This window comes from Citrobacter sp. S39 (genome assembly GCF_009495675.1).
Taxonomy (GTDB): Bacteria; Pseudomonadota; Gammaproteobacteria; order Enterobacterales; family Enterobacteriaceae; genus Citrobacter; species Citrobacter freundii.
In genome coordinates this window covers 2815825-2872081 of the sequence record NZ_CP045555.1, presented here as the reverse complement: position 1 = coordinate 2872081, position 56257 = coordinate 2815825, and the positions used below count along the sequence as shown (strand labels likewise).

General features: G+C 52.0%; 61 protein-coding genes, 1 pseudogene, 1 riboswitch and 1 other annotated feature (2 of these 64 running past the window's edge). Of the genes and pseudogenes, 32 read left to right on the top strand and 30 right to left on the bottom strand.

Annotation, left to right across the window (positions count from 1 at the left end; translation table 11 throughout):
• From GFB57_RS13515 to pduF, 14 genes are all read right to left on the bottom strand, one after another.
• Positions 1–668: the 5' portion of a cobalt-factor II C(20)-methyltransferase gene (locus GFB57_RS13515; RefSeq protein ID WP_003030285.1), read on the bottom strand. It extends 46 nt beyond the left edge of the window; only the first 668 of its 714 coding nucleotides appear in the window; the start codon lies at positions 666–668; the stop codon falls past the left edge of the window.
• Positions 665–1459, bottom strand: a complete 795-nt coding sequence (locus tag GFB57_RS13510) for a sirohydrochlorin cobaltochelatase (RefSeq protein WP_003030283.1) — start codon at positions 1457–1459, stop codon at positions 665–667. Before GFB57_RS13510 ends, GFB57_RS13515 begins: the two co-directional genes overlap by 4 nt.
• Positions 1460–1469: 10 nt before the next feature.
• A complete protein-coding gene (locus GFB57_RS13505; protein ID WP_003030280.1) occupies positions 1470–2255 on the bottom strand; it encodes a cobalt-precorrin-6A reductase in 786 nt (261 codons plus the stop codon).
• A complete protein-coding gene (locus GFB57_RS13500) occupies positions 2252–2977 on the bottom strand; it encodes a precorrin-3B C(17)-methyltransferase (protein ID WP_003030278.1) in 726 nt (241 codons plus the stop codon). Before GFB57_RS13500 ends, GFB57_RS13505 begins: the two co-directional genes overlap by 4 nt.
• A complete protein-coding gene (cbiG, locus tag GFB57_RS13495) occupies positions 2977–4032 on the bottom strand; it encodes a cobalt-precorrin 5A hydrolase (protein WP_003030276.1) in 1056 nt (351 codons plus the stop codon). The genes GFB57_RS13500 and cbiG overlap by 1 nt, the downstream gene beginning before the upstream one ends.
• Positions 4013–4786 carry a cobalt-precorrin-4 methyltransferase gene (locus GFB57_RS13490; protein ID WP_003030275.1) on the bottom strand — a complete coding sequence of 258 codons (774 nt, stop codon included), beginning with the start codon at positions 4784–4786 and terminating at the stop codon, positions 4013–4015. The genes cbiG and GFB57_RS13490 overlap by 20 nt, the downstream gene beginning before the upstream one ends.
• Positions 4779–5348 (bottom strand): decarboxylating cobalt-precorrin-6B (C(15))-methyltransferase, encoded by a 570-nt coding sequence (locus tag GFB57_RS13485; protein WP_290366808.1) that lies wholly within the window; start codon positions 5346–5348, stop codon positions 4779–4781. The genes GFB57_RS13490 and GFB57_RS13485 overlap by 8 nt, the downstream gene beginning before the upstream one ends.
• Complete coding sequence (locus GFB57_RS13480; protein WP_003030270.1) at positions 5338–5943, bottom strand: cobalt-precorrin-7 (C(5))-methyltransferase; 606 nt, start codon at positions 5941–5943, stop codon at positions 5338–5340. The genes GFB57_RS13485 and GFB57_RS13480 overlap by 11 nt, the downstream gene beginning before the upstream one ends.
• Positions 5937–7073 (bottom strand): cobalt-precorrin-5B (C(1))-methyltransferase CbiD, encoded by a 1137-nt coding sequence (cbiD, locus tag GFB57_RS13475; RefSeq protein WP_003030269.1) that lies wholly within the window; start codon positions 7071–7073, stop codon positions 5937–5939. The genes GFB57_RS13480 and cbiD overlap by 7 nt, the downstream gene beginning before the upstream one ends.
• Positions 7070–7702, bottom strand: a complete 633-nt coding sequence (locus GFB57_RS13470; RefSeq protein WP_003030267.1) for a cobalt-precorrin-8 methylmutase — start codon at positions 7700–7702, stop codon at positions 7070–7072. The genes cbiD and GFB57_RS13470 overlap by 4 nt, the downstream gene beginning before the upstream one ends.
• Before the next feature lie 10 nt (positions 7703–7712).
• Positions 7713–8672 (bottom strand): adenosylcobinamide-phosphate synthase CbiB, encoded by a 960-nt coding sequence (gene cbiB, locus GFB57_RS13465; protein WP_003030265.1) that lies wholly within the window; start codon positions 8670–8672, stop codon positions 7713–7715.
• Positions 8669–10048 carry a cobyrinate a,c-diamide synthase gene (locus tag GFB57_RS13460; protein ID WP_003030262.1) on the bottom strand — a complete coding sequence of 460 codons (1380 nt, stop codon included), beginning with the start codon at positions 10046–10048 and terminating at the stop codon, positions 8669–8671. The genes cbiB and GFB57_RS13460 overlap by 4 nt, the downstream gene beginning before the upstream one ends.
• Positions 10049–10135: 87 nt before the next feature.
• Positions 10136–10311: riboswitch (cobalamin riboswitch) on the bottom strand.
• 332 nt (positions 10312–10643) lie between these two features.
• Positions 10644–11555, bottom strand: a complete 912-nt coding sequence (gene pocR / locus GFB57_RS13455) for a regulatory protein PocR (RefSeq protein WP_003030260.1) — start codon at positions 11553–11555, stop codon at positions 10644–10646.
• 203 nt (positions 11556–11758) lie between these two features.
• Entirely contained in the window at positions 11759–12568 is an 810-nt protein-coding gene (gene pduF, locus GFB57_RS13450) for a propanediol diffusion facilitator PduF (protein ID WP_003030258.1), read from the bottom strand.
• A 525-nt stretch (positions 12569–13093) separates the two neighbouring features.
• Here pduF and pduA point away from each other — a divergent pair.
• The 21 genes from pduA to GFB57_RS13345 all read left to right on the top strand — a co-directional run bounded on the left by pduA (position 13094) and on the right by GFB57_RS13345 (position 29854).
• The gene (gene pduA / locus GFB57_RS13445) at positions 13094–13375 is read left to right on the top strand and encodes a propanediol utilization microcompartment protein PduA (RefSeq protein WP_003030255.1); all 282 of its coding nucleotides are present in this window, start codon (positions 13094–13096) and stop codon (positions 13373–13375) included.
• The gene (gene pduB / locus GFB57_RS13440; protein ID WP_003030252.1) at positions 13375–14187 is read left to right on the top strand and encodes a propanediol utilization microcompartment protein PduB; all 813 of its coding nucleotides are present in this window, start codon (positions 13375–13377) and stop codon (positions 14185–14187) included. The genes pduA and pduB overlap by 1 nt, the downstream gene beginning before the upstream one ends.
• An 18-nt stretch (positions 14188–14205) precedes the next feature.
• Positions 14206–15870 (top strand): propanediol dehydratase large subunit PduC, encoded by a 1665-nt coding sequence (gene pduC, locus GFB57_RS13435; RefSeq protein WP_003030249.1) that lies wholly within the window; start codon positions 14206–14208, stop codon positions 15868–15870.
• A 10-nt stretch (positions 15871–15880) separates the two neighbouring features.
• Positions 15881–16555, top strand: a complete 675-nt coding sequence (pduD, locus tag GFB57_RS13430) for a propanediol dehydratase medium subunit PduD (RefSeq protein ID WP_003030247.1) — start codon at positions 15881–15883, stop codon at positions 16553–16555.
• 14 nt (positions 16556–16569) lie between these two features.
• Complete coding sequence (gene pduE / locus GFB57_RS13425) at positions 16570–17088, top strand: propanediol dehydratase small subunit PduE (RefSeq protein ID WP_003030243.1); 519 nt, start codon at positions 16570–16572, stop codon at positions 17086–17088.
• 15 nt (positions 17089–17103) lie between these two features.
• Positions 17104–18936: a diol dehydratase reactivase subunit alpha gene (locus GFB57_RS13420; protein ID WP_003030241.1), complete on the top strand. Its 1833-nt coding sequence runs from the start codon at positions 17104–17106 to the stop codon at positions 18934–18936.
• Positions 18926–19276 (top strand): glycerol dehydratase reactivase beta/small subunit family protein, encoded by a 351-nt coding sequence (locus tag GFB57_RS13415; RefSeq protein WP_003030239.1) that lies wholly within the window; start codon positions 18926–18928, stop codon positions 19274–19276. Before GFB57_RS13420 ends, GFB57_RS13415 begins: the two co-directional genes overlap by 11 nt.
• A gap of 19 nt (positions 19277–19295) precedes the next feature.
• Positions 19296–19571, top strand: a complete 276-nt coding sequence (gene pduJ, locus GFB57_RS13410; RefSeq protein ID WP_001057752.1) for a propanediol utilization microcompartment protein PduJ — start codon at positions 19296–19298, stop codon at positions 19569–19571.
• A gap of 24 nt (positions 19572–19595) precedes the next feature.
• Entirely contained in the window at positions 19596–20060 is a 465-nt protein-coding gene (locus tag GFB57_RS13405) for a BMC domain-containing protein (RefSeq protein WP_003030215.1), read from the top strand.
• Positions 20060–20692: a phosphate propanoyltransferase gene (locus tag GFB57_RS13400; protein ID WP_003030214.1), complete on the top strand. Its 633-nt coding sequence runs from the start codon at positions 20060–20062 to the stop codon at positions 20690–20692. The genes GFB57_RS13405 and GFB57_RS13400 overlap by 1 nt, the downstream gene beginning before the upstream one ends.
• Complete coding sequence (pduM, locus tag GFB57_RS13395) at positions 20689–21180, top strand: microcompartment protein PduM (RefSeq protein WP_003030213.1); 492 nt, start codon at positions 20689–20691, stop codon at positions 21178–21180. The genes GFB57_RS13400 and pduM overlap by 4 nt, the downstream gene beginning before the upstream one ends.
• A gap of 3 nt (positions 21181–21183) precedes the next feature.
• Positions 21184–21459, top strand: a complete 276-nt coding sequence (locus tag GFB57_RS13390; protein WP_003030211.1) for a EutN/CcmL family microcompartment protein — start codon at positions 21184–21186, stop codon at positions 21457–21459.
• 8 nt (positions 21460–21467) lie between these two features.
• Positions 21468–22475 (top strand): two-domain cob(I)yrinic acid a,c-diamide adenosyltransferase PduO, encoded by a 1008-nt coding sequence (gene pduO, locus GFB57_RS13385; protein WP_003030208.1) that lies wholly within the window; start codon positions 21468–21470, stop codon positions 22473–22475.
• Positions 22472–23857 carry a CoA-acylating propionaldehyde dehydrogenase PduP gene (gene pduP, locus GFB57_RS13380; protein ID WP_003030206.1) on the top strand — a complete coding sequence of 462 codons (1386 nt, stop codon included), beginning with the start codon at positions 22472–22474 and terminating at the stop codon, positions 23855–23857. Before pduO ends, pduP begins: the two co-directional genes overlap by 4 nt.
• A gap of 10 nt (positions 23858–23867) precedes the next feature.
• Positions 23868–24980, top strand: coding sequence for a 1-propanol dehydrogenase PduQ (locus GFB57_RS13375; RefSeq protein ID WP_003030204.1), 1113 nt, complete (start codon positions 23868–23870; stop codon positions 24978–24980).
• Entirely contained in the window at positions 24977–26332 is a 1356-nt protein-coding gene (gene pduS, locus GFB57_RS13370) for a cobalamin reductase PduS (RefSeq protein ID WP_008324711.1), read from the top strand. Before GFB57_RS13375 ends, pduS begins: the two co-directional genes overlap by 4 nt.
• Positions 26333–26334: 2 nt before the next feature.
• On the top strand, positions 26335–26889 hold the full coding sequence (pduT, locus tag GFB57_RS13365; RefSeq protein ID WP_003030201.1) for a propanediol utilization microcompartment protein PduT: 555 nt from the start codon (positions 26335–26337) through the stop codon (positions 26887–26889).
• Positions 26889–27239 (top strand): propanediol utilization microcompartment protein PduU, encoded by a 351-nt coding sequence (gene pduU / locus GFB57_RS13360; RefSeq protein WP_003030198.1) that lies wholly within the window; start codon positions 26889–26891, stop codon positions 27237–27239. The genes pduT and pduU overlap by 1 nt, the downstream gene beginning before the upstream one ends.
• Positions 27240–27243: 4 nt before the next feature.
• Positions 27244–27696: a propanediol utilization protein PduV gene (gene pduV, locus GFB57_RS13355; protein ID WP_003030195.1), complete on the top strand. Its 453-nt coding sequence runs from the start codon at positions 27244–27246 to the stop codon at positions 27694–27696.
• Positions 27681–28895: an acetate/propionate family kinase gene (locus tag GFB57_RS13350; protein WP_003030191.1), complete on the top strand. Its 1215-nt coding sequence runs from the start codon at positions 27681–27683 to the stop codon at positions 28893–28895. Before pduV ends, GFB57_RS13350 begins: the two co-directional genes overlap by 16 nt.
• 92 nt (positions 28896–28987) lie before the next feature.
• Complete coding sequence (locus tag GFB57_RS13345) at positions 28988–29854, top strand: L-threonine kinase (RefSeq protein WP_003030189.1); 867 nt, start codon at positions 28988–28990, stop codon at positions 29852–29854.
• Between the two features lie 40 nt (positions 29855–29894).
• Here GFB57_RS13345 and GFB57_RS13340 read toward each other — a convergent pair whose 3' ends face one another.
• The 7 genes from GFB57_RS13340 to phsA all read right to left on the bottom strand — a co-directional run bounded on the left by GFB57_RS13340 (position 29895) and on the right by phsA (position 37167).
• Positions 29895–30230 (bottom strand): DUF496 family protein, encoded by a 336-nt coding sequence (locus GFB57_RS13340; RefSeq protein ID WP_003030187.1) that lies wholly within the window; start codon positions 30228–30230, stop codon positions 29895–29897.
• 238 nt (positions 30231–30468) lie between these two features.
• Complete coding sequence (locus tag GFB57_RS13335; protein WP_003030186.1) at positions 30469–31527, bottom strand: FUSC family protein; 1059 nt, start codon at positions 31525–31527, stop codon at positions 30469–30471.
• A gap of 107 nt (positions 31528–31634) precedes the next feature.
• Positions 31635–32102, bottom strand: coding sequence for a DNA gyrase inhibitor SbmC (gene sbmC / locus GFB57_RS13330; protein WP_003030184.1), 468 nt, complete (start codon positions 32100–32102; stop codon positions 31635–31637).
• A 122-nt stretch (positions 32103–32224) separates the two neighbouring features.
• Entirely contained in the window at positions 32225–33397 is a 1173-nt protein-coding gene (gene dacD / locus GFB57_RS13325) for a serine-type D-Ala-D-Ala carboxypeptidase DacD (protein ID WP_032935099.1), read from the bottom strand.
• Positions 33398–33536: 139 nt separating this feature from the next.
• The gene (phsC, locus tag GFB57_RS13320; RefSeq protein WP_003030179.1) at positions 33537–34304 is read right to left on the bottom strand and encodes a thiosulfate reductase cytochrome B subunit; all 768 of its coding nucleotides are present in this window, start codon (positions 34302–34304) and stop codon (positions 33537–33539) included.
• On the bottom strand, positions 34301–34879 hold the full coding sequence (phsB, locus tag GFB57_RS13315) for a thiosulfate reductase electron transport protein PhsB (protein WP_003030177.1): 579 nt from the start codon (positions 34877–34879) through the stop codon (positions 34301–34303). The genes phsC and phsB overlap by 4 nt, the downstream gene beginning before the upstream one ends.
• Before the next feature lie 14 nt (positions 34880–34893).
• A complete protein-coding gene (gene phsA / locus GFB57_RS13310) occupies positions 34894–37167 on the bottom strand; it encodes a thiosulfate reductase PhsA (protein ID WP_046670014.1) in 2274 nt (757 codons plus the stop codon).
• Positions 37168–37567: 400 nt separating this feature from the next.
• On the opposite strand from phsA, the gene sbcB reads away from it, so the two are divergent.
• Positions 37568–38992: an exodeoxyribonuclease I gene (sbcB, locus tag GFB57_RS13305; protein ID WP_003030169.1), complete on the top strand. Its 1425-nt coding sequence runs from the start codon at positions 37568–37570 to the stop codon at positions 38990–38992.
• A 59-nt stretch (positions 38993–39051) separates the two neighbouring features.
• Here sbcB and plaP read toward each other — a convergent pair whose 3' ends face one another.
• From plaP to GFB57_RS13290, 4 genes and pseudogenes are all read right to left on the bottom strand, one after another.
• Entirely contained in the window at positions 39052–40413 is a 1362-nt protein-coding gene (gene plaP / locus GFB57_RS13300; RefSeq protein WP_003030167.1) for a putrescine/proton symporter PlaP, read from the bottom strand.
• Positions 40403–40465 carry a membrane protein YoeI gene (yoeI, locus tag GFB57_RS25855; protein ID WP_099045591.1) on the bottom strand — a complete coding sequence of 21 codons (63 nt, stop codon included), beginning with the start codon at positions 40463–40465 and terminating at the stop codon, positions 40403–40405. The genes plaP and yoeI overlap by 11 nt, the downstream gene beginning before the upstream one ends.
• A 162-nt stretch (positions 40466–40627) precedes the next feature.
• A pseudogene (locus GFB57_RS13295) lies at positions 40628–41612 on the bottom strand (LysR family transcriptional regulator).
• Positions 41613–41653: 41 nt separating this feature from the next.
• Complete coding sequence (locus GFB57_RS13290) at positions 41654–42478, bottom strand: SDR family oxidoreductase (RefSeq protein WP_003030163.1); 825 nt, start codon at positions 42476–42478, stop codon at positions 41654–41656.
• 174 nt (positions 42479–42652) lie between these two features.
• Here GFB57_RS13290 and hisL point away from each other — a divergent pair, with 174 nt between their 5' ends.
• From hisL to hisIE, 9 genes are all read left to right on the top strand, one after another.
• Positions 42653–42700 carry a his operon leader peptide gene (gene hisL, locus GFB57_RS13285; RefSeq protein ID WP_100250077.1) on the top strand — a complete coding sequence of 16 codons (48 nt, stop codon included), beginning with the start codon at positions 42653–42655 and terminating at the stop codon, positions 42698–42700.
• Positions 42676–42798 (top strand) — a sequence feature (His leader region). Its footprint overlaps the gene before it by 25 nt.
• 45 nt (positions 42799–42843) lie before the next feature.
• Positions 42844–43743: an ATP phosphoribosyltransferase gene (hisG, locus tag GFB57_RS13280; RefSeq protein WP_003030161.1), complete on the top strand. Its 900-nt coding sequence runs from the start codon at positions 42844–42846 to the stop codon at positions 43741–43743.
• A 5-nt stretch (positions 43744–43748) separates the two neighbouring features.
• Positions 43749–45053: a histidinol dehydrogenase gene (hisD, locus tag GFB57_RS13275; protein WP_003030159.1), complete on the top strand. Its 1305-nt coding sequence runs from the start codon at positions 43749–43751 to the stop codon at positions 45051–45053.
• The gene (hisC, locus tag GFB57_RS13270; RefSeq protein WP_008324702.1) at positions 45050–46129 is read left to right on the top strand and encodes a histidinol-phosphate transaminase; all 1080 of its coding nucleotides are present in this window, start codon (positions 45050–45052) and stop codon (positions 46127–46129) included. Before hisD ends, hisC begins: the two co-directional genes overlap by 4 nt.
• Positions 46126–47193, top strand: coding sequence for a bifunctional histidinol-phosphatase/imidazoleglycerol-phosphate dehydratase HisB (gene hisB / locus GFB57_RS13265; RefSeq protein WP_000080054.1), 1068 nt, complete (start codon positions 46126–46128; stop codon positions 47191–47193). The genes hisC and hisB overlap by 4 nt, the downstream gene beginning before the upstream one ends.
• Positions 47193–47783 carry an imidazole glycerol phosphate synthase subunit HisH gene (hisH, locus tag GFB57_RS13260; protein ID WP_003030129.1) on the top strand — a complete coding sequence of 197 codons (591 nt, stop codon included), beginning with the start codon at positions 47193–47195 and terminating at the stop codon, positions 47781–47783. Before hisB ends, hisH begins: the two co-directional genes overlap by 1 nt.
• Complete coding sequence (gene hisA / locus GFB57_RS13255) at positions 47783–48520, top strand: 1-(5-phosphoribosyl)-5-[(5-phosphoribosylamino)methylideneamino]imidazole-4-carboxamide isomerase (protein WP_003030127.1); 738 nt, start codon at positions 47783–47785, stop codon at positions 48518–48520. The genes hisH and hisA overlap by 1 nt, the downstream gene beginning before the upstream one ends.
• Positions 48502–49278, top strand: a complete 777-nt coding sequence (hisF, locus tag GFB57_RS13250) for an imidazole glycerol phosphate synthase subunit HisF (RefSeq protein WP_003030125.1) — start codon at positions 48502–48504, stop codon at positions 49276–49278. Before hisA ends, hisF begins: the two co-directional genes overlap by 19 nt.
• Entirely contained in the window at positions 49272–49883 is a 612-nt protein-coding gene (gene hisIE / locus GFB57_RS13245; protein WP_003030122.1) for a bifunctional phosphoribosyl-AMP cyclohydrolase/phosphoribosyl-ATP diphosphatase HisIE, read from the top strand. The genes hisF and hisIE overlap by 7 nt, the downstream gene beginning before the upstream one ends.
• A gap of 55 nt (positions 49884–49938) precedes the next feature.
• Here the strand turns inward: hisIE and wzzB are convergent, their stop codons facing one another.
• The gene (gene wzzB / locus GFB57_RS13240; protein ID WP_003030119.1) at positions 49939–50922 is read right to left on the bottom strand and encodes an LPS O-antigen chain length determinant protein WzzB; all 984 of its coding nucleotides are present in this window, start codon (positions 50920–50922) and stop codon (positions 49939–49941) included.
• A 399-nt stretch (positions 50923–51321) separates the two neighbouring features.
• Between wzzB and GFB57_RS13235 the strand changes: the two genes are divergently transcribed.
• A complete protein-coding gene (locus tag GFB57_RS13235) occupies positions 51322–52326 on the top strand; it encodes an NAD-dependent epimerase (RefSeq protein WP_003030117.1) in 1005 nt (334 codons plus the stop codon).
• Between the two features lie 59 nt (positions 52327–52385).
• On the opposite strand, the gene ugd is transcribed toward GFB57_RS13235, so the two are convergent.
• The 4 genes from ugd to GFB57_RS13215 all read right to left on the bottom strand — a co-directional run.
• Complete coding sequence (ugd, locus tag GFB57_RS13230) at positions 52386–53552, bottom strand: UDP-glucose 6-dehydrogenase (RefSeq protein ID WP_003030115.1); 1167 nt, start codon at positions 53550–53552, stop codon at positions 52386–52388.
• A gap of 198 nt (positions 53553–53750) precedes the next feature.
• Positions 53751–55157, bottom strand: a complete 1407-nt coding sequence (gndA, locus tag GFB57_RS13225; RefSeq protein ID WP_003030112.1) for an NADP-dependent phosphogluconate dehydrogenase — start codon at positions 55155–55157, stop codon at positions 53751–53753.
• Positions 55158–55217: 60 nt separating this feature from the next.
• On the bottom strand, positions 55218–56042 hold the full coding sequence (locus tag GFB57_RS13220) for a beta-1,6-N-acetylglucosaminyltransferase (RefSeq protein ID WP_009363787.1): 825 nt from the start codon (positions 56040–56042) through the stop codon (positions 55218–55220).
• Positions 56035–56257, bottom strand: the 3' portion of a protein-coding gene (locus GFB57_RS13215; protein ID WP_003031046.1) for a glycosyltransferase. 485 nt of this gene lie beyond the right edge of the window; 223 of the gene's 708 nt are visible here — the last part of the coding sequence; the start codon falls outside the window, past its right edge; the stop codon is at positions 56035–56037. The genes GFB57_RS13220 and GFB57_RS13215 overlap by 8 nt, the downstream gene beginning before the upstream one ends.

The following is a 56257-nucleotide window of genomic DNA, read 5'->3' as shown; positions in this document are numbered from 1 at the left end:
TAAGGCAGCGGCTGATCGTCGCTCACCTCATCGAGATGACGCCAGCACTGTTCACCTGGCAGCGTGGCTTCAGACATCATTAATGCGCAGTCCAACAACCCCTCTTGTTGCAGCAGCGCTTTGATACGCGCAAAACGACCGTACACTTTCATCAACACCAGACTGTCATGCTGCTTTAACGCCTGCTGAATTTCAGCTTCCGGCGCGGTACAGGAGACCACTGCCAGCGATTGTTGCTCCATGGCGAGCGGGGTTTTCGAACGCGCGGCAATCGCAGCGAAAGAAGTCACGCCCGGGACGATTTCTAACCAGTCAGGCGAACCAATGCGCTGCAGTAAAAAGACCCAGGTACTGAACAGCATGGCGTCGCCGAGCGTAATAAAGCCTACTTTTTTTCCAGCTTCGACTTCCTGAACCAGCGCGGTTGCAACCTCATCCCAGACGGCCTCTTTTTCCGCGCTGTCGGCACTCATGGGAAAATGACAGCAGCGAACCTCGGTCTGCTCGCCGATATACTCCCGCACAATCGACAGCGCCAGGCTATCGCCGCCTTTACGCCCGGCAGGCGCATAGAGAATATCCAGCATGCCCAGCGTACGTGCAGCACGTACGGTGATCAGATCGGAAGCGCCAGGTCCGGTGCTTAATGCGTACAGTTTCCCGCTCATGCTGCTTCCTCCAGCGCCACATTAAGCGCCTGCTGTAAATGTGCCACGAACATGGCGCGAACCGCCGGATTCTCACCCAGTCCACTGAGCCATGGCGTAGCCTTTATCCCGGCCGCATTGAACAATGTTTTCCACGAATCATCTTCGTCAGAGGCCATATCATTAATGGCATGGTCACCAGCAACTAACATCAACGGCATCAGATGCACCGCCGTCACCCCTTCCTGAGATAAACTTTCAATCAGCACATCCACTTCCGGATAGCTTTCCACCGCCCCAACCCGCGCCGGAAAGCGCTGCGCCGTCATCATATGGTCGAGACAGGCATAGGCGGCAAAGGCATGATGGCTGGCACCGTGTCCCATAAACACCACTTTTTCATTTTCTCTAAGCGTCGGCATTTGCTGTTGCAGCGCCAGCATCAGTTGGGCGTAATCTTCATGGCTGCTCAGTAGCGGTACACCCAGCGTCAGGCGTGAAAACAGCGGACGCATACTTTGCACTTCGCGGACAATTTTTTCGTATTCGTCGCCATTGATAATGTGCAGCGACTGAATAGCCACATCCTGATACCCCTGCTCCGCCAGTTTTTGCAGCGCCTGCAGCGGTGTGTCGATTTCAATGCCGTCACGCTGCTTGAGCTTGCGGATAATCATCCCGGAGGTAAACGCCCGGAACAGGTCGCGGTCAGGGCAACTGGCTGCAAGATCGCGCTCACAGGCCACAATATTTTTTTCACAGGTGTCGTGATAGCTGGTGCCAAAGCTGACCACCAGAAGCGCCTTTTTCATCTCTAACTCCTTAAGCCGCGGCCAGCCAGCGCGTTAAACGCGCCGCAAAGGCGGCCTGACTTTCCAGTAACTCGTCTCCCGTCACCAACGGTGCCGGACGTGTAATCACGATGCAGGGGATACCGGCATCCAGACAGGGTTGAACTTTTTCCTGATAACCACCTTCAGCGCCTGAAGCCTTAGTGATCACCACATCAGCCTGACACTGGCGATAAAACGCGGCGTTGAACTCGGCGCTAAACGGCCCACACAGTGCGAAGATTTCACCGACGCCAAATCCCAGATCCGCGCATTGCTGAATGACCTCTGGTACAGGCAGAACGCGCGCCAGCAGCGTTTTTTCAGGCAACCCTTCGCGCCAGATGGCCAGATCTTTACTGCCAGTCGTCAACAGCACGCGATCGCCGAAGCGTCGCGCCACCTCACAGGCTTGCGGAATACTTTGTACGGTATACAGCTGCGGGTGAGTTAATCCGCTCAACTGCTCAGGGCGCTGGTAGCGGCTCAGCAGTACGCCCGCCGCTTCGCAGGCATTCATGATGTTGCGACTCACCACCTCGGCGTACGGATGCGAGGCATCGATCACCCAGCGCGTCTGCTTTTCCTGCAGCCAGGCAATCATTTGCTCGCGTTCCAGACGCCCGCAGCGCACCTGGCCTTTGATGTCTCCCGCCAGCTGCTTTCCCGTCGGGGTCGCAACGGACAGGGTGTAGGCCACGTTTGCTGCATCCAGTTGCTGGCACAGCATGCGCGCGTCGCTGGTGCCGCCCATGACCAGCACATCACCATAATTCACAGCACATAACCTCGTGGCGTGATCATCAGGCCGTCCTGAACATAGGTTGTTTTATTGCCCACGATCACAAGACTGGTCATATCAACCGGCTCAAAGTCCATTTCACCCAGCGTGGTCAGCCATTTTTCCTGCTTTTTACGTCCGGCTGACTTCACAATACCAACCGGCGTTTGTGCGCTCTTGCTGGCAGATAACAACTCAAATGCGCGCGCCAGATGACCTTCGCGACCCCGACTGCGCGGGTTGTAGAAACAGATAACAAAATCGGCTTCACCAGCGGCAACGATGCGTTTTTCGATAACCGGCCACGGCGTTAACAGATCGCTTAAGCTGATGTGGCAGAAATCGTGCATCAACGGCGCACCCAGCAAAGAGGCGGCGGCAATGCTGGCGGTCATCCCTGGGATTAGCCTGACCTCAACGTCCAGCTTTTGCTTACTGACCAGCTCGAGCACCAGCCCGGCCATACCGTAAATCCCCGCGTCACCGCTGCTGATCAGCGCCACGTTGTGCCCCGCCTGCGCCAGTTCGATCGCCGCCTGACAGCGTTCAATCTCTTTGCACATCCCGGTTTTGATCACCTGCTTGTCGCCAGTGAACGCTTTTACCAGATGGGTGTAGGTTTTATAGCCCACGATGATTTCCGCTGCCTGCAGTGCTTCAACGGCTTCCATGGTCATCATTGCCTGCGAGCCAGGGCCAATTCCAATTACGCTTAACATCAGTGTGAAACTCCCAAAGTGATAGTGACGCCCTGTTCTCGCAGGGTCTCGCCTAACAGTTGTCCGTGGCTCAACAGCCAGGCTGCAGGACCAGAAACGCTTCCTGTACCCACCGTTTTGCGAACAAACGATGAGGCCGGAAAACGGTGCTCATGCTCACGCAGCGCGTCAGCAGTAAAGGTTTCGAAAGGAACGCGGCAGCATGAAGCCAGTTGGATAAGTCCCTGTTCATCTTTTTTCAGCGTGATGCTGCCAATCGCTTTTAGCGCCAGCGGATCGAGCTGTTGGGCTTCGAGTTGGCGGGCAAGCAGCGCAGCCAGCAGCGGGAACGGCGTATCACGCCGACAACCAATTCCGGCCACAACCCGCTGCGGCACCAGCTTCCAGTGAGGAACAGGCAGCTCAGGTAAATTGGTGCGTAAGGTGATGCACACCAACGCATCCAGTTCAGGAAGCTGGTTGAGATCGGTGACCGTAATAAATCCGCGCCGGTCGCAATGGCTGACATCCTGCGTCAGTTCGTCATCCCACCACAGCCCAACCCGCTTATTGCTGACCAACATCTGATTGACGATCTTCACCGCCGAACGGAAATCACTCATTCGGGCATTCAGTTGAAATGCCAGCGTATCCAGTGCCGCCATATCGTTCACATCCGTCGCGGTGGTGATAACCGGGTCGGCGCCCAACATGCCCGCCAGATAACGTGCCAACGCATTAGCACCGCCCGCGTGACCGGAGAGCAGGCTGATGACATGCTGGGCACGTTCATCAATGACCACCACCGCCGGATCGCAAAACTTGTCGTTGACCAGCGGGGCCAGTACGCGCACCGCAATGCCGGTCGCCCCGATAAAAATCAGCGCCGAATAATTCGTAAACGCTTCGCGAGCGGTATTCGCAAAGCCGTTTTCGAAGGGAATAAACCCCTCCTCCAGCAGCTTTTCACTGGTAAAACAGGTAACCGGCAGCATAGCTGCCAGACGTTTCGCCAGCACAACGCCGCCAGGAGTCAGGCAAAAAAGCGCAATTGACTCAGGCTTTACGGTATTCATGGCTAAAGTCCGCCGCATAGAGTTTGGAGTAGTGATACTCCGAGCCCAGGAAATTACCGACCAGAATAAGGGCCGTTTTACGGATGCCAGCATCGCGAACCTTGTCGCCAATATCCGCCAGGGTCCCGCGTACGGTCTGGCTTTCCGGCCAGGTTGCTTTATAGATCACCGCCACGGGCGTGGTCGCCGGATAGCCACCTTCAATCAGACGCTCAGCCACCCGATGAATACGCTGGACGGAAAGATATATCGCCATTGATGTCTGGTGGCTGGCAAAAGACTCCAGCTGTTCACGCTCTGGTACCGGGGTGCGGCCTTCCAGGCGCGTAATGATCAGGCTCTGTGAAACTTCGGGCACGGTATACTCAACGCCCAGCTCCGCCGCCGCGCCGAGGAACGCGCTGACGCCGGGCACCACCTGCCAGTCAATCCCGCGTTTGGTCAGCTCCTCGCCCTGCTCGCGCACGGAACCATACAACGAGACATCGCCGGTTTGCAGACGCACGACGGTCTTACCCGCTTTCACTCCGGCTTCCATCAGATCAAGGATCTGCTCCAGATGCAGTTCGGCACTGTCGTGACATTCAGCACCAGCAGGGCAATACTCCAGCAGTTCGGTGTTAATCAGCGATCCGGCGTAGATAACAACCTGCGCCTGCTGCAGCAATCGGTAACCTTTGAGGGTAATCAGCTCGCGATCGCCAGGACCTGCGCCAACAAACCACACGCTACGGGGATCAAAAATCTCAGACATGGTTTCCTTCCTTCTGACAGGCGATAACAAATACGGGGTTATTCGGTTTAAAATAGTGACCACTGCCAAGCGCGGTAAGCGAGGAAACCTGTAGCTGCAGGCAATCCACTCCCTGTACGCCAAGATGGTCCAGATGTGTTAGCGCGGTGTTGAGGTTTTCCTGGAGGATAAATGTCATCACCAAACGCCCTGCGGGATGCAATTGGCGCATCGACCAGTCAATCAGGTCGGTCAGATGACCACCGCTGCCGCCCATAAAAATGGCATCGGCTTTTTCCGCGATAGTCATGGGAGCAACGCCGGGAAAAATATCGATATTTGCGCAGGCAAAATGCTGGCGGTTTTCGTCCAGCAACCTGAGCGCCACCGGGTTACGTTCGATGGCCGTGACACGTAATCCGGGATATTGCAACGCCGCCTCTATCGACACGCTGCCGGTTCCGGCGCCTATATCAATCAGGTGACTGGCGCGGTGTAATTCAAGTTTTGAGAGGGCAAGTGCGCGTACCGCTTCTTTGGTCATCGGCACTTTCTCTCCACGCAGAAAAAGCTCATCTTTCATCGAGGATCACCACTGCATTCATGTCATAGTCGGCGTTAACTTCACGCACAGGCAGGAAATGGATCTTTTCGTTTTCCATCGCCAGGTTTTCGCCAATCACCATCCAGCGATGCCCCTTGCCTCGGGCAATGAGCTGCTGCGCGATTTCACGCGGGCCACACAGCGCATCAGTCACCATCGCTACCTTGTTATGTCGCGCCAGCTCATCAAAACAGACGCTGCGGCCATGGCTACTGGTCAGCCACATATCGTTCATATCAATACCGGACTGCGCACACAGGTACTGCACCGCACTAATGCCGGGAATAATCCGCACATTCTCAATACCAAAATGCGCCACCATGCGCGTCCCGATGCCGTAAAACAGCGGATCGCCAGATGCCAGTACCACAACATGCTTCTCCTGGTGCGCGCTAATCCAGCTCAGGAGTTCCGGGATATTGGCGCCAAGAGCAAACTGTTCACCGGCAAAATCCGGGAATTGCTGCAAATGCCGCTTTCCACCGACCAGAACATCCGCCGCCGCGACCGCTTCACGTGCCGCAGGCGTCATCAAATGCAAACCGGCGGGGCCCATCCCTACAACGGTTAACATTGCATCTCCTCAGCAATTTCTGCGACCGGACGATTACTGCCAAGAACCTGATTATCAAAGGAAAACATGATGGCATCGCAGGTCGGCGGATTTTTGGTAAAGCGCAATGTTTGCAGAACACGCATACAAATGCGCTGAGCCAGATGGTCATAAATGTGCTGGAAACCGTATGCGTCGATATGCTCCATCGCCGCTTCGGTGGTATCGCACTCGCTGACCAGCGTCAGCAGTTCCAGCGGTGCGCCAAGTAATGCGAGGTGGGCCACCAGCGTTTCCATGCGGGCATCGGCAATATGGCTATGGGTATGGAAGATCCCCGCCGCGATTTTGACGAGCTTACCGGGATGTCCCACCAGCACAATTTGCCGGAATCCAAGACGTACGGCTTCTTCAATCATGTAGCCGACAAAGTTGCTCATGGTGACTACAACCTGGGTGTCGATACCCATCTGCTCGCGCACAAAACGCTCGCCGTGGTTTCCCGGCACCAGTACGACACGCTCCAGCCCAGCCGCCCGCTTAATTTCCAGCTCCAGCGACAGCGAACGTTTCCAGCTCTCTTCCGACATCGGCGTGACAATACCCGTGGTGCCGATAATCGAAATACCGCCCAGAATGCCAAGGCGGGAGTTGTAGGTTTTTTGCGCCCGTTCTTCTCCTTCTGGCGCGAAGATTTCAATCTGCGCCCCACGATTTGGGCCAATCGCTTCGCGGACGGCAGATTCAATGGTCTGGCGAGGTGTACGGTTAATCGCCGAGCTGCCGACCGGTAGGCCAATCCCTTTACGGGTTACCGTACCGACCCCTTCACCGCCCTGTAAGGCAATCACGCCACTATCGTCTAACGTCACGCGCGCAAAAATCAGCATCCCATGTGTGGCGTCCACATCATCACCACCGTCTTTGCGGATGGCGGCTATCGCCTGCTGCCCTTCGATATGTGGCGACTCAACATTCAGGCACAACGTCACCCCGGAAGGCGTGACGATGGAAACCTGATGGATGAGGTGTTGGCGCAATACCATCAACGCTGCCACTTTTGCCGCCGCCGTGGCGCACGATCCCGTGGTATATCCTTTACGCAGCGCTTTACCGTTGTGCCACACCGGCGTATCGAAGGCCTCGCTCATCGCGCCCCCTGCATGTGATAAAGCATGGCGTTGACGATAGCGGCAGCGACATTACTCCCCCCTTTACGGCCTAACGCGGCAATGGCGGGCAACTTGCTTTGGGTCAAGGCATCTTTCGACTCTTCTGCACCAACGAACCCGACCGGTACGCCAACCACACCGCTGACAGCGACATCATGCTCAAGCAGGCGAAACAGCGCTGTCGGCGCGTTGCCAAAGACAAACAGCTTTTCCCCCTCTTCCTTCACCGCAATGTCGACAGCAGCCATGGACCGGGTAATACCCTGCTCTTTTGCCGTACGCACAACCCTCGGGTCACTGATGTAACAGCGGCATTCACCGCCGAATTTTGCCAGCAGCGTTTTATTGATCCCGGAAAGCGCCATCGTGGTGTCGGTATAAATCACGCTCGAACGGCTAAGTGCCGCACAAAACTGCTCCAGCACATCACTGGAAAACCACAGAATGTCCAGCCAGTCGAAATCTGCCGTCGTGTGAATGACCCGCTTGATAATGGCTTCATGTAACGGACTGGCAAACTGATAGTCCGGACGGGTTTCACGGATGATCTCGCCAATAATGTCGAAACTTTTGGCTTCAATTGCCTGGGGTTGCTGGATATATTGCATTATGTTGTCCTCAGGCTACACCGGCCCACAGCCACCGCAGCGCAATAAACAGCGCCAGTGCCAGCGTCGATGCCACCCACATCAGTCGAATCGTATGGGAAATGTCGTCTACCGAAATGTCGCGTTGTGCATCACCGATCCACGGTTTCTCAACGCGCTCGCCAAAGTAGTCATTAGGACCACCCAGACGAATGCCTAATGCCCCGGCTACGGATGCCTCTGACCACGCGCAGTTTGGGCTGCTGTGGTTGTAGCGATCGCGCCAGCCAATCTGTAAAGCTCGCGAGCCGTCTTTACGGCATAAAAATGCCGCCACGCCCAGCAGCAGCCAGCTCAGTCTTGCAGGAATAAAGTTCGCGACATCGTCCAGACGCGCGCTGACCATACCGATAGCGCGGTATTTTTCATGTTTGTAGCCCACCATGGAGTCAAGGGTGTTTACCGCTTTGTAGGCCATCGCCAGGGGCGCACCGCCGAGAAGGAGAAAGAACAGCGGCGCGATAATGCCGTCGACGGTGTTTTCAGCCACGGTTTCCACCACCGCGCGATTGATCTGTTGCGGTTGCAGTTGCGAGGTATCACGACCCACTATCCACGACAGTTTTTCCCGACTCGCGGCAATGTCACCGGCCCGTAGAGGACGTTCGACATCCTGTGCGGCATTCGCCAGGCATCGCCCGGCCAGCACGGTAAAGATCATCCATACCTCTACCACCCAACCCAACCAGGGATGAACAGATTTTGCCAGTACCAGCGCGCCCCAGGACGCAGCCCAGGTCAGACCAACCACCACAATCCACATCACCGCGCCACCAATGCGCAGCGCACGGTCGCTATGACAATAACGCCGAATAATTCGCTGCACTGCAGAAATCAGATTGCCAATCCAGCGCACCGGATGCGGCCAGTTCTGCGGATCGCCGATGATAAAATCAAGCAACCAGGCAACACACCACGCAAGGATCGTCATAGCGCGCTCCTCGCGGCTGTCAGCCAGTGGTTAAGCATCTGCGGACGTTGAGCAAAATGAACGTGTAGATAGCTGGCGAAGGTGTTTCCGACCTGCCAGCCGCCAGACCAGGCTTGCAGCGTTTTACCATCGCGCACTTTGCGACAGTTCATCACCGCTGGCGTTTCAGGGGTAAAATCGGAATAGTGGAATTCATGCCCGCGCAGCACTTCCCCTTCTGCTGCTAACAATGTTTGCTGCGCGGCCTGCGCTTCGCAGTAGCCAAATCGGGTCAGACGTTTTCCCATTTTGCTGTGGCCGGGAATGATATCCGCCATCAGCCAGGTATCGCCGTTACTGTCCTCAAGCGAACTGCCGAGATACATCAGCCCCCCACACTCTGCGTAAATCGCGACGCCACGTTGATGTGCCGCTCGCAGTTGCTTCAGCATCGAGACATTGCGAGCCAGCGCCGCAGCATGTAGCTCAGGATATCCACCACCTAACCAGATCATCTGACAGTCGGGTAAGCAGGTGTCGTGCAACGGGCTAAAACGAACAATATTAAGCCCCGTACGTTCCAGCAGCGTAATGTTGTCCGGGTAGTAGAAGTTGAAGGCTTCGTCATCGGCAATTGCAAGCGTTAGCCCTGCTCCGGCATCTGCGGCAGGCAGCGCAGGCCATTCGCCAGCAGGAAGATTGGTTGACAGGCTTAATGTCAGCAGTGCGCCAATATCAAGGGTTTGCTCCAGCGTCGCGGCAAACTCCTGCCACGGTTGCTGATTGACAACCGACTCACGTGCGGTGACTAAACCCAAATGTCGTTCGGGAAGGGCAACCCCATCCATACGGGGTACGTAACCTAAGACGGGTACATCGCAGTAACGTTCGATTGCGACTTTCAGTAACTGGTAATGCGTTTCGCTGTTAACCCGATTAACAATAACGCCGGCGATGTTCAGGGTGGGATCAAAATGCTGAAAACCCATTACTGTTGCGGCGATTGAGGTGGAAACGGCTTTGCCATCAACCAGTAAGATGACCGGACAGCCTAACTGTTTAGCCATCGCGGCGGTGCTGCAGTAGTTTGGGTCGGTACCATAGCCGTCATACAACCCCATCACACCTTCAATAACGGCGATATCTGCATGTCGCATCTGCTCGTTGAATAGAGCGTTCAGCGTGGGGACGGGAAGCATAAAGCTATCAAGATTGCGGGAAGCGGTACCGCATACCGCTGTATGCCAGCCGGTATCAAGGTAATCAGGACCCACTTTGCAAGGCTGGACGCGCAAACCGCGTTTTTTCAACAAGCTCAACAAGCCCAGCGTCACCGTGGTTTTACCACAGCCGCTTCCGGTACCTGCAAGAACAAATGCGTGAAAATTGGCCGCCATACCCTGATCCTGTTCAGGGTGGTAGGGGTGTAGAGATACCCAGTCTCTCGACTGTATGCATCTGAACCACCCACTTCCCACCGAAGTTGTTGGTAGTCACTGACAGGCAGGTCTTCTGGCTTAGCGTCATCCTAACCCGTCCTTCCCAATCTTGCGATCAGTGGTCCATACGGGGTCGTCAGCATCACAGCAGCGGGGGCTGCGGGGGATTCTCACCCCCTTCCCTACCACAAATGTGGCAAACCTGTCAGTTCAAGAGCCTGGTTAATTAAGCTCTCTGTTATGAGGTAAATTCACGACCTCATGACAATAATTCAGTTTAATATCTTTCCGAATTCATTCAGCCAATTTCCTGGCCTTTTCCCACATATTCATACGTTCACTTTTTGAATGAAAGTATCAGCTAAGAATAAAGAAAGTCATTCACACAGACACTGTATCTCATCACAAAAATAAAAACTGGTGCAGTTTATCCCTCTAATACCATTATTTTGTTGCGCTATGACAATTTATTGGCAGCTGTCATTATTTTTCATTTTATAATGACGGGCATAGCGCCACATATCAAAAATCGGCAATAGCAAAATATTGCTATTTAAGCGGACTCTCCGCGTGAAATGACATTAATTTGCTGGCGAAATGCCTGCGGCGTAACCTGATACGTTTGACGGAACACTTTGCAAAAATAGCTGGTTTGCGAAAAGCCTAAATTACGCGCAATGCTGGCTATGCTCCAGTCACTGTGGCAAAGCAACTCTTTGGCACTTGCCATTCTCTGTTGGTTTACCCATGCGTTAAAACCGATACCCTGATATTTTTTGAACAATTTACTGAAATAGTACGGGCTAAGGAAAACATGAGAGGCAACATCTTCCAGACGCAGCTCGTCTGATAAATGCGCATCAATATAGCGCAGGGCTTTTTTCATTTTACTGTCATGGGGGTTGGTACTGCGGTTAGCGCGTACCGGCTCTGACTGCTGCGGGTTATCTTTGATAACAACAAAATTGAGTTGTTTCTTAAGGCAATTTTCGACGATGAGCTTGAGTAAATCCGCTGAGGCAATGACACGAGAATAGTCCATCTCAGGTACATTACGGAACTCGTTGACCAGCTCAGGATCGGCTTGCCAGCGGTCATCGACGTTCAGAATATCAACGAGGCCTACATCGTTACTTAAGCGTACTTGTCCACAAAGCACAAACCCTACCAGGTGTCCCGCGATGACCAGCGGAATTGAGAAATCGGTAAGCCCGGCATGGCAGCGATAAATGCAAGGTTGATCGGACTTAGAGGCTTCCAACCCGCCACAGCGGTCGCTCATACGACAACGCGTACTATGCTGAGGATGCTGGCGCATCAACTGGCAAAAAGGAGTGAAATTAAAAAGCTCAGAAATTTCATCACCGTGAATATTGACAACCACAACAGCCAGACTGGTGGCCTGTGCAAAATCCTGTGCGATTTTATTAATGAGTTCTGAGTTCAGGGCACTCGCAGAAATCATGATAAAACCTCTCAGTTAATTTATTGTTATAAATAAAACATATTATTCACACATTCATTTTCATCTCGCGATCCAGCGCTCTGATGAAAGTCAGCATTGAACATAACAAAAGTCTCCCATTCTTGGGAGACTTTTTAAGCCGTTCAGGAAACCGGATCACGAAAACAGTTTTTGCCTTTCAATAATAAACATCTTTCATGAAGCTAGCTCTCGTTTTCCTCCAACTTACACGAATTACACGGTAAATTTTTGCCAATAAAATAACGATAAATTGCTGCGCCCGCACAGGCGCCGATGATGGGAGCCACAATCGGCACGATGAAATAAGGGATATCGCGCCCGCCGGTCATCGCAACATCACCCCACCCGGCCATCCAGGCAAACAATTTAGGACCAAAATCACGTGCCGGGTTCATCGCAAAGCCGGTAAGTGGGCCGGTTGATGCGCCGATAACAGCAACCAGAATACCAATCAACAGTGGTGCCAGAGGGCCTTTGGGAACGCCGTTACCGTCGTCCGTTAGCGCCATAATCATCCCCATCAGAATGGAGGTAATCACCACTTCGACTAGTGCGGCCTGCCAGACACTCAGTGCGGCGGCAGGATACGTGCTAAAAATACTGGCAAGTTGCAGGCTTTCCAGACTGCCGCGTACCATTTGGTGGGCTGATTCATACTCAATGAATAAACTGCCGTACAACAAATAGGCCAGCATAGCGCCACCAAAGGCACCCGCTATCTGAGCGACAGAATAAGGCAGTACTTTACGACCAGGAAAACAGGCAAACAACCAAAGTGCGATGGTAATAGCAGGATTGAGATGGGCCCCAGAAATCCCGGCTGTCAGGTAAACTGCAAGCGAGATCCCCAAGCCCCATATGATGCAGATCTCCCACAATCCCAAACTGGCACCCGCGACTTTAAGGGCGCTCAGGCACCCAATACCAAAAAACAAAAATAGCCCGGTACCCAAAAACTCAGCAATACATTGCGCTCTTAGTGAATCGTTCATTGTGACACCTTCTAAGCAGAGTTCGTGTCTTTACCAGCGGACTCCTTGCTGGCAGGAAGGTTACTTCAAGACTTACTATAAAAATCTGTATCGGCAAATTGTTGGCAATCTGCAAGCGACATACCCTTAAAAATCGTGTTGTGATAGCAAATTTTTGCTATCACCTTTATTAAAACAGGCGACAAAACGTGAATTCACCCAATTAAAAGTACATTTTCAAAATAATAAAATATTGCGAACAGCAGAATTCCATTTTCAAACGATCATCACAATTTCATTTTTCTCGCATAGCAAATGATATTTAAACTGTCACTCAGAAAAGTGTAAATATGGAATTAACATAACCAAATAGTCATATCGATTAAGATTAAAATAACCAATAAAAACATAGTATTACAATAACACACAGCAATTTTATCTCACCGTTACCCCACTATTTTTTCACTCTTACTTTCAACTCAGCCATTCTTTTTCCTCGCTTCTTTTTATAGTCATGAAAATCGGGACAACCCAGGCGAGGTCTTTATGCAACAAGAAGCGTTAGGAATGGTAGAAACCAAAGGCTTAACTGCAGCCATAGAGGCCGCAGATGCAATGGTGAAGTCAGCCAATGTAATGCTGGTCGGCTACGAAAAAATTGGTTCGGGGCTGGTAACAGTTATTGTCCGCGGCGATGTCGGCGCAGTCAAAGCAGCAACAGATGCCGGTGCCGCCGCAGCCCGTAATGTGGGAGAAGTGAAAGCCGTACACGTTATCCCACGCCCGCATACCGATGTAGAAAAAATCTTACCGAAGGGAATTAGCTAATGAGCAGCAATGAACTGGTTGAACAGATCATGGCGCAGGTGATTGCTCGTGTGGCAACGCCAGAACAGCAGGCTATCCCAGAAAATAATCACCCAACACGAGAAACGGCTATGGCAGAGAAAAGCTGCAGTTTAACGGAGTTTGTCGGTACCGCGATTGGCGACACCGTCGGTCTGGTAATCGCCAACGTAGACAGTGCCCTACTGGACGCAATGAAACTTGAAAAACGCTATCGCTCCATTGGCATCCTTGGCGCCCGTACTGGCGCAGGCCCGCACATCATGGCCGCCGATGAAGCGGTGAAAGCCACCAATACTGAAGTCGTCAGTATTGAGTTACCACGTGATACCAAAGGCGGCGCAGGTCATGGCTCGCTGATTATTCTTGGCGGCAACGATGTTTCCGACGTGAAACGCGGCATTGAAGTCGCACTGAAAGAACTGGATCGCACCTTTGGCGACGTTTATGCCAACGAAGCCGGTCACATCGAAATGCAGTACACCGCACGCGCCAGCTACGCACTGGAAAAAGCCTTTGGCGCACCGATTGGTCGTGCCTGTGGCGTCATCGTCGGCGCACCAGCATCCGTTGGTGTCCTGATGGCTGATACTGCCCTGAAATCCGCCAACGTGGAAGTTGTGGCTTACAGCTCCCCTGCTCATGGCACCAGCTTCAGTAACGAAGCCATTCTGGTTATTTCGGGTGACTCTGGCGCTGTTCGTCAGGCTGTTATCTCCGCCCGTGAAATCGGTAAAACCGTACTCGGGACCCTCGGCTCAGAGCCGAAAAACGATCGTCCGTCCTACATCTGATATCAGTGAGGCTGATTCATGAGATCGAAAAGATTTGAAGCACTGGCGAAGCGCCCTGTGAATCAGGATGGCTTCGTTAAGGAGTGGATCGAAGAAGGCTTCATTGCGATGGAAAGCCCGAACGACCCCAAACCGTCGATTAAAATCGTCAACGGTACAGTCACTGAACTGGACGGTAAATCCGCCAGTGAATTTGACTTAATCGACCATTTCATTGCCCGCTACGGCATTAACCTGGCACGCGCTGAAGAAGTCATGGCGATGGATTCGGTCAAACTGGCCAATATGCTTTGCGATCCCAACGTGAAGCGCAAAGACATTGTGCCGCTGACCACCGCAATGACGCCGGCAAAAATCGTCGAAGTCGTATCCCATATGAACGTCGTTGAGATGATGATGGCCATGCAGAAAATGCGTGCTCGTCGTACACCATCTCAACAAGCGCACGTCACTAATGTCAAAGATAACCCCGTGCAAATTGCCGCTGATGCCGCTGAAGGCGCATGGCGCGGGTTTGACGAACAGGAAACGACCGTTGCCGTTGCGCGTTATGCGCCATTTAACGCCATTGCGCTGTTAGTCGGCTCACAGGTTGGACGCCCGGGCGTGTTAACTCAGTGTTCTCTGGAAGAAGCAACCGAACTCAAACTCGGGATGCTAGGCCACACTTGCTACGCTGAAACCATCTCCGTCTATGGTACTGAACCCGTCTTTACCGACGGCGATGACACGCCATGGTCTAAAGGCTTCCTCGCCTCGTCCTACGCATCCCGTGGTCTGAAAATGCGCTTTACCTCCGGCTCTGGTTCAGAAGTTCAGATGGGTTACGCCGAAGGCAAATCGATGCTTTATCTGGAAGCCCGCTGTATTTACATCACCAAAGCTGCTGGCGTACAGGGTCTGCAAAACGGTTCCGTAAGCTGCATCGGAGTCCCTTCCGCCGTGCCGTCAGGAATTCGTGCTGTGCTGGCTGAAAACCTGATCTGCTCCTCTCTGGATCTGGAATGCGCCTCCAGCAACGACCAAACCTTTACCCATTCGGATATGCGTCGTACTGCGCGTCTGCTGATGCAGTTCCTGCCGGGTACTGACTTCATTTCTTCTGGTTATTCCGCAGTGCCGAACTACGACAACATGTTTGCGGGTTCGAACGAGGATGCTGAAGATTTTGACGACTACAACGTTCTCCAGCGTGACCTGAAAGTAGACGGTGGTCTGCGCCCGGTTCGTGAAGAAGACGTTATCGCCATTCGTAACAAAGCGGCGCGTGCGCTGCAGGCCGTCTTTGCCGGGATGGGATTACCGCCAATCACTGATGAAGAAGTGGAAGCGGCGACCTACGCCCACGGTTCGAAAGATATGCCGGAACGTAACATCGTTGAAGATATCAAGTTTGCACAAGAGATCATCAACAAAAACCGTAACGGTCTGGAAGTGGTGAAAGCCCTTGCTCAGGGCGGATTTACCGATGTCGCTCAGGACATGCTCAACATCCAGAAAGCCAAGTTAACCGGGGATTACCTGCATACCTCCGCCATTATCGTTGGCGACGGACAGGTGCTATCCGCTGTCAATGATGTTAACGACTATGCCGGTCCGGCAACAGGTTATCGCCTGCAAGGCGAACGCTGGGAAGAGATCAAAAACATCCCTGGCGCACTTGATCCCAACGAGCTTGGCTAAGGGGTGAAAAATGGAAATTAATGAAAAACTGCTGCGCCAGATAATTGAAGATGTGTTGTCTGAAATGCAGACCAGCGACAAACCCGTCTCTTTCCGCGCATCTACAGCGGCAAGCGCACCTCAGGCTGCTACGGCACAGGGCGACAGCTTTCTGACCGAGATTGGTGAAGCCAAACAAGGCCAGCAACAGGACGAAGTGATTATTGCCGTAGGGCCGGCGTTTGGCCTGTCACAAACCGTCAATATTGTAGGGATCCCGCATAAGAATATCTTGCGCGAAGTGATTGCCGGTATTGAAGAAGAAGGCATTAAAGCGCGCGTTATCCGCTGCTTTAAATCCTCCGATGTGGCGTTTGTTGCCGTTGAGGGTAACCGTCTGAGCGGTTCCGGGATCTCTATCGGTATCCAGTCAAAAGGCACGACGGTTATCCACCAGCAGGGGTTACCGCCGCTTTCAAACCTGGAGCTGTTCCCTCAGGCACCGCTTCTGACGCTGGAAACCTATCGTCAGATCGGTAAAAACGCCGCGCGTTATGCCAAGCGTGAATCTCCGCAACCGGTCCCTACGCTGAATGACCAGATGGCTCGTCCTAAGTACCAGGCGAAATCAGCCATTCTGCACATTAAAGAGACCAAATACGTTGTGACAGGCAAAAACCCGCAGGAACTGCGCGTGACGCTTTGATAAAGGATACCTCCATGAATACCGACGCAATTGAATCGATGGTTCGGGATGTGTTGAGCCGGATGAACAGCCTGCAAGGCGAGTCCGCGACTCCGCCCGCGGCGAGTTCATCAGCACATACCGCGAAAGTCACGGATTACCCTCTCGCGAATAAACATCCTGAATGGGTAAAAACTGCGACCAACAAAACGCTGGACGACTTCACGCTTGAAAATGTTCTGAGCAACAAAGTGACCGCGCAGGACATGCGCATCACTCCTGAAACACTGCGCCTCCAGGCGGAAATCGCCAAAGATGCCGGACGTGACAGGCTGGCGATGAACTTTGAGCGCGCTGCCGAGCTAACCGCTGTTCCTGACGATCGCATTCTTGAGATCTACAACGCGCTGCGCCCGTACCGCTCAACAAAAGATGAGCTGATGGCTATCGCCGACGATCTCGAAAATCGTTATCAGGCAAAAATCTGTGCAGCTTTCGTTCGTGAAGCGGCAGCGCTGTACGTTGAGCGTAAAAAACTCAAAGGCGACGACTAACTCAGGGACAGGATCATGCGATATATAGCTGGCATTGACATAGGCAACTCATCAACGGAAGTCGCTCTGGCTACTCTGGATGAGTCTGGCGTGCTGAGCATCACCGGCAGCGCGCTGGCAGAAACCACCGGAATTAAGGGCACATTACGTAATGTGTTTGGCATTCAGGAGGCCCTTACGCTGGCGGCAAAAAACGCCGGTATCAATGTCAGCGATATTTCGCTCATCCGTATTAACGAAGCCACCCCGGTCATTGGCGACGTGGCGATGGAAACAATAACCGAAACCATCATCACTGAATCCACCATGATCGGCCATAACCCTAAAACACCGGGCGGTGTCGGGTTAGGCGTGGGCGTCACTATTACGCCGGAAGACCTTCTCAGTCGCCCGGCGGATACGCCCTATATTCTGGTGGTGTCATCGGCATTTGATTTCGCCGATGTTGCTACGATGATTAATGCCTCCGTCCGTGCCGGATACCAGTTGACTGGTGTTATTTTGCAGCAGGACGATGGTGTGTTGGTCAGTAATCGTCTGACTCATCCCCTGCCCATAGTCGATGAAGTCCTTCATATTGACCGTATCCCGTTGGGGATGCTGGCTGCCATTGAGGTCGCCGTACCAGGAAAGGTTATTGAAACACTTTCTAACCCCTACGGTATTGCAACTGTCTTTGGCCTCAATGCCGATGAGACTAAAAACATTGTTCCGATGGCACGGGCGCTGATCGGCAACCGTTCAGCTGTGGTGGTGAAAACGCCGTCAGGTGATGTGAAAGCGCGAGCGATTCCTGCCGGAAATCTGGAGCTACAGTCTCAGGGACGTACAGTACGGGTCGACGTTGCAGCGGGCGCCGAAGCGATTATGAAAGCGATTGGTGAATGCCCGAAACTGGATAACGTTACCGGAGAAGCTGGCACCAATATTGGCGGCATGCTGGAGCATGTGCGCCAGACTATGGCTGAATTAACCAACAAACCCAGTCATGAAATTTTTATTCAGGATCTGCTGGCGGTCGATACCTCGGTTCCTGTCAGCGTGACGGGTGGACTTGCCGGTGAGTTCTCGCTGGAACAGGCTGTCGGCATAGCCTCCATGGTGAAATCAGACCGCCTGCAAATGGCGATGATTGCCCAGGAGATCACGCAAAAGCTCAACATTGACGTCCAGGTTGGCGGGGCCGAAGCCGAAGCTGCCATTCTGGGGGCCTTAACTACTCCGGGCACCACGCGACCACTGGCTATTCTGGACCTCGGCGCGGGTTCAACCGACGCTTCTATCATCAATCCTAAGGGCGAAATTATTGCCACGCACCTGGCGGGTGCAGGCGATATGGTCACGATGATCATTGCCCGTGAACTGGGTCTGGATGACCGTTATCTCGCGGAAGAGATTAAAAAGTATCCGTTGGCGAAAGTTGAGAGCTTGTTCCATCTTCGCCACGAAGACGGCAGCGTTCAGTTCTTCCCTACACCTCTCCCGCCAACAGTTTTTGCGCGCGTGTGCGTAGTGAAGCCCGATGAACTGGTGCCACTGCCGGGTGAACTGGCGCTGGAGAAAGTACGGGCCATTCGTCGAAGTGCTAAGGAACGCGTTTTCGTTACTAACGCACTCAGAGCGCTACGTCAGGTGAGTCCGACCGGGAACATTCGGGATATTCCCTTTGTGGTACTGGTTGGCGGCTCATCCCTGGATTTTGAAGTTCCGCAGCTAGTCACCGATGCTCTGGCGCATTATCGACTGGTTGCCGGGCGCGGCAATATTCGTGGTACCGAAGGTCCGCGCAATGCGGTTGCGACAGGGCTGATTCTCTCCTGGCATAAGGGATTCGCTCATGGAAAGTAATCTCACCACGCCAGCCATCGTTATCTTCACCAGTGCTGACTGCGCTGACATCTGGAATGACGTACTGCTGGGTATTGAAGAAGAAGGGATCCCCTTTGTGATTCAGGAGAATGACTCAACTGACGTTATCCACAACGCATGGTTGGCCGCCTGCCAATCACCATTGCTGGTTGGTATTGGCTGTAGCCGTGAAAAACTGGTCGTGCACTACAAAAACTTACCCTCATCAGCACCGCTTTTTACGCTGACGTATCAACAAAATAGCCACGATCGCCGCAGCATTGGTAACAACGCTGCGCGGCTGGTTAAAGGCATTCCGTTCCGGGAATGCCACTCATAACCCACAGGAGAAAAGCAGTATGAATAACGCACTGGGACTGGTTGAAACAAAAGGGCTTGTCGGCGCTATTGAAGCCGCTGATGCCATGGTGAAATCCGCAAACGTGCAGTTGGTTGGTTACGAAAAAATCGGCTCTGGCCTCATCACCGTTATGGTTCGCGGTGATGTCGGCGCGGTGAAAGCAGCCGTAGATGCTGGAAGCGCAGCCGCAAGCGCCGTTGGCGAGGTGAAATCCTGCCACGTTATCCCGCGTCCGCACAGCGACGTTGAAGCCATTTTACCTAAATCCGCATAAGTTGTTGCAACCAAGGAGCACAGCGTGAAGCAATCACTGGGATTACTTGAAGTTAGTGGTCTGGCATTAGCCATCAGTTGCGCGGACGTCATGGCGAAAGCCGCCTCCATCACGCTGGTGGGCCTAGAAAAAACCAACGGCTCAGGCTGGACGGTGATCAAGATAATCGGGGATGTGGCCTCCGTCCAGGCGGCCATTTCCACTGGTGTCAGTTTCGCTGACCAGCTAGATGGACTGGTGGCTCACAAAGTCATTTCCAGACCCGGGGACGGGATCCTGTCGCATAGCGTTGTCCTGGAGCCTGAACCAACGCCCGAACCCATACCAGCCATACCGCATGAAGAGATATTTGTAGACCATGCGGCACCCGAAGCGCCGCAAGATGCAGAGTTGATTAGCTGCAATTTGTGTCTTGATCCTGCCTGCCCTCGCCAAAAAGGTGAGCCGCGCACTCTTTGTCTTCACTCCGGCAAACGAGGTGAAGTGTGATGGATAAACAGCAACTGGAAACCACTGTCGCTAAGGTTCTCGATGAAATGCGCGAGCGCCCGATTCCGCTGGGGATCTCTAATCGGCATATTCATCTGTGCGCTGAAGATTACGGCCGCTTGTTTCCCAATCACCCAATTAGTGAGAAAAAAGAGCTGCTGCAGCCAGGACAATATGCAGCAGAGCAAACTGTCACGCTGGTGGGGCCAAAAGGTCAGTTAAAAAATGTGCGTTTACTCGGCCCGCTGCGCAATACCAGCCAGGTCGAAATTTCTCGTACCGACGCCCGCACGTTGGGAATTGCTGCTCCGCTGCGGATGTCGGGCAATATTCAGGGTACACCCGGTGTTCGTCTTGTCAGCCCATTTGCTGAACTGGAGTTAGCATCCGGGGTGATCGTTGCCCAACGGCATATCCATATGTCGCCGCTCGATGCTCTGATTCTGCGAGTTTCCCATGGTGATAAAGTCTCGGTCGCCATTAATGGCGATGAACGTCGACTGATTTTCGATAACGTCGCTGTACGCGTTTCGCCGGATATGCGCCTCGAAATGCATATCGATACAGACGAAGCCAATGCTGCAGGCGCTGATAATCCCCAGGCATTTGCCACACTGGTGACCTCACGATGAACAACGAACTGCTGCAACGCATTATCGAGGAGGTTGTTTCCCGATTAAAAAAACGCGCGGAAAGCACGCTCACTCTTAGCGTCGCGCAGTTACGGGAAATCAATTCACGGACAGTATGCTGCCAGTACTCGTCGCTCCATCTCCAGCAAGTGGACCTGCCATTACTGGAGCAAATTGCCGAAGGCTGCCCAGTCAACATGTCGGTGGTAACGATTCACGACGCGCTGGCATGCGGAGTCCGCGTGAAGATTTCACTACAACACCGATTGTTACCCGCAATCCCCGTGAAAAAACTCGCGCGTCTGCCGCTGGAGTTCAGTGACGAACTGGGGCGAATCATCTTTTTGCATCCTGAGAAGCTTCTCAGCTATGCCGACGTCGCCCAATTGAGGGATGGCGTACTGGTGCTACGCCGTCGATGTGTCGTGACGGCTCTGGCTCAGGAAGCTGTCAGTCTGCGAAATGTCCAACTAATTAAGCAGGAGTGAGCTATGCATCTGGCACGGGTTACAGGCGTTGTGGTTTCCACGCAAAAATCCCCATCACTGGTGGGAAAAAAACTGTTGCTGGTACGTCGGGTAAGTGCTGACGGAGAGCTTCCTGCGTCCCCAGTGAGTGGAGATGAAGTCGCTGTTGATTCTGTCGGCGCGGGGACCGGCGAACTGGTATTACTCAGCAGCGGGTCCAGCGCCAGACACGTATTTTCCGGCCCTAATGAGGCCATTGATCTGGCTATCGTCGGCATTGTCGACACGCTTTCTCGTTAGGAGGAACTATGGCGATTTATACCCGCACAGGTGATGCCGGAACAACAGCCCTATTTACCGGACAGCGCGTGAGCAAAACGCATCCGCGCGTGGAAGCCTACGGTACGCTGGACGAACTGAATGCGGCGCTTAGCCTATGCGTTTGCGTGGCGAAAAACCCTCAGCACCGGCAGTTACTTGAAAATATCCAGCTGCAGCTTTTTTGGTTCAGCGCCGAACTGGCAAGCGAAAGCGAAGAACCGACGCCAGAGCAGCGCTACATCAGCTCAGAAGAAATTGCGGCACTGGAAGCTGCCATCGATATCGCAATGGGAAGAGTACCGCCCCTGCGCAGCTTTATTTTACCAGGCCGCAGCGAAGCCGCCAGCCGACTGCACTTTGCCCGAACTCTGGCACGTCGCGCAGAGAGACGACTGGTCGAGCTGTCCACCGAGATCTCCGTCAGACACGTGCTGATGCGTTATATCAACCGCCTGTCCGACTGCTTATATGCGCTTGCACGAGCAGAAGATCATGACGCCCATCAAAACGAAATCATTCAGAAAGTGGCTGAGCGCTATCTCGCTGCCGTTCAACCACCAGCCACAAAGGAGCCGACTATGTCTCTGTCTTTTCAGGAGCTCCACCAACTCACTCGCGCTGCGGTGACGAGAGCAGAAGAACTTCAGGTTCCGGTCGTCATTAGTATTGTTGATGCGAACGGTACCCAAACGGTGGCCTGGCGCATGCCTGACGCATTACTCGTGAGTAGCGAACTGGCACCGAAAAAAGCATGGACTGCCGTGGCGATGAAAACCGCCACGCATGAGCTGACATCAGCAGTGCAACCAGGCGCCGCGCTTTACGGTCTGGAAAGCCATATGCAGGGAAAAGTCGTCACCTTCGGTGGCGGGTACGCATTATGGCGTGAGGGTTTACTCCTCGGGGGTCTTGGCATCAGCGGAGGAAGCGTTGAACAGGATATGGACATTGCAGAAACGGCCATTGCGGCGATTAACGTGAGAACACATCAATGAATACTTCAGAACTTGAAACCCTTATTCGTAACATTTTGAGTGAGCAACTCGCACCGGCAAAAGCAGAAGTTAAGGGTAACGGTATTTTTCCGTCCGTTGGCGAAGCGATCGATGCCGCTCATCAGGCTTTTCTGCGTTACCAGCAATGTCCATTGAAAACCCGCAGCGCCATCATAAACGCCCTACGCGAAGAACTGACGCCTCATCTTGCTTCACTGGCCGCTGAGAGCGCTGCCGAAACGGGTATGGGCAACAAAGAGGATAAGTTCCTTAAAAATAAAGCCGCGCTGGACAACACTCCGGGTATCGAAGATCTCACCACCACGGCGCTAACCGGCGATGGCGGCATGGTGTTATTCGAGTATTCACCGTTTGGCGTAATTGGTTCTGTCGCCCCCAGTACTAATCCGACAGAGACCATTATTAACAACAGCATCAGCATGCTGGCGGCAGGGAATAGCGTTTACTTCAGTCCGCATCCGGGTGCTAAAAAGATTTCACTCAAGCTGATTGCCATGATTGAAGATATTGCTTTCCGTTGCTGCGGAATTCGTAATCTTGTCGTCACGGTCACAGAACCCACTTTTGAGGCTACCCAGCAGATGATGGCGCACCCTAAAATCGCAGTTCTGGCGATTACCGGTGGCCCAGGCATTGTTGCTATGGGCATGAAAAGCGGGAAAAAAGTCATCGGCGCAGGCGCAGGAAATCCCCCCTGCATTGTTGATGAAACGGCCGACCTGGTTAAGGCGGCGGAAGATATCATCAATGGCGCATCCTTTGATTACAACCTCCCCTGCATTGCTGAGAAGAGCCTGATTGTTGTTGATGCCGTTGCCGAACGACTGGTTCAACAGATGCAGTCTTTTGGTGCGATGCTTCTCAATAGAGAAGAGGTAGACAAACTGCGAGCCGTCTGTCTACCAGAAGGCATAGCCAATAAAAAACTGGTAGGTAAAAGCCCGGCAACCTTACTGGAAGCAGCAGGAATACCGGTTCCGGCAAAAGCACCTCGATTACTGATAGGCATCGTCCATGCGGACGACCCGTGGGTTACCAGCGAGCAACTGATGCCAATGCTCCCCGTCGTAACGGTGAGCGATTTTGATAGTGCATTAACGTTGGCCCTGAAGGTTGAAGAGGGATTGCATCACACGGCCATTATGCATTCGCAAAATGTGTCACGTTTGAACCTTGCCGCGCGCACGCTTCAGACCTCCATCTTTGTGAAAAATGGCCCCTCTTACGCCGGGATCGGCGTTGGTGGTGAAGGCTTTACAACCTTCACTATTGCGACGCCAACCGGTGAAGGAACAACATCTGCGCGCACTTTCGCACGCTCTCGTCGTTGCGTGCTGACAAACGGTTTTTCTATTCGTTAATGGGGCCGTTATGAATAGCTTTTCACTGCAAACTCGATTGTACAGCGGCCAGGGAAGTCTGGATGTGCTCAAGCGCTTCACGAATAAGCATATCTGGATTATTTGCGATGGTTTTCTCGCGCGTTCTCCCCTGATTGAAAAGCTGCGCAACGCTCTGCCAGCGGATAACCGCATCAGCATTTTCAGCGATATCACCCCCGATCCCACCATCAGCACTGTAGTTCAAGGGATTGCACAAATGCAGTCCCTGCGGCCGGACATCGTGATGGGTTTTGGTGGCGGCTCAGCACTGGACGCCGCAAAAGCCATCGTCTGGTTCAGCCGCCAGTTCGGTATTGAAATTGAAACCTGTGTCGCAATTCCCACTACCAGCGGTACGGGCTCCGAGGTAACCAGCGCCTGCGTGATTAGCGATCCGGATAAAGGCATTAAATATCCATTGTTTAATAATGCGCTTTATCCAGACATGGCCATCCTTGATCCAACGCTGGTCGTCAGCGTACCGCCAGCCATAACCGCGAATACCGGCATGGACGTGTTAACGCATGCGTTGGAGGCATACGTGTCCACGAAGGCCAGCGACTTCACCGATGCACTGGCTGGAAAAGCGGCTCAAATCGTCTTCCAGTACCTGCCTGTCGCCGTCAGCAAAGGCGAATGCCTGGCAACAAGAGGGAAAATGCACAATGCGTCAACGCTCGCGGGAATGGCATTTAGTCAGGCTGGACTGGGGATCAATCATGCGATTGCCCATCAGTTGGGCGGTCAGTTTCATCTGCCACACGGACTTGCCAATGCGCTGCTGCTGACCCATGTCATTTATTTTAATGCTCGCGATCCGCGGGCTGCGAAGCGCTATGCCCGTTTCGCTAAAGCCTGCCATTTATGCCCGGATAACGCGAACGATACAGCGGCATTGAATGCGCTCATTCATCATATCGAGCTACTCAAAAAACAGTGTGCGTTGCCTTCTTTAGTTGACGCGCTTAAAGACGGAAAGCAAGCCTGGTCGCAACGTATCCCGTCGATGGTTCAGGCCGCGCTGGCTGATGTCACGCTGCAAACCAATCCTCGTGTTGCCGACGCCAGTGCCATGCAGGAACTGCTTGAGGAATTATTATGAAGACAGCCATGACGGCAGAGTCCACGCTCTATGATGCGCAGACAATTCGCGAACGCGTTCGCGCAGCGGGTGTTGTCGGAGCCGGAGGCGCAGGCTTTCCTGCTCACGTAAAATTACAGGCGCAGGTCGATACTTTTCTGGTCAATGCGGCTGAATGTGAGCCAATGCTGAAAGTTGACCAGCAGTTGATGGCCGTCCAGGCTGAGCGACTTATCCACGGCGTTCAATATGCCATGACGGCTACCGGAGCCAGTTCCGGAATTATTGCGCTCAAAGAGAAATACCAACAGGCTATCAATGCATTAACGCCCCTTCTGCCTGCCGGGATCCGCTTACATATTTTGCCCGATGTCTACCCGGCAGGTGACGAGGTTCTGACCATCTGGATGGCAACAGGCCGGAGAGTTCCGCCTGCCGCGCTGCCTGTCAGCGTCGGCGTAGTGGTCAATAACGTCCAGACCGTGCTCAACATCGCGAGAGCAGTTGAGCAGCAGTACCCGGTTACGCGTCGTACCTTGACCGTTAACGGCGCAGTCGCCAGTCCCATCACACTCACAGTCCCTATCGGAATGTCTTTACGTGACGTTCTGGCGCTGGCCGGGGGTGCAACCGTTGACGATCCCGGCTTTATTAACGGTGGTCCGATGATGGGCGGCCTGATTACTTCACTGGATACCCCAGTCAGCAAGACCACCGGGGGCCTGCTGGTTTTGCCTAAATCTCATGCGTTGATTCAGCGGCGGATGCAGGATGAACGTACCGTGCTTTCCGTTGCAAAAACCGTTTGCGAGCAGTGCCGTTTGTGTACGGATTTGTGCCCAAGGCATTTGATCGGTCATGAATTATCCCCGCATCTGCTGGTTCGTGCGGTTAATTATCAGCAGGCAGCCACGCCGCAATTGCTGCTCACGGCCCTGACCTGCTCAGAATGCAATGTGTGTGAAAGCGTTGCCTGTCCAGTTGGGATTTCGCCGATGCGAATCAACCGCATGCTTAAACGCGAGCTGCGGGCGCTCAACCATCGTTATGAAGGGCCGCTAAATCCTGAGGATGAAATGGCGAAGTACCGGCTGATCCCGGTTAAGCGCCTTATTACCAAACTGGGCCTTAGCGACTGGTATCACGATGCGCCACTGGCTGAGACTGACTACTCCACAGACAAAGCGACGCTGTTGTTACGCCAGCATATAGGTGCCAGCGCTATCCCATGTGTAGAACAAGGCGAACGCGTTGTTCGCGGTCAATGCGTTGCCGATGTGCCGTCCGGTGCATTAGGCGCGCCTGTTCACGCCAGTATTGACGGTATTGTCAGCGAAATCACTGAGCAATCCATCACGGTAATAAGAGGTTAATCATGTCTCAGGCTATAGGGATTTTAGAACTCACCAGCATTGCCAAAGGAATGGAAGCTGGCGATGCCATGTTAAAAAGCGCGAATGTGAATTTACTGGTCAGCAAGACCATCTGCCCGGGAAAATTTCTACTCATGCTCGGTGGTGACGTAGGTGCCGTACAACAGGCGATTGCCACTGGAACATCTCTTGCTGGCGATATGCTCGTTGATAGTCTGGTACTCCCCAACATTCATGCCAGCGTACTACCCGCAATCAGCGGACTAAACAGCGTAGATAAGCGTCAGGCAGTTGGTATTGTCGAAACATGGAGCGTTGCTGCCTGCATCTGCGCCGCCGACCGGGCGGTTAAAGCCTCCAACGTCACGCTGGTACGCGTCCATATGGCATTTGGTATTGGCGGCAAGTGTTACATGGTCGTAGCTGGCGATGTATCCGATGTGAATAACGCGGTGACGGTTGCCAGTGAAAGTGCGGGTGAAAAAGGCCTGCTGGTTTACCGCTCGGTCATCCCCCGTCCACACGAAAGCATGTGGCGACAAATGGTGGAAGGATAATGGAAAGACAACCCACCACGGATCGTATGATTCAGGAATATGTTCCTGGCAAACAGGTCACGTTGGCGCACCTTATCGCCAATCCCGGTAAGGATTTGTTCAAGAAACTGGGATTACCTGATTCGGTTTCTGCGATCGGTATTCTGACCATTACCCCTAGCGAAGCCTCAATCATCGCCTGTGATATCGCCACGAAATCAGGGGCGGTAGAGATTGGTTTTCTCGACCGGTTTACCGGCGCGGTGGTATTGACGGGCGATGTTTCAGCCGTTGAGTACGCGCTGAAACAGGTAACCCGAACGCTGGGCGAAATGATGCGTTTTACCGCGTGTCCCATCACCCGGACGTAATCTCATGAAACGTATCATGCTAATTGGTCCCAGCCAGTGCGGTAAAACGTCGCTCACGCAGTGCATGCGCGGAGAGGTGCTCCACTATCAGAAGACCCAGGCCATAGTCTGGTCTCCTACGACAATAGACACACCGGGTGAATATCTTGAGAACCGCTGCCTGTACAGTGCGCTGCTGGCCAGCGCCTGTGAAGCGGACATTATTGCGCTGGTACTCAATGCAGACGCGCCGTGGTCACCATTTTCTCCCGGTTTTACCGGGCCAATGAACCGACCCGTTATTGGCCTCGTTACCAAAGCCGATTTAGCCAACCCGCAGCGTATTTCTCTTGTGGAGAGTTGGTTAGTTCAGGCTGGTGCGCAAAAAGTATTTGTCACCAGCGCGCTGGAGAATACCGGAGTCGATGAGATGTTCATTTTTCTGAATGCAAAGGAACCTTCATGTCTCACAAAATAATGGCCATTAATGCAGGTAGTTCCTCGCTTAAGTTTCAACTACTGGCGATGCCGCAGGGTGAAATGATCTGCCAGGGGTTGATAGAACGTATCGGTTTGTCTGATGCACAGGTCACCCTAAAAACACCAGCGCAGAAATGGCAGGAGACTTTGCCTGTAGCAGATCACCGTGAAGCCGTAACGTTGCTTCTGGAAAAACTGCTCAACCACCACATTATCAGCAGTCTGGAAGAGATCGACGGCGTGGGCCACCGCGTCGCACACGGCGGGGAATCCTTTAAAGACTCCGCGCTGGTAACTGATGAAACGCTGGCAGAAATCGAGCGACTCGCGGAACTGGCTCCTCTGCATAACCCAGTAAATGCGTTGGGGATCGCGGTATTCCGCCAGCTATTGCCCAAAACGCCAGCCGTTGCGGTGTTCGACACCGCGTTTCATCAAACGCTTGATGAGCCTTCTTTCATCTATCCCCTGCCCTGGCGTTACTATGTCGAGTTGGGTATTCGTCGTTACGGTTTTCATGGTACCAGCCACAAATACGTTAGCTCACAGCTTGCTGAAAAACTGGGTGTGCCACTCAGCGCCCTGCGCGTTGTTTGTTGTCATCTGGGCAACGGCAGCAGCATCTGCGCCATCAAAGGCGGACAATCGGTGAATACGTCAATGGGCTTTACACCACAATCTGGCGTGATGATGGGCACGCGAAGTGGCGATATTGATCCATCCATTTTGCCCTGGATAGCCCTGCGAGAAGGCAAAACACCGCAGCAGCTCAACCAATTGCTCAACAATGAGTCCGGATTGCTCGGTGTTTCTGGCATCTCACCTGACTACCGCGACGTTGAACATGCCGCAGATACGGGCAATCACCAGGCTGCGCTGGCGTTGACGCTTTTTGCTGAGCGCATTCGTGCCACCATTGGTAGCTATATTATGCAGATGGGCGGTCTGGATGCCCTGGTTTTTACCGGTGGTATTGGCGAAAACTCCGCACGGGCGCGCGCTGCGATTTGTCGTAACCTGAATTTCCTGGGTCTGGCCGTTGATGAGGAAAAAAATCAGCGTAATGCCACCTTCATTCAAACGGAAAATGCGATGGTCAAAGTAGCAGTGATTAATACCAATGAAGAGCTAATGATTGCGCAAGACGTTATGCGTTTAGCGATATCTGAAACTGTGACATTGGGCATTCCTGCATAATACTGCAGCACCTCAAATTGCGGCAAATCATGGTAATAGCGCGATCGCCATGACACTATGCGCCGAGGATTGCTGATCACATAGGTGAAGACGTGGCTGTTGCGCAATGTCCCGCATCGTGCGGAGAACTTATCCAGGGCTGGATTCTGGGCAGTGAGAAATTGGTCTCCTGCCCGGTTGAATGGTATAGCACCGTTGAGGTCACTTCAGGTTCGCCGCTGACAGATGAACGTCCACTTTCGCGGGCAATGGTTGAGAAGTTATTGCTGCACTGGCAATACCCGGCACACATGAGTCAGGATATCCGAATAGATGTCCAGTCAACCATTCCTGTCGCTAAAGGGATGGCCAGCAGCACAGCGGATATCGCCGCCACGGCAATCGCCACGGCACAGTATCTGGGGCATCAGCTAGACGAATCCACTCTGGCGCAGCTTTGCGTTTCGCTGGAACCTACCGACAGCACCGTTTTCCGCCAGCTTACGCTGTTCGATCATAACGACGCCTCCACGCAAATTGCCTGTGAATCCCAACCTCAACTCGATCTGCTGGTTCTCGAAAGTCCGGAAACCTTGCTTACTGCTGATTATCACCGTACTCCACGGCAGTCAGGGTTACTGGCGGGCGCCCCAGCTCTGAAACGCGCATGGGAAAAGGTACAGGAAGCCTGTATCAGTCAAAACCCTTATCGGATAGGCGAAGCCGCCACGCTGAGCGCGATCGCCAGTCAGTTGCTGTTACCTAAACCAGATTTTGATTCACTATTAGCACTGGTAGAAGAATGTGATTTATACGGTGTCAACGTCGCGCACAGCGGCAGCGTCGTCGGTCTGATGCTCGACAGAAAGCGTCATGATGTGGACTACATTAAATGGATGCTGACGCAGAAAAAATTGACAGTGCACTGGCCGGAACAACATTTGTTGCGGATGGTAACTGGCGGGGTCGAACTGCAATAAGGGCCGCCGCTAAGCAGCGACCCAAACGAGCATAAAATCGTTACTCAGCTTTCGCATCGGCGTTTTTCACTTCGCCCATCGCTTTCAGCTTTTTAGAGATGTCGCGGCGCTCTTTAGAGATCTCAGCGTTTTTGATGATGTAATCATCAACACGATCTTCATAATCGCTTTTCATGCTGGCGATAATGCCCTGAATCGCTTCCACGCTCATTCCAGGCTTGATGTAGTCGCTCAGGTTGTCCAACAGCAGAACGCGTTTCTGGTTGTCACGGATCTTTTTCTCAACGTCCTGAATTTCACGTTGCAGTTTGTTTTTACGACGGAACAGACGAACAAATTCCAGCACGTCCTGGAAAGAAGGCTTGGTAGTTTCCATTTTTACACCCCTGATAATGTGAGATTCGGATTCGTTAAAACAACGGCTAAAGTGGGTCAACATTACTTTCATGCCCGCCATACTTCAAGTTGCATCTGCATCGACAATGCATGGTTGAAACCTGAATTATCGAGGGTAAAGCCATTGCAGTTACCAATGGTTTTAGCCTTTTTCAGTATCATACCTCTAATCTTTGCTGAATCGAAGCAGCAGTAGAACCTATCGCCTCATCTGCTCTTTATTTGCGCAGCGCGCGACAGATTAAATGTGAGAGCAACTCCAGCTGTCGCGCCATTTCCATGTTCAACCAAACGTAGCCGTGAATGGGCGTTTCTGCGACATAATCGCCTTTATGCTCAGCAATGAGCTGACGTAACTCCGCCACGGTGTCATTGAGCTTTTCCGTATTGGCAAGCACCGGCTGCGGATTCCCTTCGTACAAGGCGTGGGTTATGGTCAGTAGCGCCTGCTGCGTCCTGAGCTGAGTTTCACGCAAAGTTTGCGCATTCAGCATGACAAAGTGGCTGGTGCGGCTGGCCCAAAGTGCATTAATTTGCAGCTCAAGCATGCAGACCAGATTGCGGTTAACCGTTTGAATAGCCTCAAAAATAGATTTTTGAATTCGGGTTTCTTTACTGGCGGGAACGATGAGCCCGCGCATTTTGACAACGTCACTTAAGAGCTGCTGCAAATGCTTCTCAAGCCGCGGTTGCTCAAGCAAATTAGGGGATAGCGCGGCCTGATACACCCGATTATATCCCGTCACACAATGTGCCAATTGGATACGCCAGTGTATAAATGCCCGCTGCGGCCAGATGCCGGTAAACAGCATCGCCAGTAACGAACCCAAAATAACATCGCCACCGCGCCATAACGCGGTATTCATATCTCCGGCAGGCGCCCCCACGACCACGGCAAGCGTAATGCCAATCAGCAGCGCCTGATACGGCCTTTTACCCAACGCCAACCAGCCACAGAGAAACATCGCCACCGCGCACCAGATCAGCATTAGCGGAAGCGAAAAGAGTTCCAGACGCAGGGCAATCAATCCAAGCACCGAGCCCAGGATCGTTCCGCCTATACGCTCAAACGCTCTGGGAACAACGTTACCCCAAAAAGAAATTGGCCCCATAATCACCACCAGCGTGATCAGAGGCCATGTACCTTCGGGAATGTTTAACAGGCGTACCAACAGAAAAGTAAGAAGAAACGCCAGCGCAATGCGAATGCCATGCACCACACGATAATGACGATACAAACGAATTTCAAAAGGACTCAGCGACTTATCTGCACGCACTCATGCACTCCGTCAGGGAATAGCAAAGAAGCGAATTGTACCTGTTTTTACGGTGAAAACATCATCCTGATAACCAGGACATTCATCCTGATTTACACCAAAAACAGTTACTTCAACTGTACCGGCACGTACATTTCAATGTCCCAGTAACCGTCCTCCATGCCGTTGTTCATATAAACTTCAAAACAGGGTTTAGCCGCTATCGCATACGTCGAATCCTGCATCAGGCGCTCAAAAAACTGATACCACGGCGTCGCGAAGTCATGATTTTCAACGCGCGCAACGGCTATAGCATAGTCGCCACCTGCCAGCTCGGTCTGGATCACGCCTTCGCTGTTTTCCGGGATCTCAAAACCTTCAGGCACAGACACCACGGTATCACAACGAAGTTTTTCCGCCGGAACAACGTCAGGATTGTCGTAATAAACGGCTATCCATTCCAGCGGTACGATCTGCTTACCGTCGACCCACATCATTAACTGTTCGAAACCTTGCTTTACCGTTTGTTCCCACGGTCCAACCATATGGAAACCGGCAATTATGCGTTTCTCGACCTGCTTTATCTCGTACTCCATATAACCTCCGTTATTACACTGTATTTATATACAGTGTAATTTTTAGGTATGACGGCCACAAGGAATCAGTGATTATTATGTGAGCAGATTCGCACTCTTGCCAGTCAGGCACATCAGGAAAACTACGCCTTATGGCGGAAGTAATCGCTCAAACGCGAGAAGACGCCACCTTCGTTGACAGACTCCAGCGTAACCAGAGGCCAGTGCGCCACCAGTTTATCCCGATCGTAGAGTTCAATTTCCCCCACACGTTGATGGGCTGCAATGGGGGCGACCAGTTCTTTCTTATCAAGAACATATTTTGCCTTGATATTCGCGACTTCGGCTTTAGGCAGGGCCATCCAGAAATCCTGCTCTGTGCCAAGGCTAATTTTTTCTTTATCGCCATACCAGATCCGTTCAATACCGACCTGCTTACCGCTACGTAAAACCTGCACGGTATCGAAGTTCTGTTGTCCCCATTGCAGCAGTTTTCTCGCCTGGTCTTCACGTCCTTTCGCACTCTCCGCCCCCATCACAACCGCAATCAGGCGGCGCTGCCCATCAACAGCAGAAGCAATCAGGTTGAATCCAGCGCCGGAGGTATGCCCAGTCTTCAGACCATCGACGTTCATGGTTTTATCCCACAACAAACCGTTACGGTTTTGCTGCGTGATTCCGTTCCAGGTAAGGCTTTTTTCACTGTACATATGGTAGAAATCCGGCTCTCCATGGATGATAGCTCGCGACAGCACGGCCAGATCGTAAGCTGAGCTATGCTGACCTGGCGCATCCAGGCCATGTACCGTTTCAAAATGCGTATCCCGCAGGTTCAGCTTTTGCACATAGTTGTTCATCATCGCGACAAACTGCGGCTGCCCTCCGGCGATGTAATCCGCCAGCGCCACACAGGCATCATTACCGGAATCAACAATTAACCCGCGACTCAGGTCGCGCACAGAAACGCGATCCCCTTCTTTCAGGAACATTAAAGATGAACCGACGAATACCGGATTATCTTTCGCCCAGGCGTCGCGCCCAACGGTGACAATATCTGTCGGACTAATACGCTTGCTGTCGATTGCGCGATCGACAACATAACCAGTCATCAGCTTGGTCAGGCTGGCAGGGTTGCGCTGCTGGTGTTCATTTCCGGCTGTCAGGATTTGGCCCGTGGTGTAATCCATTAATACCCACGCCCCGGCATTAATCGCAGGTGGCTGTGGGGAAAAGCTTACGACCTCGGTCGCGTACGCGGGCGAAAAACTCATCGCAAAGAGTGAAGCGGCAATAAACAAACGGCGTTTCAACAGCATGTCCTCAGGAAATGGAGAAATAGCCGTTCTTTTTACGGAAGTTCTGGCGAACAAACATGGATAAATTGCAAGAAAATGTGACATAAGGCACATTTTCTTGCTGTAAGGAAAGGTTTTCAGATATCAACCGCGGCGGGCATTACCCTTTGCGCGGTGCTGTCTCTGCGCGATGGGTGCGATGACGATGATAGCCATCTATCATGCTGCGGAAAATTTGCCCCGGTGTGTCACCCAGCGTGCACAGGTAAATATGTGCACAGATGAACAGTAAGCCGACAATCGCCAACACCATATGCAGCACCAGCATCACAGGCCCTGCCCCTATTACCTGCGGGTAGAGACATAACAACCCGGTAATGATCAACAGCGGAACCAGCGCATACATGATGGCCAGATAAGCCAACTGTTGTAGCGGGTTAAATTTACTCTCTGCCGTTGCTGCAAACGGGTGCGGCTCACCTTTCATGATGCCATACAGATAAAAACGCGTTTGCAACAAGCAGCGTGATATCAACCCGTTAAACTTCACCCGATAATGACAACCGTTGCCGCTGGTTGCGTTGATTAGCACAAAACCAACCCAGAAAGCCAACAGGGCGAAACCGCACCAGGTATGTACCTGCACCATCAATGCCACCGGTCCGACAGAGAAGTGCCCAAACAGGCCACTCAGCAGAAGCAGGATAAAAAGCAGCGCATTACCCCAGTGCCAGCGGCGAACTGCCAGCGAATAGAGGTAATCCCGATGTTCTTCTCCAGTTGCTGTTTTGGGTGACAACATCCGACGTAACAGCGCGTGTATAACCAGGCCCGCAATCATCAGCACAATAACAACGCCTGCATAAATGAGCCACAGCGGCCAGTAGTCCGGCGCATAGTTAAGCTCTGCTCCCCAGATAGAATTCATGCTTTACCCTCCTGATGGATCTCTTTACGCCGATAAACACTCACCGGGCCGCTACGCGTATCCTGCTGGCGATAAACCTCTTTTTGATTTATCCAGTTCTGAATTTCCGGGTCGTCACGACGACCAAATTTCAGCGCATCTGTCGGGCAAACGGAAACGCAGGCGGGCGATTGTCCAGTCTCCAGTCGGGTATCTGCACAGAAGTTACATTTGTCGGCAATTCCCGTTTGCGGATTGAGATAACGGACGTGGAACGGACAAGCGGCAACGCAATAGTCACAGCCAATACAGCGAGACTTATCCACTTGCACAATGCCATTTTCGTCGCGAAATGACGCACCGGTCGGACAAACGCTGACACACGGCGCATCTTCACAATGCTGACAGGAAACGCGAACAAACTGGAAGTTGGATAGCACCTCGGGTTCATGTTCAGGTGAACGGATCTGCACCTGTAGACGGCTAAATCCCTCTGGCACGTCATTCAAAACTTTGCAGGCAACCGTACATGCCTGGCAGCCAATACAGCGTTTCTCGTCATGCAGCATGACATAAGGGTTTGTAGATTGATTCATGATGTTCTCCTTTCTCATGCCCGACGAAGCGTAACGCCAGCGGTGTGCACCACCGTACCGGAAACCGGACTGGTGACATGCGGAAGCAAATTACCGCAATGGATACCGTGCGTTGTCGCCGCGGTTTTGGCTCCCGCCTTGGCGCCAAACCCCATATAAACAAACAGCGTATCGGGCCGAATTCCGGCGGTGACCAGCGCTTTGCCTTTTTCCTTGCCGGTCGCATTTTCCAGCCAGATGTCATCGCCGCTTTTGATGCCTTTTTCACGGGCCGTTTGCGGGTGGATCCACACCGCGTTATCCCACATCAACTCGCTAAGCAGTGGCACGTATTGCGTCGCACCGTTGGTATGAACCGCCACTTTTCCCTGGATAAAATAGAGCTCACTATCGCCTTTGAGCGCAAAATTGCGCGCGCGCGGAATACCGTAGCCAGGCAGGAGCGTCTCCAGCTCTTCAGAATAAAGCTCTATTTTTCCTGAAGGGGATTTAAAGCGCAGTTGCTCGCCATAGGTACCGTCGCTGTCAACCGCCACCGCGCCCGGATAGCGTTCCACAAACTGACGCACCGCTTCAGGTTCACGCAGCAGTAACGGAACACCCCACTCCCGATACCCTTTCTCACGCAGTTCAGCAGACAGCGCATGATCGCCATTAAGCTGGTATAACTGACGCGTTTGCATATCCTGCCATGGGTAGAATTGCCCAAGGCCTAACTGCACGGCCAGCTCTTTCCAGATTTGCCAGCTTGGACGCGCATCACCAATAGGTTCTACTACCTGCTGGCGCAGGGCATAGGCTGGATTCAGACCCGACATGTCTGAAACTTCTTCATCGCGCTCAAGGTAAGTACATTCAGGCAAAAGGTAGTCGGCATACGCCGCGCTTTCGCTTAGATAAACATCACAACTGACCACAAGGTCGAGCTGTTCAACGGTTTTGACCAGATCTGGTCGACAGGTTACGGTTTGGAAAGGGTTGTGTCGGGACATAATCCATCCCTTCACCGGATAAGGCGTCTGGTTTAACACAGCATCAATGATGCTTTGCACCACACCACCGCCCGCCGCGATGTACTTAAACTGCGGGGCTACCAAATCGATACGCTGCGCCGTTGGCTTGGGTAATTTGACATCGGGTTTTGCCAGCACCGGAGCGACCTTCTCGCCAGCCAGCTTATTATAAGTTGCCGCCGCTTTTTTCTGGTACAAACCGCCTTCACGCTCAATATTGCCAAGCAGCACATTGAGGGTAAAAATCATGCGCCGCATATCAATTTCTTCTTGCGAGAACGTCGCACGATGGCCCGGGCTGACGATAGCATGAGGCGCGCAGGCGGCCATTTCTCGGGTGACCCGAACAATGACATCAGCAGGCACATCAGCTTGCTTTTGCGCCCATTCCGGCGTGGTCTCTTGTACTGCTTCTGCCAGTTGGTCAAACCCTGTGGTGTAGCGCGCAACGAAGTCCGCGTCATACAATTTTTCATTGATCATGACGTGACACATGGCCATCAACACCGGCAAGTCGCCGCCCGGTTTGAGCGCATGCCATTCATCCGCCTTGCTGGAGAAGACGGACAGACGGGGGTCGAAGCTGACCATTTTTGCGCCCTTTTCCTGCGCCGTCATCAGTTCATGCGTTTCGGCAACCTCAATCCCTTCATAAAGGTTGTGACCAAAAGAGACCATATAACGGGTATTGGCGATATCCATGGCCAAATCGCCGCCCATCATCACTTTGGCGGCAATCGATTTTCCGGCAGGGCATGTCGACGCGTGCGTAAAGGTGTTTGGCGATCCGAAAGCCGTCGCCAGTTGAAATAAATGCCCTGAAAGCGAACCGGATTTAGAAGAAAACACGACGCCCTGAGGACCATGCTGCGTTTTAATTGCCGTCATTTTTTCGGCAATTTCTTTATACGCTTGTTCCCAGCTAATAACCTGCCATTCTCCGCTCCCGCGAGGTCCTGTGCGTTTCATGGGTTTAACAATGCGATGAGGGTCGTTGACCAGGCTAACGCCGCTGCCGCCACGAGCGCAGACACGCGTGCCTTGTTGAGGCGCATTAGGGTTCCCTTGAATAAAAACCGTTTTGTTATTAATTACCTGCGCCTGTATCGGGCAACGATAAGAACACATTTCACACAAACTTGGCGTCAGGGATGTCTTCCCTTTGATACTCTCAGGAGAATTTCGTGCCAGTGCCCCAGGCGGGAAACTGCCTATCGCACAGGCTGAACAGCCTATACCCACTCCTCGCAAAAAATTACGCCGACTAATGCTCATATAACCTCCTGTTATTAGATATATCCAATAATTATATGGCGTTTAGAATATTTATTTTTTACATCAATCACATTTCATTACAATGCATGACAGCGAATTGGCACAAATAAAAACTCTTTGTTTATAAAAGACTTTTAAAGTTTCCAGAACACAATAAAAGAAGAAGAAAATAACAATAATGGTTATCAATTAGATTGTTTACAAATCCGCAACTCCAAGATATTTTATTTCCGTAATTTATTTTAACAGTGCGGAATTTATTTATTAATTCTATAAAAGTCCTGTTTATCTCAACTTTATTGCGTACACAATCCAGCTTCGATAATACCATAGCTGATTATCTCACTATTTTTTGGTATTCTTGGACGAGCGCTAAATTGATCCCGGACATAACTGAACAATGAATGACGGCAAGCAGCAACCTGGTTTTCTCTTCCACGATTACGAGACCTTTGGTACCCATCCGGCGCTGGACAGACCCGCGCAATTTGCGGCTATCCGCACAGATAATGATTTCAACATCATCGGTGAACCAGAAGTCTTTTATTGCAAACCCGCGGACGATTATCTGCCGCAGCCTGAGGCGGTGTTGATTACGGGTATCACACCGCAGGAAGCACGTGAAAAGGGAGAGAATGAAGCCGCTTTTGCCGCGCGCATCCACGCCCTGTTCACCGTGCCGAAAACCTGTATCCTGGGCTATAACAATGTGCGCTTCGATGATGAGGTGACGCGCAACATCCTGTATCGCAATTTCTACGATCCCTATGCCTGGAGTTGGCAGAACGATAATTCGCGCTGGGATCTGCTGGATGTGATGCGCGCCTGCTATGCCCTGCGCCCTGAAGGCATTAACTGGCCGGAAAACGACGACGGCTTACCCAGCTTCCGCCTGGAGCATTTGACTAAAGCCAACGGTATTGAGCATGCCAATGCTCACGATGCGATGGCGGACGTATACGCCACGATCGCAATGGCGCAATTAGTGAAGTCGCGCCAGCCGCGTCTGTTTGAATATCTCTACAGCCATCGCAATAAGCATAAGCTGGTCGCACTGATTGATGTCCCGCAAATGAAACCGCTGGTCCATGTCTCTGGTATGTTCGGCGCATGGCGCGGTAACACCAGTTGGGTGGCGCCATTGGCGTGGCATCCGGAGAATCGTAACGCGGTTATTATGGTCGACCTAGCTGGTGATATTTCGCCGCTGCTCGAACTCGACAGCGACGCCCTGCGCGAGCGGCTCTACACGTCTAAAGCAGATCTGGGTGATAACCCGGCCGTACCGGTTAAATTGGTACACATCAACAAATGCCCGGTACTGGCACAGGCGAATACCCTGCGTCCGGAAGACGCCGACCGTCTTGGCATTAACCGCCAGCATTGTCGGGATAATCTCAAAGTTCTGCGCGAGAATCCGCAGATACGCGACAAAGTGGTCGCGATCTTTGCCGATGCGGAACCCTTTACACCATCAGATAACGTGGATGCCCAACTGTATAACGGCTTTTTCAGCGATGCTGACCGTGCGGCGATGAAAATCGTTCTGGAAACCGAACCACGCAATTTACCGGCGCTGGATATCTCCTTTGTCGATAAGCGAATTGAAAAACTGTTGTTTAATTATCGTGCACGTAACTTCCCGGGAACGCTGGACGAAGCTGAACAGCAGCGCTGGCTGGACCATCGTCGCCAGGTATTCACACCGGAGTTTTTGCAAAATTACGCCAATGAATTGCAGCTATTGAGCCAGCAATATGCGGATAACAAAGAAAAGTTGATGCTGCTGAAATCACTCTGGCAGTATGCCGAAGAGATTGTATAAATCCCACGTATAAAAAAACGGAGAACATGTCTCCGTTTTTTTTCAGCTAAATGCAGTTATTACGCGATATCTTCGTCGTACTGCGGGACCGGGTTGCGGAAGCTTTTGGTCACGCAAGCCAGGTAGATCAGACCGATACCCGCCCAGATCAGGCCCAGAACCATTGAGCTTTCTTCCAGGTTCACCCACAGCGCGCCAACGGTCAGCGCACCGCACATTGGCAAGAACAGGTACTGGAAGTGATCTTTCAGCGTCTTGTTACGCTTCTCACGGATCCAGAACTGGGAGATTACCGACAGGTTAACGAAGGTAAATGCCACCAGCGCACCAAAGTTAATCAGCGCCGTCGCCATCACCAGGTCGAAGTTGATTGCCAACAGAGCAATCGCCCCAACCAGAATGATGTTCATGGACGGAGTACGCCATTTCGGGTGTACATAACCGAAGAAGCTTTTCGGGAATACGCCGTCACGACCCATCACGTACATCAGACGCGCAACGCCTGCATGCGCCGCCATACCGGACGCCAGTACAGTAATGGTAGAAAAAATCAGCGCACCAACCTGGAAGAACTTACCAGCAACATACAGCATGATTTCCGGCTGCGAAGCGTCTGGATCCTTGAAGCGCGAGATGTCCGGGAAGTACAGCTGCAACAGATAAGTGGAGACGATAAAGATCAGGCCACCAATCAGCGCGGTCAGGAAAATCGCACGCGGGATCACGCGCTCAGCGTCTTTGGTTTCTTCTGACAGGTTGCTGATACCGTCAAAACCGGTGAACGAGAAGCACAGGATGGTCGCACCGGTGATCATCGGGATCACGTGCGCATCACCGGACCAGAATGGACGACTGCTCGCCAGCGTACCGGCACCTTCCCCTTCGAACACGCCATAAACGACCATGCCGAGGATCACCGCAATCAGTACCACCTGCAACAACACGATCACGGTGTTGAAATTGGCGACGGATTTAAGGCTGCGCAGGTTGAAGGCGGTCATAAAGGCCACCAGCGCCACCACGAACATCCATGACGGTATCGACGGCACCAGCGCTTCAAAATAAATTTTTGCCAACAGAATGTTGATCATCGGGGCGAACAGGTAGTCCAGCAGTGATGACCAACCCACCATAAAGCCAACGGTCGGGCTAATGGATTTCTGGGCGTAAGTGTAGGCAGAGCCTGCAGACGGATAGCGGCGTACCAGTTTACCGTAGCTCAGTGCGGTAAAAAGGATGGCGATCAGTGCAAAGGCGTAAGCTGTCGGGACGTGACCATCGGTCATTCCTGATACGATACCGAATGTATCGAACAGCGTCATCGGCTGCATATAGGCAAGGCCCATCATGACAACCGGAACCAGCGTAAGCGTTTTACGTAATTCCACGCGAGAGGTGTTTGGAGTAGCGTTATGCGACATGGTTATCCCCCATTACGGCGAAAACCGTCGCGTAAGCAAAAAATTGCCCCATTTTTTGTTAATCCTCAGCGACAACAACTGTCGATTTTTAAGTAAGTATCTATCCGGTACGAAGCCCGGCCTCTTTTATGAATGATTGGTTTGATGCAAAAAAATAACCGACGCGTATTAAAACGTCGGTTAATGTCATTTTTTGCAAGCGGCGTATTTTGCACTAAATTGGGGAGAAATAACAAGAGATTGAAGTGGCCACGAAAGAATATTTTTTCTTAACTGATTGATTTGTCAGCAGCCGTTTTAACATACACCCCCGCAATAGCACTATTTGCTAAAATTTCATCCCGCCACCAGGCACTGGCCAACCCGGCGGTCTGTTCATTCCAGCCTATCCACACGGGTTCAAAGACAATTTGCGCGACCACTTTTTTCTCAATCAGTGCGCCGCTCTCCAGAAATCGCTGCGCCAGATAGCGCGGAATATAGCCACATCCCAGACCGCTGATTTGTAGTTCCAGCTTGGTTTTGAAGTCAAAAACGGTAATGGCTTCCTGATCGTCAAGCACCTGAGAACCTGAGACGTTGGCATGCTGAGCATTGTCGCCCACCACAATGGCGCGAAAACGGCGAATAGTGCGACGATTTAACGGTTCCTGTTCCTGCGCCAGCGGGTGATGCGGCGCAACCACAAACACCTGTTCCAGAACCCCCAGCCGTGCAAAGCCAAATTCGCTCGCTGCAGGGGGTTCATGCATGGCACCGACAATAATATCCGCCCGGCCCTGAGTAAGGGCATCCCATGAGCCGCCCAGCACGCCATTGATAAATTTCAGACGCGTCACGCTGTGATGTTGATAGAAAGACTCGATGAGTGGGGCCAGCAATGAAAAGGGAAAGGTATCATCTACGCCAATAACCAGTTCATTCTCCCAGCCTTCGTGTAGTTTAATGGCCTGCTTTTCGAGTTCACGGACGGTATGCAGCACCTCCCGCCCCTTTTCCAGCAGCATCTGTCCGGTGCGGGTGAACTTAGCCCGGTGCCCGCTGCGATCGAGTAGCTGAATATTAAGATCGCTTTCCAGCTTATGGACGGTGTAGCTAAGCGCAGACGGCGTCTTAAACAATTTTGCCGACGCCGCCGCGAAACTGCCCTCTTTTTCTAAGGCATCGAGGATGATAAGAACGTCCAGCAGTGGTTTCATACTCGCCCCCTGGCGGTATACAGCGGCACTCTGCTGGCTTGTCACTCCATCGGCATCACCAGCGGATCAGGATACTGGTACTCAAACCCAAGCTCATTACAAATACGGTTGCCATCAATGACTTTACCTTTACCGTTATCCGTACCGTCGCGAAATTCCGGCGGCTCCATCCCCAACTGGCGGGCCATCTGCGGATAGAACACGTTACGCGCCGGATGCATAGGCGCACATATATTATAGATGTGTCCCCCTTTAGGCGCTTGCAGCAGTAACGTGATGGCAGAAACCACATCGTCCAGATGCACCAGATTGACGCCATGATGTCCGTCTGGTGCCGTCTTGCCGGCAAAGAAGCGACCAGGATGTCTTCCCGGACCAACTAACCCGGCCAGACGCAAAATATCAACCGACGTGCCAGGTAAATTGTGCAACCAGTCTTCAAGTTCTTTCAGAACACGACCACTTGCCGTGACCGGATTACGCGGCGTCCCCTCTTTCACTGTTCCTTGAACGTCACCATAGACTGACGTAGAACTGGTAAAAATAATCCGAGGGATCCGATACGCCAGCGCGCTGTCGACCAGTTCCTGCATTGCCTGCAGGTAAAATGCTTCCCCAGGACCGCTACGGCGTGCAGGCAGCGTAATAACCAACGCATCGGCGTCCATCAGTGCGTCGAGATCGTCAGCCTCACAGACCAGTTCAGGTTCCAGGCGCAGCGAGTAACTCTCGATACCGCTCATGCGGGCCGCTTCCACCCCATCCAATGTGGTTTTGCTGCCGGTAACCTGCCAGCCTCTCGCCGCCAGCGACATGGCTAACGGCATGCCTAACCAACCTAATCCGACAATTGCGACCTTTTTCATGCCTTCTCTCCTGACTTTTGGCCTATAACGCAAGGCTACGCCAGCCCACGGTGGCTGACAATTCATAGTATCAATATGAAATGAATTAATGATCAAAAAAAGCCCTTGCTTTCCGTAGCTAAAGTGGTTTAGGTTAAAAGACATCAAATGAATAAACATTCATCGAGAAAATTTATGACACGCGCTCAATTCAAACACCATCATCACCATCATCCTGACTAGTCTTTCAGGCGATGTGTGCTGGGAGACATTTAAATCTTCCAGCGGTGCATGAGCGTATGAGAAAGCCCCCGGAAGATTTCTTCCGGGGGCTTTTTTTTGTGCGTGACCCAAACTGATTCAGACAGGATAACGAGGAATAAAGAATGTTAGACAACACCCGTTTACGCATAGCTATGCAGAAATCTGGCCGTTTAAGCGATGATTCACGCGAATTGCTGGCCCGTTGCGGCATTAAAATTAATCTTCACACCCAGCGCCTGATTGCAATGGCAGAGAATATGCCGATCGATATTCTGCGCGTACGCGATGACGATATCCCGGGTCTGGTGATGGATGGCGTTGTTGACCTTGGCATCATCGGGGAAAACGTTCTCGAAGAGGAACTGCTCAACCGCCGGGCACAGGGTGAAGATCCTCGCTATTTTACCCTGCGTCGTCTGGACTTCGGCGGCTGCCGTCTCTCGCTGGCAACCCCGGTTGATGAAGCCTGGGATGGCCCGGCAGCGCTGAACGGTAAGCGTATCGCTACCTCTTACCCACACCTGCTCAAACGTTATCTCGATCAAAAAGGGGTGTCGTTTAAATCCTGTCTGTTAAACGGCTCTGTAGAAGTCGCTCCCCGTGCGGGTCTGGCCGACGCGATTTGTGATCTGGTGTCCACCGGCGCAACGCTTGAAGCCAACGGTCTGCGTGAAGTGGAAGTCATTTACCGCTCTAAAGCCTGCCTGATTCAGCGCGACGGCGAAATGGCCGACGCCAAGCAACAACTGATCGACAAATTGCTGACCCGTATTCAGGGCGTTATTCAGGCTCGTGAATCCAAATACATCATGATGCACGCGCCGAGCGAGCGTCTGGACGAAGTTATCGCCCTGCTGCCTGGCGCTGAGCGTCCGACCATTCTGCCGTTGGCCGGCGACCAGCAGCGTGTTGCCATGCACATGGTCAGCAGCGAAACCCTGTTCTGGGAAACGATGGAAAAACTGAAAGCGCTCGGTGCCAGCTCAATTCTGGTGCTGCCAATTGAGAAGATGATGGAGTGATAGCCATGAGCTTCAATACCCTGATTGACTGGAATAGCTGTAGCCCCGAGCAGCAACGCGAACTGCTGATGCGCCCGGCTATTTCCGCCTCGGAAAGCATCAGCCGTACGGTGGCCGAGATCCTTGAGAACGTCAAAAATAACGGCGACCGGGCGCTGCGTGAATACAGCGCGAAGTTTGATAAAACCGAGGTCGGCGCGCTGCGCGTCACCGAGGAAGAAATCCAGCAAGCCAGTAGTCGCCTGAGCGACGAACTGAAACAAGCTATGCAGGTGGCGGTGCGTAATATTGATACTTTCCACACCGCTCAGATCCTGCCGCCGGTGGATATCGAAACTCAGCCGGGTGTGCGCTGCCAGCAGGTTACCCGCCCTATCGCTTCCGTGGGCCTGTATATTCCTGGAGGTTCAGCGCCGCTGTTCTCTACCGTATTAATGCTGGCGACCCCGGCGCGCATCGCCGGCTGCAAAAAAGTGGTGCTGTGCTCACCGCCGCCGATTGCCGATGAAATTCTCTACGCCGCGCAGCTGTGTGGTGTAAAAGAGGTGTTTAATGTGGGCGGCGCGCAGGCTATTGCCGCGCTGGCGTTGGGCACCGAATCCATTCCTAAGGTCGATAAAATCTTCGGGCCGGGCAATGCGTATGTGACCGAAGCCAAACGCCAGGTTAGCCAGCGTCTTGACGGCGCGGCCATCGACATGCCTGCTGGCCCGTCCGAAGTGCTGGTTATCGCTGACAGCGGCGCGACGCCGGACTTTGTTGCCTCTGACCTGCTTTCTCAGGCAGAACACGGCCCCGACTCGCAGGTTATCCTACTGACGCCAGACGCTACCCTTGCCGAAGGCGTTGCCAAAGCCGTAGAGCGCCAGCTCGCTGAGCTTTCCCGCGCTGAGACCGCCCGCCAGGCGCTCAGTGCCAGTCGGCTGATTATCGCCAAAGATCTGGCGCAGTGCGTGGCCATTTCTAACGCCTACGGTCCGGAACACCTGATTATTCAGACCCGCAACGCACGTGAACTGGTTGATGATATCACCAGCGCCGGTTCGGTGTTCCTCGGCGACTGGTCGCCGGAATCCGCAGGCGACTATGCTTCTGGCACCAACCACGTTCTTCCGACCTACGGCTATACCGCGACCTGCTCAAGCCTTGGGCTGGCTGACTTCCAGAAACGGATGACTGTACAGGAATTAACCCCGCAAGGTTTCTCTGGCCTGGCCTCAACCATTGAAATACTGGCCGCTGCTGAACGACTGACTGCCCACCAAAATGCCGTTACCCTGCGCGTTAACGCCCTGAAGGAGCAAGCATGAGCACTGACAACTTTCTCAGCGTCACTGATTTAGCCCGTAAGAATGTTCGCGAATTAACGCCCTATCAGTCTGCCCGTCGTCTCGGCGGTAACGGCGATGTCTGGCTCAACGCGAATGAATATCCCACCGCCGTGGAGTTCCAGCTCAGTCAACAAACGCTGAACCGCTACCCGGAGTGTCAGCCGAAAGCGGTGATTGAGAATTACGCGCAGTATGCTGGCGTCAAACCGGAGCAGGTGCTGGTCAGCCGCGGCGCAGATGAAGGGATCGAGCTGCTGGTGCGCGCGTTTTGCGAACCCGGTAAAGATGCCATTCTCTACTGCCCGCCGACTTACGGGATGTACAGCGTCAGCGCCGAAACGATTGGCGTCGAATGCCGCACCGTTCCGACCCTTGATAACTGGCAGCTGGATTTGCAAGGCATCGCGGACAAGATTGATGGCGTGAAGGTGGTCTACGTTTGCAGCCCTAATAACCCAACCGGCCAGTTGATTAACCCGCAGGATCTGCGTTCACTGCTCGAAATGACGCAGGGTAAAGCTATTGTGGTCGCTGATGAGGCCTATATTGAGTTTTGCCCGCAGGCCACGCTGGCAGGCTGGCTGTCTGAGTATCCGCATCTGGTGATATTACGCACGTTGTCAAAAGCGTTTGCTCTCGCCGGTTTACGCTGCGGGTTTACGCTGGCGAATGAAGAGGTTATCAATCTGCTGTTAAAGGTGATTGCCCCTTACCCACTCTCTACGCCGGTGGCAGATATCGCCGCCCAGGCCCTGACGCCGCAAGGGATTTCCGCCATGCGTAAACGCGTAGAGCAGATCCTGGGAGAGCGTCAGTATCTGGTAGATAACCTGAAAACAATTCGCTGTGTAGAACAGGTTTTCGACTCTGAAACCAACTATGTTCTGGCGCGCTTCACCGCATCAAGTAGCGTATTTAAATCTTTGTGGGATCAGGGCATTATCTTACGAGATCAGAATAAACAACCTTCGTTAAGCGGCTGCCTGCGAATTACTGTCGGAACCCGTGAAGAGAGCCAGCGCGTCATTGACGCCTTACGTGCGGAGCAAGTATGAGCCAGAAGTATCTTTTTATTGACCGTGATGGAACCCTGATTTCCGAACCGCCAAGTGACTTTCAGGTCGATCGCTTTGACAAACTCGCCTTCGAGCCGGAAGTTGTTCCCGTTTTGCTGAAACTGCAAAAAGCAGGTTTTAAGCTGGTTATGATCACTAACCAGGATGGACTCGGAACACAGAGTTTCCCACAGGCTGATTTTGACGGTCCGCATAACCTGATGATGCAAATTTTCACCTCTCAGGGTGTGACATTTGATGAGGTACTGATTTGCCCGCACCTGCCAGCGGACGAGTGCGATTGCCGTAAGCCAAAAGTGAAGCTGGTTGAACAGTATCTGGTTGAACAGGCCATGGATATGGCGAACAGCTACGTCATTGGCGATCGGGCAACCGATATTCAGCTCGCTGAAAACATGGGGATTAGCGGATTGCGTTACCATCGCGACACCCTGAACTGGGCAATGATCGGCGAGCAGTTGACCAAACGTGACCGCTACGCACACGTTGAGCGTAATACTAAAGAAACGCAGATTGACGTCAAAGTCTGGCTGGACCGCGAAGGCCGCAGCAAAATTAATACCGGCGTTGGCTTCTTTGACCACATGCTGGATCAAATCGCCACCCACGGCGGTTTTCGCATGGAGATTGCCGTCAAGGGCGATCTGTATATAGACGATCACCACACCGTTGAAGATACCGGTCTGGCGCTGGGCGAAGCCTTAAAGCTGGCGTTAGGCGATAAACGCGGCATCAATCGTTTTGGTTTTGTACTGCCGATGGATGAGTGCCTGGCGCGTTGCGCGCTGGATATCTCCGGCCGCCCACACCTGGAATACCGCGCGGAGTTTACCTACCAGCGCGTTGGCGATCTGAGCACGGAGATGATCGAACACTTCTTCCGTTCACTCTCCTACACTATGGGCGTCACCCTGCACCTGAAAACCAAAGGCAAAAATGACCACCACCGTGTGGAGAGCCTGTTTAAAGCCTTTGGTCGTACGCTGCGTCAGGCAATTCGTGTAGAAGGCGACACGCTGCCCTCCTCAAAAGGAGTGCTGTAATGAATGTGGTGATTCTGGACACCGGTTGCGCCAACCTGCATTCGGTAAAATCCGCCGTCGCTCGCCATGGATACGATCCTGTTGTCAGCCGCGACCCGGACGTAGTGCTGCGCGCCGATAAGCTGTTTCTGCCGGGCGTCGGTACCGCCCAGGCGGCGATGGACCAGTTGCACGAGCGTGAACTGATTGAGCTGATCAAAGCCTGTACGCAACCAGTGCTGGGGATCTGCTTAGGCATGCAACTGCTTGGTCGTCGCAGCGAAGAGAGTAACGGCGTATCACTGCTGGGCATTATTGAGCAGGATGTCCCGAAGATGACCGATTTCGGTCTGCCGCTGCCGCACATGGGCTGGAATCGGGTCTATCCGCAGGCGGGAAATCGTCTGTTCCAGGGCATTGAAGATGGTGCGTATTTCTACTTTGTACACAGCTATGCTATGCCGGTGAACCCGTGGACCATCGCCCAGTGTCATTACGGCGAGCCGTTTACCGCGGCAGTACAAAAGGACAATTTCTTTGGCGTGCAGTTCCACCCCGAACGTTCGGGCGCGGCTGGAGCGCAGTTGCTGAAAAACTTTCTGGAGATGTAATGATTATTCCGGCATTAGATTTAATCGACGGCACGGTGGTGCGTCTTCATCAGGGCGATTACGCCAGGCAACGTGATTACGGTAACGATCCTCTCCCCCGTTTGCAGGATTACGCAGCCCAGGGGGCCGAAGTACTGCACCTGGTTGATTTAACCGGCGCGAAAGACCCGGCGCAGCGGCAAATCCCGCTGATCAAAACGCTGGTCGCTGGCGTCAATGTTCCGGTACAGGTTGGCGGCGGCGTGCGTACGGAAGCAGACGTGGCGGCGCTGCTTGACGCTGGCGTGGCGCGCGTGGTGGTGGGTTCGACGGCGGTAAAATCCCCCGAAGAAGTCAAAAGCTGGTTTGCTCGTTTTGGTGCCGATGCGCTGGTGCTGGCACTGGACGTTCGTATTGACGAGCGCGGGAACAAACAGGTAGCGGTTAGCGGCTGGCAGGAAGATTCCGGGGTTTCACTGGAAGAACTGGTTGAGACCTATTTACCCGTCGGCCTGAAGCACGTGCTGTGCACCGATATCTCCCGCGACGGCACGCTGACGGGCTCAAACGTCGCGCTTTATGAAGAAGTGTGCGCCAAATATCCGCAGGTGGCGTTTCAGTCATCTGGTGGTATTGGTGGAATCGAGGACGTAGCGGCCCTGCGCGGGACCGGTGTTCGTGGTGTTATCGTCGGACGAGCCTTGCTGGAAGGTAAGTTCACCGTTGAGGAGGCCATACAATGCTGGCAAAACGCATAATTCCTTGTCTGGACGTCCGTGACGGGCAGGTGGTAAAAGGCGTCCAGTTCCGTAATCATGAGATTATTGGCGACATTGTCCCACTGGCAAAACGCTATGCCGATGAAGGCGCAGATGAACTGGTGTTCTACGATATCACCGCTTCCAGCGATGGCCGCGTAGTGGATAAAAGCTGGGTATCACGCGTGGCGGAAGTGATCGATATTCCGTTCTGTGTTGCCGGTGGCATTAAATCCATCGACGATGCGGCGCGCATCCTCTCATTCGGGGCGGACAAAATCTCCATCAACTCCCCGGCGCTGGCCGAACCGGAACTTATCACCCGTCTGGCAGATCGCTTTGGCGTGCAGTGCATCGTGGTGGGCATTGATACCTGGTATGACGCCGAAACCGGCAATTATCACGTTAATCAGTATACCGGGGATGAAAGCCGTACCCGAGTCACGCAGTGGGAAACACTGGACTGGGTGCAGGAAGTCCAAAAACGCGGCGCGGGCGAAATCGTCCTGAACATGATGAATCAGGACGGCGTACGTAACGGTTATGACCTGGAACAGTTGAAAAAAGTACGTGACGTTTGTCACGTCCCGCTGATTGCCTCCGGCGGCGCGGGCACCATGGAACACTTTCTCGAAGCCTTCCGGGATGCCGACGTTGACGGCGCGCTTGCCGCCTCCGTCTTCCACAAGCAAATCATCAATATTGGCGAATTAAAAGCGTACCTGGCAACACAGGGCGTGGAGATCAGGATATGTTAACGAAGCAACAATGCCGCGAGCTGGACTGGGAAAAAACCGACGGGCTGATGCCAGTCATCGTGCAGCATGCGGTTTCCGGTGAAGTATTGATGCTGGGTTATATGAATCCGGAGGCGCTGGATAAAACGCTCGAAAGCGGCAAAGTGACCTTTTTCTCGCGGACTAAGCAGCGCCTGTGGACCAAAGGAGAAACATCCGGTCACTTCCTGAATGTGGTGAGCATTGCGCCTGACTGCGACAACGACACTCTGCTAGTGCTGGTTAACCCGATTGGTCCAACCTGCCATAAAGGCACCTCAAGCTGCTTTGGCGACACCAGCCACCAGTGGCTGTTCCTGTATCAGCTTGAGCAACTGCTGGCCGAACGCAAAACCGCTGATCCAGCCAGTTCCTACACTGCGAAACTGTATGCCAGCGGCACCAAACGCATCGCACAGAAAGTGGGTGAAGAAGGCGTAGAAACCGCTCTGGCCGCGACGGTGAACGACCGTTTTGAGCTGACAAATGAAGCTTCTGATCTGATGTATCACCTGCTGGTGCTGCTGCAAGACCAGGACCTCGACCTGACGACGGTGATTGAGAATTTACGTAAGCGTCATCAGTAATCTGCAGACGTAAAAAAACCGGGCAGAGCCCGGTTTTTTGTTGTCAGCTTTAGACTTACTCAGCTTTGACTTTGTAACCACGCAGAGCATTTCGCCCCAGCACTACGCCTGCACCAATCATCCCACCGAGCAGAACCGCCAGCACGAGGGTAATCGCTTTTTTCGGGCTGTCACGACGAATCGGTAACGTTGGTTTCATCACATAGCGGTAGGCGTGTAACTCAGCCCCTTCAAGCTTAAGACTTTCAATATCCAAAAGCTTTTGCTTGGTCTGGAAGTAGTTATCAGACAATATCAAAGGACGTGTAGATTCGTGCTCAATCATGGATTTCAGGGCATCACTACCCAACAGGAACATACTGTCCTGCGTCACATCCTGCGTCTGCTGAATTTGCGGCTTAGTCACCCCGGCCTGCTCTGCATAACGCAGCGCTTCCTGAATTTGCTTAATTCGCAGATCTTTTTGCTCCTGCGCGACCACTTCCTGAGTTTTCAGAGAGTCTTGCAACGTGGTTGTTTGCAACTTGATATTATCAACCAGGTCAAGCTCCAGCTCTTTAGCAACCTTTTCATCTGTTTGTTGAATGTATTCAGCCAGTTGACGCTGAGCGTCTTCAGGTGAGCCACCCACATAAGAAACCGCTAACGGCAGCGGTTGACCTTTCACAGACTGTTCAATTAACAGTTTCTGTGGTTCTTCCTGATTATCAAGCGTTTCAGCCAATGCAGAGAAAGAGGTACTGAAACGACCAACCACGTTTGTCTGCAGTTCAGTAACCTTGGGAGCGCTGGCACCATACAACACATTGAGGGCGTTGTTATATGTGGCGATCTGACCAACATCCGGTTGAGTAATAATGGCTGTTGAGGTCCATTTCTCCTTAGCAACTGTCAAATAGACCACAGCAAGCACTATGGCAATAACAATCGCGATAACGATTGTTACTTTCCCACGCCACAACTGTACCAGTAAATCAATCAGATCAATCTGTTCCGGATCGTGACTGCGCCCGGACATGTTGTTATCACTTACAGACATAGAAACCCTAGATAAGGAAAGACTTAAACTGGGATTAGTTTAGCTATAAATTGAGGCAATGCCATAGGATTAATGATAAAAAAATCAAATTGTTTCTGGGATTTTGATTGATATTTCAATCACTACTGAAAATCGATACGATTAAATAAGAGTGTAAATACTCAAAGAACATCTTCATGCGCAAAAAACCATCAACAGACAGGTTTCATGCCCGCTAATCGTTATACTTTACAATTCATTTTTTTGAATTCATATCGTGAATACTTACCGTCTAACCAGTAAAAATGGTTGGCGTAAATAATATAACAATTAGCTTTTTTACCATCTAACGGTATCATTCCACTTTTTAGTAGCACCTGTTGGCGACTGGCTATTATTTAGCCAAAAAGAGGAATAAACATGAAATACTTGGTTACGGGTGCCGCTGGTTTCATCGGCTTCCACGTTAGCAAACGCCTCCTTGAGGCTGGCCATCAAGTAGTCGGTATTGATAACCTGAACGATTACTACGACGTCAGCCTTAAACAAGCTCGTCTGGAATTACTTGCACAACCTGGTTTCCAGTTTCATAAAATTGATTTAGCCGACCGCGAAGGCATGACTGAACTTTTCGCATCCGGGCATTTTGAGCGTGTGATCCATCTCGCAGCACAGGCTGGCGTACGATATTCACTCGAAAACCCGCATGCCTACGCAGACTCAAATCTCACAGGCTTTCTGAACATACTGGAAGGGTGTCGCCATAATAAAATTCAGCATTTACTCTACGCATCCTCCAGTTCAGTTTACGGCCTGAATCGCAAAATGCCTTTCTCAACGGATGATTCCGTTGATCACCCCGTATCTCTGTATGCGGCAACCAAAAAAGCCAACGAACTGATGGCCCATACTTATTCCCACCTGTACGGATTGCCCACAACCGGGTTGCGTTTTTTCACCGTTTACGGTCCGTGGGGTCGACCGGATATGGCGCTGTTCAAGTTCACCAAAGCGATGCTGGAAGGGAAGAGTATTGACGTCTATAACTATGGCAAAATGAAGCGTGACTTTACCTATATTGATGATATCGCAGAAGCAATCATTCGCCTGCAGGATGTCATTCCACACGCAGACACACAATGGACCGTTGAAACAGGCACCCCAGCAGCCAGCATTGCGCCCTGGCGCGTCTACAATATCGGCAATAGTTCACCGGTTGAGCTCATGGACTATATCCAGGCTCTGGAAGATGCACTGAGTATTGAAGCGAAGAAAAATATGCTACCGCTACAGCCAGGTGATGTGCTGGAAACCAGCGCAGACACCAGAGCGCTGTATGATGTTATTGGTTTTAAACCTGAAACCACGGTTAAAGATGGGGTGAAGAACTTTGTTGACTGGTACCGTGATTTCTACATAGTTTAATTACTGACCTGATTAAAATAAAAAAGGCCTTATATAAGGCCTTTTTTATGGAGACGAGATTAATCACTACCAAACAAATCGCGGGTATAAACTTTATCGGCAACATCAGCTAATTCTGATGTCATGCGGTTAGAAATAATAATATCTGCTTCATTTTTGAACGCATTAAGATCACGCACAACTCGGGAATGGAAAAATTCATCCTCTTCCATGACCGGTTCATAGATAATAACGGGCACGCCCTTTGCCTTAATGCGCTTCATGATGCCCTGAATCGATGATGCCCGGAAATTATCGGAACCACTTTTCATGATCAAACGGTACACGCCAACCACCTTAGGCTTACGCGCAAGAATAGAATCTGCAATGAAATCCTTACGCGTACGGTTCGCATCAACGATCGCGCCAATAATGTTATTCGGCACAGACGCGTAGTTAGCCAGCAACTGCTTAGTATCTTTCGGCAGACAGTAACCACCATAGCCGAATGACGGGTTGTTGTAGTGATTACCGATACGCGGATCCAGGCACACACCTTCAATAATCTGCCGTGAGTTCAAGCCAAGACTTTCTGCATAGCTATCCAGTTCGTTAAAGTAGGCCACACGTAGCGCCAGGTAGGTGTTGGCAAACAGCTTGATGGCTTCGGCTTCAGTCGAGTCGGTAAACAGCGTCGGAATGTCTTTTTTAACCGCACCTTCCTGCAGCAACGCGGCAAAACGCTCGGCGCGTTCGGAACGTTCACCAATGACGATACGGGACGGATGCAGGTTGTCGTACAGTGCACGACCTTCACGCAGGAATTCTGGCGAAAAGAATATATTGTCGATACCTAACTGTTCTTTAATCGAGTTCGTAAAGCCAACCGGAATCGTTGATTTAATTACCATCACCGCATTTGGGTTGATTTCGACCACATCGCGGATCACTGACTCGACGCTCGAGGTGTTAAAGTAGTTCGTCTTCGGATCGTAATCAGTCGGTGTCGCGATGATAACGTAGTCCGCGTCGCGGTAAGCATCATACTTATCGGTCGTTGCACGGAAATTCAGCTGTTTTGTCGCCAGATATTCTTCGATCTCCTTATCAACGATCGGCGATTTTTTCTGATTCAGCATCTCGACCTTCGTCGGGACGATATCCAGAGCAACCACTTCATGGTGCTGGGCAATCAGAATACCGTTCGACAAACCAACATAACCTGTTCCTGAGATAGTTATCTTCATTCGCTGTGTAACTTCTTCCGGTTGAACATTTGAGGGTGAACACGCTGCCAACAACTTGGCGCATCGGCTCTGCATTGCGCCAGTATATCGTGCTTTGCTACAACACCGGATATCAGACGTGACTGAATCCCATTTTTTGGCAATAAAAAAGCCCGGAGGAGCGCTCCGGGCCTACATTTACAGTTAGACTAAATCAGATTAATCCAGCCATTCGGTGTGGAAAACACCTTCTTTATCGGTGCGTTTATACGTATGTGCACCAAAGTAGTCGCGCTGGGCCTGGATCAGGTTAGCCGGCAGCACCGCAGAACGGTAGCTATCGTAATAGGCTACCGCTGCAGAGAAGGTCGGTACCGGGATACCATTCTGCACAGCATAAGCCACTACATCACGCAGCGCTTGCTGATATTCGTCAGCGATATTTTTGAAGTACGGGGCCAGCAGCAGGTTCGCGATGCCTTTGTTTTCAGCATAAGCGTCAGTGATTTTCTGCAGGAACTGCGCACGAATGATGCAACCTGCGCGGAAGATCTTCGCGATTTCACCGTAGTTCAGATCCCAGTTGTATTCGTCAGACGCAGCACGCAGTTGAGAGAAGCCCTGCGCGTAAGAGACGATTTTACCCAGGTACAGCGCGCGACGAACTTTCTCAACAAACTCTGCTTTATCGCCAGCCAGTTGAGCCTGCGGGCCGGACAGCACTTTAGATGCCGCAACGCGCTGGTCTTTCAGAGAAGAGATGTAGCGCGCGAATACAGACTCGGTGATCAGCGACAGCGGTTCGCCCAGATCCAGAGAACTCTGGCTGGTCCATTTACCGGTACCTTTGTTCGCCGCTTCGTCCAGGATCACATCAACAAGGTATTTACCGTCTTCATCTTTTTTAGTGAAGATGTCTTTAGTGATGTCGATCAGGTAACTGCTCAGCTCGCCTTCATTCCACTCGGTGAAGGTGGTAGCCAGCTCTTCGTTAGACAGGTTCAGGCCGCCTTTCAGCAGAGAATAGGCTTCAGCAATCAGCTGCATATCGCCATATTCGATGCCGTTGTGAACCATCTTCACATAATGGCCTGCGCCGTCAGCGCCAATATAGGTCACGCACGGCTCGCCATCTTCCGCAACGGCTGCGATTTTGGTCAGGATCGGCGCAACCAGTTCGTAGGCTTCTTTCTGGCCACCAGGCATGATAGATGGGCCTTTCAGGGCGCCCTCTTCACCGCCTGAAACACCGGTACCGATGAAGTTAAAACCTTCTGCGGACAGTTCACGGTTACGACGGATAGTGTCCTGGAAGAAGGTGTTACCACCATCAATGATGATATCGCCTTTATCCAGATATGGCTTTAGGGAATCAATGGCAGCATCGGTGCCAGCGCCCGCTTTCACCATTAACAGGATACGACGCGGGGTTTCAAGAGACTCGACGAACTCTTTCACCGTGTAATAAGGAACCAGTTTCTTACCCGGGTTCTCGGCAACAACTTCTTCAGTTTTCTCGCGGGAGCGGTTGAAGATGGAGACGGTATAACCACGGCTTTCGATGTTGAGCGCCAGGTTGCGCCCCATCACTGCCATACCGACGACGCCGATCTGTTGCTTGGACATAATGACTCCTTGCTGCATTCTTAGTTCAACTAACCATAAACATCTGCTAACATAAGTTAGTTAGCTTAACATGTCTTTATTTAACATAACCATCAAATCTTCATACTTAACTTTCCTTACAAACCAATACTTATTATTCGTTAGCATAATATTCTCTATTTCAGAAGAAGTTAAATATTTTGGACTAGATGAACCGTGTGGGAAAACAATATATCTTTTATTTGAGTTAGCAATTTTTTCACCAGAATGTCTTGCTAAGGTCTGTATGGCATGCTCATCACTACAAGGAACCTTGTAGTATTCAAAGAACGCGCCATCCTTTTCTTTCTCTAACAGAAAACCGACCATTTTTCTGTTAAGTGAAAACCATTGCGAACCATGGTAGTTATAGGTTTTCGGTTCGCGCTCCCCACTGAATAACAATCTCAATAGCTTATTAATCACTCTAACTATCGTCACTCTCAAATATGGAGTATTTAAACAAATCTGAGGAGTTTTAAACCTCCAGTTGAATGTTGTATTTTTGTTTGATTCAATAAAATTAACATTTGGAACTAAGTCCCATTGTTTTTCTATAGCTACAAATGATGTTACGGGATAACATTCACCACTCATTAAGTGAAAATACTGCACTGACTCTGTCTTATAAGCTTCTTTCATTAGCTTTAATGTTGCAATAAATTGACTCCCCCCCCCCCAGTGTACATTTACATTATCATTAATAACATAAAGATTTGATAACTCATTTTTTAAAAACCATTCTTTTGCAGTGCAATTTTTTTTATCAACATGAACATAAAAAAGCACGTTTTTATTTTTTTTTGCTAGATTATATATATATTTCTCATTGCAGTGCGTTTGAACTAAAACAGCTGTTTTAAACATTTTTCTTTTTTACCAAAAATTTTTTGATTCCCTTAACCATTAATTCCCCCATTGAATAATTCCAAGATTTAGCCCAATGGTGAATACAGTATGTTTCGGGTTTAATATCCTTAAACATTAGTTGGTCTATTTTTGCGCCTTCATCATATGGGTTATATGGATAAAAATAATGTTTGGGATAAATTGTAATATCATCTAAAACTAAAGATTCCTTT

Coding starts and splice junctions, on each gene's coding strand:
- GFB57_RS13510 (WP_003030283.1), bottom strand. CDS start 1,459: ATGAAAAAGGCGCTTCTGGTGGTCAGCTTTGGCACCAGCTATCACGAC.
- GFB57_RS13500 (WP_003030278.1), bottom strand. CDS start 2,977: ATGTTAAGCGTAATTGGAATTGGCCCTGGCTCGCAGGCAATGATGACC.
- cbiG (WP_003030276.1), bottom strand. CDS start 4,032: ATGAATACCGTAAAGCCTGAGTCAATTGCGCTTTTTTGCCTGACTCCT.
- GFB57_RS13490 (WP_003030275.1), bottom strand. CDS start 4,786: ATGTCTGAGATTTTTGATCCCCGTAGCGTGTGGTTTGTTGGCGCAGGT.
- GFB57_RS13485 (WP_290366808.1), bottom strand. CDS start 5,348: ATGAAAGATGAGCTTTTTCTGCGTGGAGAGAAAGTGCCGATGACCAAA.
- GFB57_RS13480 (WP_003030270.1), bottom strand. CDS start 5,943: ATGTTAACCGTTGTAGGGATGGGCCCCGCCGGTTTGCATTTGATGACG.
- cbiD (WP_003030269.1), bottom strand. CDS start 7,073: ATGAGCGAGGCCTTCGATACGCCGGTGTGGCACAACGGTAAAGCGCTG.
- GFB57_RS13470 (WP_003030267.1), bottom strand. CDS start 7,702: ATGCAATATATCCAGCAACCCCAGGCAATTGAAGCCAAAAGTTTCGAC.
- cbiB (WP_003030265.1), bottom strand. CDS start 8,672: ATGACGATCCTTGCGTGGTGTGTTGCCTGGTTGCTTGATTTTATCATC.
- GFB57_RS13460 (WP_003030262.1), bottom strand. CDS start 10,048: ATGGCGGCCAATTTTCACGCATTTGTTCTTGCAGGTACCGGAAGCGGC.
- pocR (WP_003030260.1), bottom strand. CDS start 11,555: ATGATTTCTGCGAGTGCCCTGAACTCAGAACTCATTAATAAAATCGCA.
- pduF (WP_003030258.1), bottom strand. CDS start 12,568: ATGAACGATTCACTAAGAGCGCAATGTATTGCTGAGTTTTTGGGTACC.
- pduA (WP_003030255.1), top strand. CDS start 13,094: ATGCAACAAGAAGCGTTAGGAATGGTAGAAACCAAAGGCTTAACTGCA.
- pduB (WP_003030252.1), top strand. CDS start 13,375: ATGAGCAGCAATGAACTGGTTGAACAGATCATGGCGCAGGTGATTGCT.
- pduC (WP_003030249.1), top strand. CDS start 14,206: ATGAGATCGAAAAGATTTGAAGCACTGGCGAAGCGCCCTGTGAATCAG.
- pduD (WP_003030247.1), top strand. CDS start 15,881: ATGGAAATTAATGAAAAACTGCTGCGCCAGATAATTGAAGATGTGTTG.
- pduE (WP_003030243.1), top strand. CDS start 16,570: ATGAATACCGACGCAATTGAATCGATGGTTCGGGATGTGTTGAGCCGG.
- GFB57_RS13420 (WP_003030241.1), top strand. CDS start 17,104: ATGCGATATATAGCTGGCATTGACATAGGCAACTCATCAACGGAAGTC.
- GFB57_RS13415 (WP_003030239.1), top strand. CDS start 18,926: ATGGAAAGTAATCTCACCACGCCAGCCATCGTTATCTTCACCAGTGCT.
- pduJ (WP_001057752.1), top strand. CDS start 19,296: ATGAATAACGCACTGGGACTGGTTGAAACAAAAGGGCTTGTCGGCGCT.
- GFB57_RS13400 (WP_003030214.1), top strand. CDS start 20,060: ATGGATAAACAGCAACTGGAAACCACTGTCGCTAAGGTTCTCGATGAA.
- pduM (WP_003030213.1), top strand. CDS start 20,689: ATGAACAACGAACTGCTGCAACGCATTATCGAGGAGGTTGTTTCCCGA.
- GFB57_RS13390 (WP_003030211.1), top strand. CDS start 21,184: ATGCATCTGGCACGGGTTACAGGCGTTGTGGTTTCCACGCAAAAATCC.
- pduO (WP_003030208.1), top strand. CDS start 21,468: ATGGCGATTTATACCCGCACAGGTGATGCCGGAACAACAGCCCTATTT.
- pduP (WP_003030206.1), top strand. CDS start 22,472: ATGAATACTTCAGAACTTGAAACCCTTATTCGTAACATTTTGAGTGAG.
- GFB57_RS13375 (WP_003030204.1), top strand. CDS start 23,868: ATGAATAGCTTTTCACTGCAAACTCGATTGTACAGCGGCCAGGGAAGT.
- pduS (WP_008324711.1), top strand. CDS start 24,977: ATGAAGACAGCCATGACGGCAGAGTCCACGCTCTATGATGCGCAGACA.
- pduT (WP_003030201.1), top strand. CDS start 26,335: ATGTCTCAGGCTATAGGGATTTTAGAACTCACCAGCATTGCCAAAGGA.
- pduU (WP_003030198.1), top strand. CDS start 26,889: ATGGAAAGACAACCCACCACGGATCGTATGATTCAGGAATATGTTCCT.
- pduV (WP_003030195.1), top strand. CDS start 27,244: ATGAAACGTATCATGCTAATTGGTCCCAGCCAGTGCGGTAAAACGTCG.
- GFB57_RS13350 (WP_003030191.1), top strand. CDS start 27,681: ATGTCTCACAAAATAATGGCCATTAATGCAGGTAGTTCCTCGCTTAAG.
- GFB57_RS13340 (WP_003030187.1), bottom strand. CDS start 30,230: ATGGAAACTACCAAGCCTTCTTTCCAGGACGTGCTGGAATTTGTTCGT.
- sbmC (WP_003030184.1), bottom strand. CDS start 32,102: ATGGAGTACGAGATAAAGCAGGTCGAGAAACGCATAATTGCCGGTTTC.
- dacD (WP_032935099.1), bottom strand. CDS start 33,397: ATGCTGTTGAAACGCCGTTTGTTTATTGCCGCTTCACTCTTTGCGATG.
- phsC (WP_003030179.1), bottom strand. CDS start 34,304: ATGAATTCTATCTGGGGAGCAGAGCTTAACTATGCGCCGGACTACTGG.
- phsB (WP_003030177.1), bottom strand. CDS start 34,879: ATGAATCAATCTACAAACCCTTATGTCATGCTGCATGACGAGAAACGC.
- phsA (WP_046670014.1), bottom strand. CDS start 37,167: ATGAGCATTAGTCGGCGTAATTTTTTGCGAGGAGTGGGTATAGGCTGT.
- sbcB (WP_003030169.1), top strand. CDS start 37,568: ATGAATGACGGCAAGCAGCAACCTGGTTTTCTCTTCCACGATTACGAG.
- plaP (WP_003030167.1), bottom strand. CDS start 40,413: ATGTCGCATAACGCTACTCCAAACACCTCTCGCGTGGAATTACGTAAA.
- GFB57_RS13290 (WP_003030163.1), bottom strand. CDS start 42,478: ATGAAAAAGGTCGCAATTGTCGGATTAGGTTGGTTAGGCATGCCGTTA.
- hisG (WP_003030161.1), top strand. CDS start 42,844: ATGTTAGACAACACCCGTTTACGCATAGCTATGCAGAAATCTGGCCGT.
- hisD (WP_003030159.1), top strand. CDS start 43,749: ATGAGCTTCAATACCCTGATTGACTGGAATAGCTGTAGCCCCGAGCAG.
- hisC (WP_008324702.1), top strand. CDS start 45,050: ATGAGCACTGACAACTTTCTCAGCGTCACTGATTTAGCCCGTAAGAAT.
- hisB (WP_000080054.1), top strand. CDS start 46,126: ATGAGCCAGAAGTATCTTTTTATTGACCGTGATGGAACCCTGATTTCC.
- hisH (WP_003030129.1), top strand. CDS start 47,193: ATGAATGTGGTGATTCTGGACACCGGTTGCGCCAACCTGCATTCGGTA.
- hisA (WP_003030127.1), top strand. CDS start 47,783: ATGATTATTCCGGCATTAGATTTAATCGACGGCACGGTGGTGCGTCTT.
- hisF (WP_003030125.1), top strand. CDS start 48,502: ATGCTGGCAAAACGCATAATTCCTTGTCTGGACGTCCGTGACGGGCAG.
- hisIE (WP_003030122.1), top strand. CDS start 49,272: ATGTTAACGAAGCAACAATGCCGCGAGCTGGACTGGGAAAAAACCGAC.
- wzzB (WP_003030119.1), bottom strand. CDS start 50,922: ATGTCTGTAAGTGATAACAACATGTCCGGGCGCAGTCACGATCCGGAA.
- GFB57_RS13235 (WP_003030117.1), top strand. CDS start 51,322: ATGAAATACTTGGTTACGGGTGCCGCTGGTTTCATCGGCTTCCACGTT.
- ugd (WP_003030115.1), bottom strand. CDS start 53,552: ATGAAGATAACTATCTCAGGAACAGGTTATGTTGGTTTGTCGAACGGT.
- gndA (WP_003030112.1), bottom strand. CDS start 55,157: ATGTCCAAGCAACAGATCGGCGTCGTCGGTATGGCAGTGATGGGGCGC.
- GFB57_RS13220 (WP_009363787.1), bottom strand. CDS start 56,042: ATGTTTAAAACAGCTGTTTTAGTTCAAACGCACTGCAATGAGAAATAT.